Origin of the sequence: Geminicoccus sp., from assembly GCF_035556675.1 — a bacterium.
Lineage (GTDB): Bacteria > Pseudomonadota > Alphaproteobacteria > Geminicoccales > Geminicoccaceae > Geminicoccus.
Map to the genome: position 1 here is coordinate 1 of NZ_DATMFZ010000225.1, position 57671 is coordinate 57671.

The 57671-nt window shown below is 68.3% G+C and carries 49 protein-coding genes and 1 pseudogene (1 of these 50 running past the window's edge); 27 read left to right on the forward strand and 23 right to left on the reverse strand.

Annotated features, from left to right (window positions below; all coding sequences use genetic code 11):
• The 8 genes from VNS22_RS28370 to VNS22_RS15915 form a co-directional block, all read right to left on the reverse strand.
• A partial coding sequence (locus VNS22_RS28370; RefSeq protein ID WP_349261810.1) for a response regulator occupies positions 1-151 on the reverse strand: 151 nt, incomplete at its 3' end.
• On the reverse strand, positions 148-849 hold the full coding sequence (phoU, locus tag VNS22_RS15885) for a phosphate signaling complex protein PhoU (RefSeq protein ID WP_325734081.1): 702 nt from the start codon (positions 847-849) through the stop codon (positions 148-150). The genes phoU and VNS22_RS28370, both read right to left, overlap by 4 nt.
• 13 nt (positions 850-862) lie before the next feature.
• Positions 863-1609, reverse strand: coding sequence for a phosphate ABC transporter ATP-binding protein PstB (gene pstB / locus VNS22_RS15890; RefSeq protein ID WP_325734179.1), 747 nt, complete (start codon positions 1607-1609; stop codon positions 863-865).
• 77 nt (positions 1610-1686) lie between these two features.
• Entirely contained in the window at positions 1687-3015 is a 1329-nt protein-coding gene (gene pstA / locus VNS22_RS15895) for a phosphate ABC transporter permease PstA (protein WP_325734083.1), read from the reverse strand.
• A complete protein-coding gene (pstC, locus tag VNS22_RS15900) occupies positions 3008-4381 on the reverse strand; it encodes a phosphate ABC transporter permease subunit PstC (protein WP_325734085.1) in 1374 nt (457 codons plus the stop codon). The genes pstA and pstC overlap by 8 nt, the downstream gene beginning before the upstream one ends.
• Positions 4382-4477: 96 nt before the next feature.
• Positions 4478-5503 carry a substrate-binding domain-containing protein gene (locus tag VNS22_RS15905; RefSeq protein WP_325734087.1) on the reverse strand — a complete coding sequence of 342 codons (1026 nt, stop codon included), beginning with the start codon at positions 5501-5503 and terminating at the stop codon, positions 4478-4480.
• A gap of 133 nt (positions 5504-5636) precedes the next feature.
• Positions 5637-7028 carry a sensor histidine kinase gene (locus tag VNS22_RS15910; RefSeq protein WP_325734089.1) on the reverse strand — a complete coding sequence of 464 codons (1392 nt, stop codon included), beginning with the start codon at positions 7026-7028 and terminating at the stop codon, positions 5637-5639.
• A complete protein-coding gene (locus VNS22_RS15915; RefSeq protein ID WP_325734091.1) occupies positions 7025-8968 on the reverse strand; it encodes an acetoacetate--CoA ligase in 1944 nt (647 codons plus the stop codon). The genes VNS22_RS15910 and VNS22_RS15915 overlap by 4 nt, the downstream gene beginning before the upstream one ends.
• Positions 8969-9151: 183 nt before the next feature.
• Between VNS22_RS15915 and hutH the strand changes: the two genes are divergently transcribed.
• Both hutH and VNS22_RS15925 read left to right on the forward strand, forming a co-directional pair.
• Positions 9152-10654, forward strand: a complete 1503-nt coding sequence (gene hutH / locus VNS22_RS15920) for a histidine ammonia-lyase (protein WP_325734093.1) — start codon at positions 9152-9154, stop codon at positions 10652-10654.
• 22 nt (positions 10655-10676) lie between these two features.
• Positions 10677-11753, forward strand: a complete 1077-nt coding sequence (locus VNS22_RS15925) for an AI-2E family transporter (RefSeq protein WP_325734095.1) — start codon at positions 10677-10679, stop codon at positions 11751-11753.
• On the opposite strand, the gene VNS22_RS15930 is transcribed toward VNS22_RS15925, so the two are convergent.
• On the reverse strand, positions 11737-12534 hold the full coding sequence (locus tag VNS22_RS15930; RefSeq protein ID WP_325734097.1) for a crotonase/enoyl-CoA hydratase family protein: 798 nt from the start codon (positions 12532-12534) through the stop codon (positions 11737-11739). The genes VNS22_RS15925 and VNS22_RS15930 overlap by 17 nt on opposite strands.
• A gap of 97 nt (positions 12535-12631) precedes the next feature.
• Here VNS22_RS15930 and VNS22_RS15935 point away from each other — a divergent pair, with 97 nt between their 5' ends.
• Together VNS22_RS15935 and VNS22_RS15940 are read left to right on the forward strand one after the other, a co-directional pair.
• A complete protein-coding gene (locus VNS22_RS15935; protein WP_325734099.1) occupies positions 12632-13231 on the forward strand; it encodes a helix-turn-helix domain-containing protein in 600 nt (199 codons plus the stop codon).
• Positions 13232-13294: 63 nt separating this feature from the next.
• Positions 13295-13519, forward strand: coding sequence for a DUF3072 domain-containing protein (locus VNS22_RS15940; protein ID WP_325734101.1), 225 nt, complete (start codon positions 13295-13297; stop codon positions 13517-13519).
• Positions 13520-13538: 19 nt separating this feature from the next.
• Here VNS22_RS15940 and VNS22_RS15945 read toward each other — a convergent pair whose 3' ends face one another.
• Together VNS22_RS15945 and VNS22_RS15950 are read right to left on the reverse strand one after the other, a co-directional pair.
• Positions 13539-18320, reverse strand: a complete 4782-nt coding sequence (locus VNS22_RS15945) for an NAD-glutamate dehydrogenase (RefSeq protein WP_325734103.1) — start codon at positions 18318-18320, stop codon at positions 13539-13541.
• An 80-nt stretch (positions 18321-18400) separates the two neighbouring features.
• Positions 18401-19141, reverse strand: coding sequence for a sugar phosphate isomerase/epimerase (locus tag VNS22_RS15950; RefSeq protein ID WP_325734105.1), 741 nt, complete (start codon positions 19139-19141; stop codon positions 18401-18403).
• 310 nt (positions 19142-19451) lie between these two features.
• On the opposite strand from VNS22_RS15950, the gene VNS22_RS15955 reads away from it, so the two are divergent.
• The 7 genes from VNS22_RS15955 to VNS22_RS15985 all read left to right on the forward strand — a co-directional run bounded on the left by VNS22_RS15955 (position 19452) and on the right by VNS22_RS15985 (position 27735).
• Positions 19452-20042: a class I SAM-dependent methyltransferase gene (locus VNS22_RS15955; RefSeq protein WP_325734107.1), complete on the forward strand. Its 591-nt coding sequence runs from the start codon at positions 19452-19454 to the stop codon at positions 20040-20042.
• Between the two features lie 105 nt (positions 20043-20147).
• A complete protein-coding gene (locus VNS22_RS15960; protein WP_325734181.1) occupies positions 20148-21863 on the forward strand; it encodes an ABC transporter ATP-binding protein in 1716 nt (571 codons plus the stop codon).
• A gap of 23 nt (positions 21864-21886) precedes the next feature.
• Entirely contained in the window at positions 21887-22621 is a 735-nt protein-coding gene (locus VNS22_RS15965; RefSeq protein WP_325734109.1) for a lysophospholipid acyltransferase family protein, read from the forward strand.
• Positions 22621-23886 (forward strand): 3-deoxy-D-manno-octulosonic acid transferase, encoded by a 1266-nt coding sequence (locus VNS22_RS15970; RefSeq protein ID WP_325734111.1) that lies wholly within the window; start codon positions 22621-22623, stop codon positions 23884-23886. Before VNS22_RS15965 ends, VNS22_RS15970 begins: the two co-directional genes overlap by 1 nt.
• Positions 23883-24863: a tetraacyldisaccharide 4'-kinase gene (gene lpxK, locus VNS22_RS15975; protein WP_325734113.1), complete on the forward strand. Its 981-nt coding sequence runs from the start codon at positions 23883-23885 to the stop codon at positions 24861-24863. The genes VNS22_RS15970 and lpxK overlap by 4 nt, the downstream gene beginning before the upstream one ends.
• Before the next feature lie 64 nt (positions 24864-24927).
• A complete protein-coding gene (locus tag VNS22_RS15980; RefSeq protein ID WP_325734115.1) occupies positions 24928-25824 on the forward strand; it encodes an RNA polymerase factor sigma-32 in 897 nt (298 codons plus the stop codon).
• Positions 25825-26115: 291 nt separating this feature from the next.
• Positions 26116-27735, forward strand: a complete 1620-nt coding sequence (locus VNS22_RS15985) for a GMC family oxidoreductase (protein ID WP_325734117.1) — start codon at positions 26116-26118, stop codon at positions 27733-27735.
• Between the two features lie 53 nt (positions 27736-27788).
• Here VNS22_RS15985 and dmeF read toward each other — a convergent pair whose 3' ends face one another.
• The 4 genes from dmeF to VNS22_RS16005 form a co-directional block, all read right to left on the reverse strand.
• On the reverse strand, positions 27789-28724 hold the full coding sequence (gene dmeF, locus VNS22_RS15990; RefSeq protein WP_325734119.1) for a CDF family Co(II)/Ni(II) efflux transporter DmeF: 936 nt from the start codon (positions 28722-28724) through the stop codon (positions 27789-27791).
• A gap of 11 nt (positions 28725-28735) precedes the next feature.
• Entirely contained in the window at positions 28736-29002 is a 267-nt protein-coding gene (locus VNS22_RS15995) for a metal-sensing transcriptional repressor (protein WP_325734121.1), read from the reverse strand.
• A gap of 61 nt (positions 29003-29063) precedes the next feature.
• Positions 29064-30500, reverse strand: a complete 1437-nt coding sequence (locus tag VNS22_RS16000) for an NAD(P)/FAD-dependent oxidoreductase (protein ID WP_325734123.1) — start codon at positions 30498-30500, stop codon at positions 29064-29066.
• Complete coding sequence (locus VNS22_RS16005; protein ID WP_325734125.1) at positions 30497-31495, reverse strand: LysR family transcriptional regulator; 999 nt, start codon at positions 31493-31495, stop codon at positions 30497-30499. Before VNS22_RS16005 ends, VNS22_RS16000 begins: the two co-directional genes overlap by 4 nt.
• A gap of 178 nt (positions 31496-31673) precedes the next feature.
• Here VNS22_RS16005 and VNS22_RS16010 point away from each other — a divergent pair, with 178 nt between their 5' ends.
• The 8 genes from VNS22_RS16010 to VNS22_RS16045 all read left to right on the forward strand — a co-directional run bounded on the left by VNS22_RS16010 (position 31674) and on the right by VNS22_RS16045 (position 39317).
• Positions 31674-32783, forward strand: a complete 1110-nt coding sequence (locus VNS22_RS16010) for a PLP-dependent cysteine synthase family protein (protein ID WP_349261812.1) — start codon at positions 31674-31676, stop codon at positions 32781-32783.
• Complete coding sequence (locus VNS22_RS16015; protein WP_325734129.1) at positions 32780-33259, forward strand: hypothetical protein; 480 nt, start codon at positions 32780-32782, stop codon at positions 33257-33259. The genes VNS22_RS16010 and VNS22_RS16015 overlap by 4 nt, the downstream gene beginning before the upstream one ends.
• On the forward strand, positions 33256-33837 hold the full coding sequence (locus tag VNS22_RS16020) for a peroxidase-related enzyme (RefSeq protein WP_325734131.1): 582 nt from the start codon (positions 33256-33258) through the stop codon (positions 33835-33837). The genes VNS22_RS16015 and VNS22_RS16020 overlap by 4 nt, the downstream gene beginning before the upstream one ends.
• Positions 33838-34144: 307 nt before the next feature.
• Positions 34145-35218, forward strand: a complete 1074-nt coding sequence (locus VNS22_RS16025) for an NAD/NADP octopine/nopaline dehydrogenase family protein (protein WP_325734133.1) — start codon at positions 34145-34147, stop codon at positions 35216-35218.
• 47 nt (positions 35219-35265) lie between these two features.
• Entirely contained in the window at positions 35266-36372 is a 1107-nt protein-coding gene (locus VNS22_RS16030; RefSeq protein ID WP_325734135.1) for an ABC transporter substrate-binding protein, read from the forward strand.
• Between the two features lie 94 nt (positions 36373-36466).
• Positions 36467-37456 carry an ABC transporter permease gene (locus VNS22_RS16035; RefSeq protein ID WP_325734137.1) on the forward strand — a complete coding sequence of 330 codons (990 nt, stop codon included), beginning with the start codon at positions 36467-36469 and terminating at the stop codon, positions 37454-37456.
• Entirely contained in the window at positions 37453-38241 is a 789-nt protein-coding gene (locus VNS22_RS16040) for an ABC transporter permease (RefSeq protein WP_325734139.1), read from the forward strand. Before VNS22_RS16035 ends, VNS22_RS16040 begins: the two co-directional genes overlap by 4 nt.
• Positions 38241-39317 carry an ABC transporter ATP-binding protein gene (locus VNS22_RS16045; protein WP_325734140.1) on the forward strand — a complete coding sequence of 359 codons (1077 nt, stop codon included), beginning with the start codon at positions 38241-38243 and terminating at the stop codon, positions 39315-39317. The genes VNS22_RS16040 and VNS22_RS16045 overlap by 1 nt, the downstream gene beginning before the upstream one ends.
• A gap of 42 nt (positions 39318-39359) precedes the next feature.
• Here VNS22_RS16045 and VNS22_RS16050 read toward each other — a convergent pair whose 3' ends face one another.
• The 7 genes from VNS22_RS16050 to VNS22_RS16080 form a co-directional block, all read right to left on the reverse strand.
• Positions 39360-40145: an inositol monophosphatase gene (locus VNS22_RS16050; protein WP_325734141.1), complete on the reverse strand. Its 786-nt coding sequence runs from the start codon at positions 40143-40145 to the stop codon at positions 39360-39362.
• The gene (locus VNS22_RS16055; protein WP_325734143.1) at positions 40142-40972 is read right to left on the reverse strand and encodes a phosphodiesterase; all 831 of its coding nucleotides are present in this window, start codon (positions 40970-40972) and stop codon (positions 40142-40144) included. The genes VNS22_RS16050 and VNS22_RS16055 overlap by 4 nt, the downstream gene beginning before the upstream one ends.
• 53 nt (positions 40973-41025) lie before the next feature.
• On the reverse strand, positions 41026-42309 hold the full coding sequence (locus VNS22_RS16060) for an ABC transporter substrate-binding protein (RefSeq protein ID WP_325734145.1): 1284 nt from the start codon (positions 42307-42309) through the stop codon (positions 41026-41028).
• A gap of 64 nt (positions 42310-42373) precedes the next feature.
• Positions 42374-43210: a carbohydrate ABC transporter permease gene (locus VNS22_RS16065; RefSeq protein ID WP_325734147.1), complete on the reverse strand. Its 837-nt coding sequence runs from the start codon at positions 43208-43210 to the stop codon at positions 42374-42376.
• Positions 43211-43258: 48 nt separating this feature from the next.
• Complete coding sequence (locus tag VNS22_RS16070; protein WP_325734149.1) at positions 43259-44179, reverse strand: sugar ABC transporter permease; 921 nt, start codon at positions 44177-44179, stop codon at positions 43259-43261.
• Positions 44180-45379 (reverse strand): ABC transporter ATP-binding protein, encoded by a 1200-nt coding sequence (locus VNS22_RS16075; protein WP_325734151.1) that lies wholly within the window; start codon positions 45377-45379, stop codon positions 44180-44182.
• Positions 45380-45435: 56 nt separating this feature from the next.
• Positions 45436-46251 (reverse strand): metallophosphoesterase family protein, encoded by an 816-nt coding sequence (locus VNS22_RS16080; protein WP_325734153.1) that lies wholly within the window; start codon positions 46249-46251, stop codon positions 45436-45438.
• Between the two features lie 373 nt (positions 46252-46624).
• Between VNS22_RS16080 and VNS22_RS16085 the strand changes: the two are divergent.
• From VNS22_RS16085 to VNS22_RS16095, 3 genes and pseudogenes are all read left to right on the forward strand, one after another.
• A pseudogene (locus VNS22_RS16085) lies at positions 46625-46816 on the forward strand (helix-turn-helix domain-containing protein); the annotation flags it as partial.
• A gap of 88 nt (positions 46817-46904) precedes the next feature.
• On the forward strand, positions 46905-50243 hold the full coding sequence (locus VNS22_RS16090) for a beta-phosphoglucomutase family hydrolase (RefSeq protein WP_325734155.1): 3339 nt from the start codon (positions 46905-46907) through the stop codon (positions 50241-50243).
• Positions 50244-50532: 289 nt separating this feature from the next.
• Entirely contained in the window at positions 50533-50898 is a 366-nt protein-coding gene (locus VNS22_RS16095) for a hypothetical protein (RefSeq protein WP_325734157.1), read from the forward strand.
• 85 nt (positions 50899-50983) lie between these two features.
• Here VNS22_RS16095 and VNS22_RS16100 read toward each other — a convergent pair whose 3' ends face one another.
• Positions 50984-51505: a ferritin-like domain-containing protein gene (locus tag VNS22_RS16100; protein ID WP_325734159.1), complete on the reverse strand. Its 522-nt coding sequence runs from the start codon at positions 51503-51505 to the stop codon at positions 50984-50986.
• A gap of 286 nt (positions 51506-51791) precedes the next feature.
• On the opposite strand from VNS22_RS16100, the gene VNS22_RS16105 reads away from it, so the two are divergent.
• The 5 genes in view from VNS22_RS16105 to ctaD are tightly spaced (at most 8 nt apart) and all read left to right on the forward strand, a layout consistent with a single transcriptional unit that may run on beyond the window.
• Entirely contained in the window at positions 51792-53594 is a 1803-nt protein-coding gene (locus tag VNS22_RS16105) for a methanol/ethanol family PQQ-dependent dehydrogenase (RefSeq protein WP_414653370.1), read from the forward strand.
• Positions 53575-54396 (forward strand): substrate-binding domain-containing protein, encoded by an 822-nt coding sequence (locus tag VNS22_RS16110; RefSeq protein ID WP_325734163.1) that lies wholly within the window; start codon positions 53575-53577, stop codon positions 54394-54396. The genes VNS22_RS16105 and VNS22_RS16110 overlap by 20 nt, the downstream gene beginning before the upstream one ends.
• A gap of 5 nt (positions 54397-54401) precedes the next feature.
• On the forward strand, positions 54402-54971 hold the full coding sequence (locus VNS22_RS16115) for a c-type cytochrome (protein WP_325734165.1): 570 nt from the start codon (positions 54402-54404) through the stop codon (positions 54969-54971).
• Positions 54972-54979: 8 nt separating this feature from the next.
• Positions 54980-55999, forward strand: coding sequence for a cytochrome c oxidase subunit II (gene coxB, locus VNS22_RS16120; RefSeq protein ID WP_325734167.1), 1020 nt, complete (start codon positions 54980-54982; stop codon positions 55997-55999).
• Positions 55996-57671, forward strand: partial view of a cytochrome c oxidase subunit I gene (gene ctaD / locus VNS22_RS16125; RefSeq protein ID WP_325734169.1) — the 5' portion only. 241 nt of this gene lie beyond the right edge of the window; 1676 of the gene's 1917 nt are visible here — the first part of the coding sequence; the start codon lies at positions 55996-55998; its stop codon lies off the right edge, out of view. Before coxB ends, ctaD begins: the two co-directional genes overlap by 4 nt.

Here is a 57671-nt window from a genome sequence, read left to right on the forward strand (position 1 = left end):
GGACCAGGTCGGGGGCGCGCTCGTCGATCAGCTGCAGCGCCTCCTCGCCGTCGAAGGCCTGGGCGACGTCGAAGCCGGCCGACTTCAGGTTGTAGGCCAGGAGCTGCTGCAAGGGTGGCTCGTCCTCGACCACCAGGATCAGCGGCGTCACTGCTCGTCGTCCCGGCTGCGGTTGATCTCGTGGCCATGGATCATGTAGTGGATCTTTTCCGCGATGTTGGTGGCATGATCGCCGATCCGCTCCAGGTTCTTCGCGATGAAGATCAAGTCGATGCAGGGCGTGATCTTGCGGGGATCCTCCAGCATGTAGGTCAGGAGCTCGCGGAACACGCTGTTGTGCGCATTGTCCACTTCCTGATCGCGCTTCCAGACCGCCATCGCCTTGTCCGGATCACGGGCGATATAGGCGTCCAGGATGTCCTTGACCATCTCCTGGCACATCTCCGACATCATCACCATGGTCGGGATCGGGCGGATCCGGGTCTGGCTCTGCAGCCGGATCACCCGCTTGGCGATGTTGACCGCATAGTCGCCCATCCGCTCCAGGTCGTTGGAGATCTTGAGCGCCATGGCGATGATGCGCAGGTCGATCGCCATCGGCTGCCGGATCGCCAGCACCCGGATCGCGGTCTGGTCCAGCCGTTCCTCCAGCGCATCGACCTGGGGGTCACGATCGATCACCGTGCGCGCTGCGTGCTCGTCGCCTTCCGCCAGCGCCTGGGTGGCGAACGCCACCTGCTGCTCGACGATGGCGCCCATCTCGGTGATCAGGCGGGTGATCTGCTCGATGTCGTCGTCATAGGCGCGCACCAGATGCTTCTTGATTGGCCCGCTCTCGCTCATGCTCATGTCCGCCCCCTGCTCAGCCGAACCGGCCGGTGATGTAGTCCTGGGTCATCTGCTGCTTGGGGTTGGTGAAGATCTGGTCGGTGTCCCCGAACTCGATCAGCTTGCCCAGGTGGAAGAAGGCAGTCTTCTGCGAGACGCGCGCCGCCTGCTGCATGTTGTGGGTGACGATGCAGATGGTGAAGTGCTGGCGGAGCTCGTCGATCAGTTCCTCGATCTTGGCGGTCGCGATCGGGTCCAGCGCCGAGCAGGGCTCGTCCATCAGGATCACGTCGGGGGCCACCGCGATCGCGCGGGCGATGCACAGGCGCTGCTGCTGGCCGCCGGACAGGCTGTTGCCGGGCTGGGACAGGCGGTCGGCCACCTCGTTCCACAGGCCCGCACCCTTCAGGCTGGTCTCGACGATCTCGTCGAACTCGGCCTTGTTCGCGGCCAGGCCATGGATGCGCGGCCCATAGGCCACGTTCTCGTAGATCGACTTCGGGAACGGGTTGGGCTTCTGGAAGACCATACCCACCTGCCGGCGCAGCTGCACCACGTCCACGCTGCGGTCATAGATGTCCCGGCCATCCAGGCGGATGTCGCCCTCGACGCGGCAGCCGTCGATCGTGTCGTTCATCCGGTTCAGGCAGCGCAGGAAGGTCGACTTGCCGCAGCCCGACGGCCCGATCAGGGCCACGACCGAGTTCTTGGCCACGTCGAGGTCGACATCGAACAAGGCCTGCTTCTGGCCGTACCAGAGGTTGACCTTCCGGGCCGACATCTTGGGTGCCGGCCGCTGGGCGGCTTGCACCTCCGTCTTCGGGAGATCGTCGACCTTGATTGCCGTCGCCATGGTGCTCACCACGTCCGTTCGAATTTCTTGCGCAGCAGGACCGCGATCACGTTCATCGCGATGAGGAAGCCCAGCAGCACGATGATCGCTGCCGCCATGCGCTCGGTGAATGCCCGCTCCGGGCTGTCCGACCACAGGAAGACCTGCACCGGCAGGGCCGTCGCCGGATCCAGCGGACCGCTCGGCACGTTGGCGATGAACGCCACCATGCCGATCATCAGCAAGGGTGCGGTCTCGCCCAGTGCCCTCGCCATGCCGATGATCGTGCCGGTCAGAATGCCCGGCAGCGCCAGCGGCAGGACATGGTGGAACACGACCTGGAGCGGTGAGGCGCCGATGCCCAGCGCTGCCGCGCGGATCGAGGGCGGGATCGAGCGCAGGGCCGCCCGGGTTACCACGATGATCACCGGCAGGGTCATCAGCGCCAGGGTCAGGCCACCGGCCAGCGACGCCGAGCGCGGGACCCCGAACAGGTTCAGGAAGATCGCGAGGCCCAGGAGGCCGAACACGATCGAGGGCACGGCCGCCAGATTGTTGACGTTGACCTCGATCAGATCGATCCACCGGTTCTTGGGCGCGAACTCCTCCAGATAGACCGCGGCGGCCACGCCGACCGGCACCGACAGGAAGAAGCAGATCAGCATCATCCAGAAGGAGCCGACCAGGGCCGCACGCAGGCCGGCCTGCTCGGGCTCGCGGCTGTCGGCATTGGTGAACAATGTCCAGTTGAAGCCGGTCTCGATGCGCCCCTGCTCCGCCAGCCGGTCGATCAGGGCGATGTCGCGGTCCTTCAGGCGGCGATTGGCCTCGGGGATGCCCGGGTCGACCTCGCCCTTCAAATACTGGTCGCGCTCGTCGTCCAGCAGGAAGCGGACCGGGACGGTGCTGCCGATCAGCGCCGGATCGTCCAGCACCATCTGGCGCAACTGGATCGCGCTGCCGGCGCTCAGCATGGCGCGCAGCGCACGCCGGCCCTGCCGGTCGTCCATGTCGGGGAATGCCGAGACCAGGGCATCGTTCAGCACCGCCTGGTAATCGGCATCGGCCAGCACTTCGGGATCACGGTTCCCGGACGGGTCGATCTTCGCCGGGTCGAGCCGAACATCCAGCACCGCGTAGCTCTGCCGGAACGCTCCGGCCCCGCTGCTGAGCACGGTGGCCAGCAGGATCGCGAGCAGGCCGATCGCCAGGATCACGGCACCCATGCCGATCAGCTTGAAGCGGCGCTCGCGGGCATAGCGCCGCCGCGTGTGCGCGGCCACGACCGCTTCTGGGCGGGGCGGCCGCTGCGTGATCGCGGCGAACCGGCCTCCGTTGGACACCAGGTCAGTCATAGCGTTCCCGGAAGCGGTTGAGGATGTAGAGGGCGACGATGTTCAGGACCAGGGTGATGGCGAACAGGAACAGGCCGAGCGCGAAGGCCGCCAGGGTCTTGGCGCTGTCGAACTCCTGGTCGCCCACCAGCAGGGTCACGATCTGCACCGTGACGGTGGTGACTGCCGCGAACGGGTTGATGGTGAGGTTGGCCGCCAGCCCGGCTGCCATCACCACGATCATGGTCTCGCCGATCGCCCGGCTCACCGCGAGCAGGAAGCCGGCGATGATGCCCGGCAGCGCTGCCGGCAGGATCACCCGCTGGATGGTTTCCGCCTTGGTGGCACCCAGCCCGTACGACCCGTCCCGCAGGGCCGTGGGCACGGCCTTGATTGCGTCGTCCGACAGGGAGGACACGAAGGGGATGATCATGATGCCCATGACCAGGCCGGCGGCGAGCGCACTCTCGGAGGCCACGTTCAGGCCCAGCACCTCGCCGACGCGACGGATGAACGGTGCGACGGTGAGGGCGGCGAAGAAGCCGTAGACCACGGTCGGAATGCCGGCCAGGATCTCCATCAGCGGCTTGGCCACGTCCCGCACCCGTCTGGGCGCGTACTGGGAGAGCCAGATCGCCGACATGATCCCGATCGGGCCGGCCACGAAGATCGCGATGCAGGTGATCAGGAGGGTGCCGGTGATCAGCGGCACCGCGCCGAAGCTGCCGCTGGAGCCGACCTGGTCGGCGCGGATCGCGGTCTGTGGGCTCCAGTTCAGGCCGAAGAAGAACTCGAGCGGCGACACCATCGAGAAGAAGCGCAGGCTCTCGAACAGCACCGAGAACACGATGCCGGCGGTGATCAGCACCGAGACCGCCGCGGCCGAGAGCAGGAGATAGTCGGTCCAACGCTCGACCCGGTTGCGGGCGCGGAACTGCGGGTCAACCTTCCGGTAGGCGAGCCAGCCGAGCCAGCCGGCCAGCAGCACGCCGACGATGCCGAACACCCAGTTGCCGGCCAGCATCGCCCGGGCATAGGCAGCGGCCGCATCGAGCGCCTCCGGGCTCGCTTCCCGGCCGAGCGGCAGCCCGGTCGCGAGCCGCCGCACATCCTGCATGAAGAACTGCAGCGCGCCGGATGGCTCGCTGCGCACGGCCTCGGGCAGGCCGGCGCTCACGATGGCGCCGACGATCGAGTGAGCGAACAGGAACCACAGGATGACCAGCAGGATCGCCGGCCCGCCGGACAGGAGGGCGGCGTGCCAGCCATGGTAGGACGGGCGGCTGTGCAGGGCGCTGGAGCGCCCACCGGCCAGGGCCCAGGCCCGCTGGCGCGAGAACAGGTACGCGCCCGCCGCCATGACCAGAATGATCGCTAATGTGTACATGCCTACCGCCAGGCCGGGATCTCGCTCGACAGGGCCGCCGTGCTGCCGGCCCGAAGCAGCAGGGAGCGCCGCCTCCGCCCCCCTGCCCTCAGTTGCTCAGGAGCCCAGGTTGACCGGCGTGAGCGCCATCGCACTGTTGCGCACGGCCTCGCGGTCCGCCTCCGGCATCGGGATCAGCCCCTTGTCGGCCAGGTAGCCTTCCTCGCCGAACGCCGCCTCGCTGGTGAACTCCTCGATGAACTCCTTGATGCCAGGGACGACCCCGACATGGGCGTTCTTCACATAGAAGTAGATCGAGCGGGAAATCGGGTAGCTGCCTGCGGCGATGTTCTCGAAGGTCGGCTCGTTGCCGTCGATCGGGTGGCCGTTCAGGCTGTCCAGGTTCTGGTCGAGGAAGCTGTAGCCGAAGATGCCGACCGCATCCGGGTTGGCCTGCAGCTTCTGCACGATCAGGTTGTCGTTCTCGCCGGCCTCGACGTAGCCGCCATCCTCGCGGATCGTCTGGCAGGTGGCCGTCCTGGCATCCTTGTCCAGCGCCTCGATCTCGGGAAAGGTCGCGCAGCCGTGATCCATCACCAGCTCGACGAAGGCGTCGCGGGTGCCGGAGGTGGGCGGCGGGCCCAGGACCTCGATCTTCACGTCCGGCAGCGACGGGTCGATCTCGCTCCACTTGTGGTACGGGTTGGGTACCAGCTTGCCGTCCACCGGGACCTCCTTGGCGAGCGCCAGGAAGATCTGCGGGATGGTCAGGTTGACGTCCGGGGCCGACTTGTCGGAGGCCAGCACGATGCCGTCGAAGCCGATCTGGACCTCGGTCACCGCGTCGATGCCGGCCTTGGCGCAGGCCTCGAGCTCCGATTCCTTGATCCGCCGCGAGGCGTTGGTGATGTCGGGCGTATTCTCCCCGACCCCGCTGCAGAACAGCTTCATGCCACCACCCGTGCCGGTGCTCTCGACCACCGGGACCGGCATGCCGGACTTGCCGCCGAACGTCTCGGCGACCGCGGTGGAGAACGGAAACACGGTCGAGCTGCCGACGATGCGGATCTGATCGCGGGCGTGCGCGTCGGTCGCGAACGCGGCGAGGGCCAGACCGGCCGCGGCATAGGCCAGATGCTTCATCTGGTGGGCTCCAACAGGTAGCGTGCGATGGGCGTTCCAATGGCCCAGGGCGGTGCCGCTTTTATGATGGCTCCGTGACAGCGTCGTGACAGGGGGCCGTGACAGGGAGACCGTGACGGCCGGCGTCCGAGGGTCAGGGCAGCGGCAGGAACACGCTGAAGCGCGAGCCCTCGCCCAGCCGGCTCGCCACGCTGAGATGGCCGCCGTGCCGCCGGACGATGTGCTTGCAGATGGCTAGGCCCAGCCCGGTGCCGCCGGCCCGGCGCGAGCGGCCCTTGTCGGCCCGGTAGAAGCGCTCGGTGAGGCGGGGCAGGTGCTCGGGCGCGATCCCCTCGCCCTGATCGACCACGGCGAGCTGCACGGCAGGCCTGCCGGCGAGCGGCCCGGCCTCGGGCCCGGCCGGGTCCAGCCGCCTCAGCTCGACCCGCACCGGCGTGCCCGGCCGTCCGTACTTGCTGGCATTGTCGACGAGGTTCGTGACCAGTTGCTGGAGCTGGTCGTAGTCGCCGCACACCGGCGGAAGGCCGTCCTCGATCACGATTTCCACGGCCGTGCCGTTCTTCTGGAGCTGCGGCTCCAGCCCGTTCACTGCGGCCACGATCAGCTCGTTCAGCTCGACCTCGTCGGTGGGCGGCCGCGAGCTCTCTGCCTCCAGGCGCGACAGGGACAGGAGATCGTCGATCAGCCGGGTCATCCGCCCGGCCTCGGCCGCCATGATGTCCAGGAACATCGCCTGTGCCGCCGGATCGTCCTTGGCCGGTCCCTTCAGCGTCTCGACGAATCCCAGCAGGGCGGTGAGCGGCGTGCGCAGCTCGTGGCTGGCATTGGCGATGAAGTCCGAGCGCATCCGCTCGATCGCGAGCTGCTCCGACGTTTCGCGCAGGCACAGCACCGCGGCCGGCTCGCCCCCGGCGATCTTCACCGGCTGGACCCGGCAGGTATAGCGGCGCATCCGCTCCAGCAGCGGGCTGAAGGTAACCATCGAGGACACATCGCCCAGGATCGCCGAGTCGATCGCCGCCAGGATGCCGGGGTCGCGCAGGAACCGGCCGAGCGGCTGGCCCGGCAGCTTCTGCGCGAAATGCTGCTCGGCGGCAGGATTGGCGAGGCGCACATGGCCGCGCGCACTCACCACCAGCATCGGGTCGGGCACCGCGTCGACGATGGCACGCAGCAGTTCGTCCGAAGAAGCGATCTGCTGGCGCAGGGCCTGGGTTTCGCGCTCCACCGCGAGCAGCGCCGGGGGCAGCCGGCCATAGAGGAAGCTGTCCGGCACGGCACCGGGCGCGCTCTGGCCATCGCGCACCCGCTCGACCCAGGCGAGCAGCGGGCCCAACTCGCGGATCCGCCAGAGCGCCAGGAGGCCGCCAGCCAGGAAAGCCACCACCGCACCCAGCAGCAGGCCGGCCCAGTCCAGATGACCGGTGGCCCAGAGCAGGCAGAGCGGCAGCCAGCCGGCCAGGCTCCAGATCGGGGCCTCCCGCCCGATCGCGCGCAGCCCGGCGGCGGTGGTGGCCGTGCTCAACGGCGCAGGTCGTCCAGGTCCCGGTAGAGGTCGAGGGCCTGCGGGTTGGCCAGCGCCTCGGTGTTCTTGACCGGCCGGCCGTGGATGACGTCACGCACCGCGATCTCGGTGATCTTGCCGCTCATGGTGCGCGGAATGTCGGCGACCTGGACGATCCTGGCCGGTACGTGGCGGGGCGTGGTGTTGGCCCGCACCTGGCGCTTGATCCGCTCGCGCAGCCGGTCATCGAGCACCAGACCCGGGCGGAGCTTCACGAACAGCACGACCCGCACGTCGCCTTCCCAGTCCTGGCCGACGCAGATCGCCTCCAGCACCTCCTCGACCTGCTCGACCTGCCGGTAGATCTCGGCCGTGCCGATCCGCACGCCGCCGGGGTTGAGCACCGCATCGGAGCGGCCATGGATCACGATCCCGCCGCTCTCGGTGATCTCGGCATAGTCGCCATGGTGCCAGACGCCGGGGAAGCGCTCGAAATAGGCGGCGCGGTAGCGGCTGCCATCCGGGTCGTTCCAGAATGCGACCGGCATGCAAGGGAACGGCCGGGTGCAGACCAGCTCGCCCTTCTCTTCCCGCACCGGCTGCCCGTCATCGTTCCACACGTCGACCGCGAGGCCCAGGCCCGGTCCCTGGATCTCGCCCATGCGGACCGGCAGCGTCGGGTAGCCCAGCACGAAGCAGGACACGATGTCGGTGCCGCCCGAGATCGAGGCCACCTGCAGCTCCTGCTTCACCGCCTCGTAGATCCAGGCAAAGCTCTCCGGGACCAGCGGCGAGCCGGTCGAGAACAGCGTGCGCAGCTTCGCCAGCCCGAACTCGGCCGGCCGGACGCCGGCCTTCTTGCAGGCGTCGATATATTTCGCGGAGGTGCCGAACTGGGTGAACCCCTCGGCCTCGGCCAGCCGCCACAGCACGGCGGGATCGGGGTGGAAGGGCGAGCCCTCCCACAGGACCAGGGTCGCGTTGCAGGCAAGGCCGCTGACCAGCCAGTTCCACATCATCCAGGACGTGGTCGTGAAGTAGAACAGCCGGTCGCCGTCCTTCAGGTCGCCGTGCAGGCGATGCTCCTTGAGGTGCTGGAACAGCGTGCCGCCCTGGCCGTGGACGATGGCCTTGGGCGTGCCGGTGGTACCGGAGCTGTAGAGCACCAGGAGAGGGTGGTCGAACGGTAGGCGGACGAAGCTGGGCCTCGCCTCGCCGCCCTGGGTCGCCTCCTGCCAGCCGATCGCGTTCGGCACGGGTGACAGATCGGGCGAGGATTCGAGATAGGGCACCACCACCACGGCGCGCAGCGACGGGATGGCGGCGGCGATCTCGGCGACCTTGGCCCGGATGTCGAACGGCTTGCCGCCATAGCTGTAGCCGTCGACGGTCAGCAGCACGGTGGGCTCGATCTGGCCGAACCGGTCGAGCACGCCCTGCCGGCCGAAATCGGGGGAGCAGGACGACCACACCGCACCGATCGAATTGGCCGCGAGCAGGCCCACGATCGCCTCGGGGATGTTCGGCATGAGGCCGGCCACCCGGTCGCCCTCGCCGACACCCAGCCGGCGCAGGCAGGCCTGCAGACCGGCCACCATGCGGTTCAGCCCGGCGAAGCTGACCTCGCGCCGGCTGCCGCGCTCATCGCAGGCGATCAGCGCCACGCCGTCGTCGCTGCGGCGCAGGAGGTTCTCGGCAAAGGACAGGCGCAGGTTCGGGAACCACTTCGCACCCGGCATCGCATCGCCGACCAGCGCTGGCTCGGGCGAGCCCTCGTCGATCACGCCGGCATAGGAACGAAGCTCCTGCCAGAAGGCCGGCGCGTGGGTGACGCTGTGGCGCCACAAGGCCCGCGGCTCCTCCGGCACGCTTGGATCGCGCGACGCCCATGCATCGCGAAACGCCGTCCAGTTGCTCGCCGCGATCCGTTCGGGCGATGGCGCGAATAGGATCGGGTTCATTCTTCTGCTCTCCGGGGCCGCTTTCACCTGTCCGCGCCCTGATACGCGGCGGATCGGCCATCCGCTACCGCCTGCGACATCGTATGGGGCACGTGTTCGACGGCTTGGGCCGGCTGCCGTCTCGCCCATGGCGCCAAAGCCGCCACCGTCCTAAGAGCGGGAGGCGGACGCAGGAGAGCGAGCATGCCGGAGCTGGTTCCGGGCCGACTGGTGCTGAGCGAGCTGATGGCCTGGGCGGGCACGCCCGGCCTGGAGCTCGTCCTGGACGAATCGTTCCGGCCGAAGATCGCGGCGGCCGAACAGGTAGTGGCACGGGCAGCGGCTGCGGACACGCCGACCTATGGCGTCAACACCGGCTTCGGCCGGCTGGCCCATACCCGGATCTCGCCGGCCGAGGTCGAGGAGCTGCAAAAGCGCCTAGTGCTCAGCCACATGTGCGGCGTGGGCCAGCCGCTCGACGATGTCGTGGTCCGGCTGGTCCTGATCCTCAAGGCCGCCTCCCTGGCCCATGGCCATTCGGGCGTGCGGCCGGGCACGGTCCATGCCCTCCTGAACCTGTTGCGCCACGACGCCCTGCCGGTGGTGCCGGCCAAGGGCTCGGTCGGTGCGTCGGGCGACCTGGCGCCCCTGGCCCATCTGAGCGGAGCGCTGATCGGCGAGGGCGAGATCCGGCTGGCGGGGGAGCGGCTGCCGGCCCGCCTGGCGCTGGAGCGCATCGGCATGGCGCCGCTGGTGCTGGGGCCGAAGGAGGGCCTGGCGCTGCTGAACGGCACCCAGGTCTCGACCGCGCTGGCGATCCATGGCTGGTGGCAGGCCCAGCTGCTGCTGGACACGGCGCTGGTCGCCGGTGCGCTCACCGTGGACGCCGCCAAGGGCTCGGACACGCCGTTCGACCCGCGCATCCACCGGCTGCGCAACCAGACCGGCCAGGGGATCATGGCCGCGAAGCTGGCAAAGCTGCTCCAGGGCAGCGAGATCCGCGAAAGCCACCGGTTCGGCGACGACCGGGTGCAGGACCCCTACTGCCTGCGCTGCCAGCCGCAGGTGATGGGTGCGTGCTGGGACCTGCTCTCGGATGCGGCCGGGATCCTGGAGCGCGAGGCCAACGGGGTCTCGGACAATCCGCTGGTCTTCCCGGAGGACGGGGAGATCCTGTCCGGGGGCAACTTCCATGCCGAGCCGGTGGCACTGGCGGCCGACCGCATCGCCCTTGCTCTAGCCGAGATCGGGGCCATTGCCGAGCGGCGCATAGCACTCCTGATCGACCCGGGCTTTTCGCTCCTCCCGGCCTTCCTCACCCCAGCACCCGGGCTGAACTCCGGATTCATGATCGCCCAGGTGACGGCGGCCGCCCTGCAGATGGAGAACAAGCACCTGGCGAGCCCGGTCGGCGTGGAAAGCCTGCCGACCTCGGCGAACCAGGAGGACCATGTCAGCATGGCCACCTATGCCGCGCGCCGGCTGATGGAAATGAACGAGAATCTCGCCCATCTCCTGGCCGTGGAGCTGATGGCGGCCTGCCAGGGCATCGAGTTCCGCCGCCCGCTGCGCTCCTCGCCGCCCCTGGAGGCGGCGATGGGAATCGTGCGGGACATCAGCCCGAAGCTCGAGGACGACCGGATGCTCGGGCCCGAAATCGCGGCGCTGGCCGATGCCGTCCTGGCCGGCCGGCTGGCCGGCGCATGATCCTGCCTTCCAGGTGGCCCCGATGAACCAGCCCAGTCTCGAACAGGCGCTGGGCGTGGCCGCCCTGGCGATCCTCCTGGCCGCCTGTTACCTGGTGGTGGCCCCGTTCCTGTCCGCCACCGCCTGGGCGGTCATCCTGGTCTACACGACCTGGCCCGCCTATCGCTGGCTGCGCCAGCGCCATCTCTCCCCGAGCCTGGCATCGCTCGCCATGGTCACCGGCGCCCTGCTGATCCTGGTGGTGCCGCTCGCCGCGCTGGTGCCGTCGATGGGCAACCAGATGACGCTCGGCATCCGCTGGATGCGCGAGGTCTTCGCCGCCGGCCTGCCGCCCCCGCCTGGCTGGGTGGAAGCGGTGCCGCTGGTGGGCCCGCTGATCGCCGACGAGTGGCGCGACGCGGCACAGGGCGGCTTCGCCATCCTGCGCTACCTGACCCCCTACGCCGAGAACCTCGCGCAGCTCGCACTGACCGCGGGGCTCGGCATCGGCACCGGGCTTCTGGAGCTCGCCTTCAGCCTGGTGATCATGTTCTTTCTCTACCGCGACGGCGAGGCAGTGGCCGACCGGGTCCAGGGCGGACTGGAGCGGCTGACGGGGGCACGGGCGAAGCGCCTCCTGGATGTCGCCGGCAGCACGGTCAAGGGCGTGGTGTACGGCATGCTCGGCACCGCGGTGATCCAGGGCGTCGTCGCCGGCATCGGCTACTGGCTGGCGGGCCTCCCGGCGCCGGCCTTCCTGGGCATCCTGACCGCGGTGCTGTCGCTGACCCCGATCGGTCCGCCGCTGGTCTGGGTGCCGGCAGCCTTGTGGCTGTTCCAGCAGGACGAGACCTTCTGGGCGATCTTCATGATCATCTGGGGTGCGCTGCCGGTATCGAGCTCGGACAACGTCATCCGGCCCTGGCTCATCCACAAGGTCGGCGCCACCAAGACCCCCCTCCTCCTGGTCCTGATCGGAGTACTGGGCGGCGCGTTCGCCTTCGGCCTGCTCGGCGTGTTCCTGGGCCCGACGCTGCTGGCCGTGGCCTATGTGCTGGTCTTGGAATGGACCCAGCAGCGCCGGCAGGGCAGGCCGACGCAGATCATCCTGCCGGATTGAGCGCGCGCCCATCCCGGCCGCGCCGGGCCGCCCAGGCTTCCAGCCCCGGCAGGAGCCGGCCGCTGGCGGCGACCCGGCGGAACTGCTCGGCTTCGAGTGCCAGCCCGTCGCCGATGCTGAGATCGAGCCCGCCCGTGGCGGCCGCGAGCACCGCGGCGATCGCTTCCGGGGCGTGGCGCAGGATGCGCCCGGCCAGGTCGCGCGCCGCCGGCAGCAGTTGCTCATGCGGCACCACCTGGTTGACCAGCCCGATCTCCAGTGCGTGGGCTGCACTGAACGGCTCGCCGCTCAGCAGGAGGGCCAGCGCGCGCTTGCGGCCGGCAAGCCGCGGCAGCCGCTGGGTCCCGCCGAAGGTCGGCGGCATGCCCAGCCGGATCTCCGGCTTGGCGAAGCTCGCGCGCTCGCTGGCCAGCGCCAGCGGCGCCGCCTCGGTGATCTCGCACCCGCCCCCATAGGCCAGGCCGTTCACCGCCACGATCACCGGCTTGGGGAAGCGCTCGATCCGCGCCGTCAGCCGCTGGCCGCGCAGGACGAAGTCGCGCACGGCCGTGGCCACGCCGGCCCGGACGCTGCCGGTGAACTCGTGGATGTCGGCACCCGCCGAGAAGGCCCGCTCGCCCGCACCCGTCAGGATCACCGCCCCCACCTCGCCATCCGCCTCAAACCCGTCGAGCAGTGCCTGGAGGCGGTCGATCGTGGCGAAGTCCAGGGCGTTCAGCCGGTCCGGCCGGTTCAGGGTCACCAGGGCGATGCGCTCCGCCACTTCCACCAGCACATTCATGACGATCCCTCCTGCTGCTGCCGGATGTTCCGATTGCCTGCAGGCTAGCGCGTGCCAGCGGCTTGCTGATACTCACTGGTCAGTATACCTCGGCCCCATGGCCCCTGCCCCTCCCAGCACCAGGTCACGCATCATCGCGGCGGCGAGCCGGCTGTTCTATGCCCAGGGAATCCGGGCGGTGAGCGTCGACGCGGTGGCAGAGCAGGCCAAGTTGACCAAGCGGACGCTCTACTACCATTTCCGCAGCAAGGACGAATTGGTCGCCGCCTATCTGGAGGCGCGCGACCAGCCGAACCTGGCCCTGTTCCAGCGCTGGTTCGCCGAGGCCGAGGGCGGGCTGCCGATCAAGGTCCAGGCCATCTTCCGGCGGCTGGCGCACACGGTGGCGCAGAAGCACTGGAAGGGCTGCGGCTTCCTGCGGACGGCGGCGGAGCTCGCCAACCTGCCGGGCCACCCGGCGATGCGCATCGGAGCCGCCCACAAGAAGCGCTTCGAGGCCTGGCTGGCCGAGCAGCTCGCAGCGGGCGGGCTGCCGGACGCCGGGCTGCTCGCCCGGCAGGTCGTGCTCCTGCTGGATGGCGCCTTCGCCGTGATCCTGCTGCACCGCGACCCCTCCTACATGGAGGCGGCCGGCGAGGCGGCACGCGCCCTGCTCCATGCCGCGGCGGAGCGGGCCAGCCAGCCCGAACCCGCCTGACGAAGGGAACCGGAGCCGGCACTCCTGGTTGTTCTCGAACATAACGGGAACATCGAGGACCAGATGAGCAACGCCGCGGACAATCCCAAGCTGGATCCGCGTCCCGGCTCGAACACGGAGAAGGATCCGGACGACTGGGTGTCGGGTGACGAGCCGATGACCGGGGCCCAGGCCTCCTATCGCACCACGCTGTGCGAGGAGGCCAAGGTCGAGCCGCCCGGCAGCGAGCTCACCAAGGCCGAGGCGTCCCGGCTGATCGACGAGCTCAAGGGCAGGCTCGGCCGCTGAATCCGGCTCATTGCGGGCGTCAGCCCGCGGTGAGCCGCCCGAGCGAGCGCACCACCGCACCGACCACCGCCGGGTCCACCGTCGCCTCGTTCTCGGCCCGGGCCAGGACGCCGCGGTAGCGCTCGATCGCGGCCTTGCGCCGTTCCGGCCAGGATTCCAGCGTCTCGCCCTTGGTGAGCAGATCATGGGCCGCGCGGCGCAGCATCTCCGCCAGCTCGTCGCGCAGCGCTGCCTTGGCCTCGTGATCCCAGGCGCTGCGCACGGCGATCCGGTCGACCAGTTGCGCGATCCGCCCGGTATCCAGCGTCTCGTCCAGCGCGAGGCGCACGCGCGCCGCCTCCTCGACCGCGATGCCGGTGTCATGGGCGATGCGCAGCACGTCGAGCAGCACCGTAGCGAGCGGCAGCACCGCCAGATGGTCGATCGCCCCGGCCGGCAGGTCCAGCCCCTGCAGGTCCTGGCAGCGCCCGCTCAGCCACCGGGCAAAGCTCGGCGGTGCCAGCCGCTCGATCTGGGTCCGCAACGCATGAACGCCGCCGCGCAGCCGCTCGATCGTGTCGGCCAGCGGCAGGCTCGCCAGGTCGTGCACGATCGTCCAGCGCACCGCCAGCGCGGTGGTGCGGGTGAGCTCGGTCAGCAGGGCCAGCTGCGCCGGCCCGCTGGAGGCCGGGAGCTGCTCCACGGCGCCCCAGACCGGCAGCAGCTCGAAGACCTCGCGCACGATCAGGTAGCCGCGGGCGATCTCGTCGACGCTGGCACCCGTCTCGTCGGCCAAGTCGCGCACGAAGGAGATGCCGGCGCGGTTGACCATGCCGTTGGCCAGGCGGGTGGCGACGATCTCCCGCCCCAGGCGGTGCCGGGCAATCACGTCGGAGAAGCGCTTGCGCAGCGGCCGCGGGAAGTAATGCAGCCGCTCTTCGGCCAGATAGGGGTCGTCCACGGCGGTGCCGGCGCACAGCCCGTCGAACAGGTCCATCTTAGCATAGGCCATCAGCACGGCGAGTTCCGGCCGGGTCAGGCCATGGCCGTCACGCCGCCGCTCGGCCAGTTCCTCGTCGCCGGGCAGGAACTCCAGGCTGCGCACCAGCCGGCCGCTGCGCTCCAGCGAGCGGATCAGGCCGATCTGCGAATCCAGCAGCTCCAGGCCACGCTGCTCGGTGGTGGACAGAGCCAGGTTCTGCAGCGTGTTGTCGCGCAGGACCATGGCCGCGACCTCGTCGGTCATCTCGCGCAGCAACAGGTCGCGCTGCTTGCGGGTCAGGTCGCCGGCCTGCTCCACCGCCCCGGTCAGGATCTTGATGTTGACCTCGTGGTCCGAGCAGTCGACGCCCGCCGAGTTGTCGATGAAGTCGGTGCCGATCCGCCCGCCCTTGCGCGCGAACGCGATCCGCCCGCGCTGGGTGACGCCGAGATTGCCGCCCTCGGCGACCACCTTGCAGCGCAGGTCCTCGCCATCCACCCGGATCGGGTCGTTGGCCCGGTCCTGGGCCTCGCGGTGGGTCTCAGCCCGCGCCTTAACATAGGTGCCGATCCCACCGTTCCAGAACAAGTCGACCGGCGCCTTCAGGATGGCGCTCATCAGCTCGAACGGCGGGAGGCTCTCCGCCTCAATGCCCAGCACCGCACGGATCTGCGGCGAGAGCGGGATCGACTTGAGCTGGCGGGAGAACACGCCCCCGCCCTGGCTGATCACGCTGCGGTCGAAGTCGTCCCAGGACGAGCGCGGCAGGGCGAACAGCCGCTCGCGCTCGGTGAAGCTGCGCTCCGGATCCGGGTCGGGGTCCAGGAAGATATGGCGGTGGTCGAAGGCCGCCACCAGGCGGATCGAGCGGCTGAGCAGCATGCCGTTGCCGAACACGTCGCCGGACATGTCGCCGATGCCGATCACGCTGATCGGGTCCTGCTCCGGATCGACGCCCATCTCGCGGAAATGGCGGCGCACCGATTCCCAGGCACCCCTGGCGGTGATGCCCATCTTCTTGTGGTCGTAGCCGGCCGAGCCGCCCGAGGCGAACGCATCGCCCAGCCAGAAGCCACGCTCGGTGGCGAGCGCGTTGGCGATGTCGGAGAAGCTGGCCGTGCCCTTGTCGGCCGCGACCACGAGATAGGGGTCGTCGCCGTCGTGGCGGACCACGTCGGCCGGCGGGATGGTGGCCTCGTCCCGGATGTCGTCGGTGATGTCGAGCAGGCCGTCCAGGAAGGTCCGGTAGCAGCGGATCGCCTCGTCCTGCTGTGCCTGCCGGTCGCCGGACCTGGGCGGCCGCTTGACCACGAACCCGCCCTTGGCGCCGACCGGCACGATCACCGCGTTCTTGACCATCTGCGCCTTGACCAGGCCCAGGATCTCGGTGCGGAAGTCCTCGCGCCGGTCCGACCAGCGGATCCCGCCGCGCGAGACCGGTCCGCCGCGCAGATGCACCGCCTCGACCTCGGGCGCGTAGACGAAGATCTCCCGCCAGGGCGCCGGCTGCGGCATGCCCGGCACGGCCTTGCTGTCGAGCTTGAAGGAGAGCGAGCGCCGGGATGGCCGGAACGCGTTGGTGCGCAGCATCGCCTGGATCGTGCCCAGATAGCGACGCAGGATCCGGTCCTCGTCCAGCACGGCCACCTTGGTGAGTGCCGTGTCGATCCGGGCGACCGCGGCCGCTTCGGCGGCGGCCCGGTCGCCCGCGGCCTGTGGATCGAACCTGGCCTGGAACAGCGCTACCAGCTCGCGGGCGAGTTCCGGGTTGGCCGCCAGCGTCTGCTCGACATAGGGCTGGCTAAAGGTCAGGCCCACCTGGAGCTGGTACTTGCAGATCGCCCGCAGGGTCACGATCTGGTCGGCGTCCAGGCCGGCGGCCAGGACCAGCCGGTTGAACCCGTCATTCTCGATCTCGCCCAGGAAGATCCGGCGGAACGCAGCCTCGAACCGGCTGCCAATCCGGTCGAGGTCGAAGCTGCCCGGTACCACCGGCTCCACCTCGAAGTCGTGCAGCCAGAAGGCGCGTCCCTCGCGGTCGGCGACCAGATGGGCATCCTCGGCCAGAGTGCGCAGGCCGAGATTTTCCAGGACTGGCAGGACGTCCGCCAGGGCCGCTCGCTGGTCGGCCTGGATCAGCTTGAGGCGCAGCCGCTCGGCGCGGATGCCCAGCGGCCGGTACAGCGTCACCGACAGCGTCACCCCATCCCTCTCGAGTGCCGCCATCCGGGCGATGTCGGCGACCGCCGCCCTGGGTGCTGTCTGCTCCTGGTAGGAGATCGGGAACGCCGTGCCGAACCGGGCCAGCAGGCGCACCCCCGCTTCCTCGCCCTGCGCCTCAAGCAGGGCGGCGCGCAGTCCCTCGCTCCAAGGCCGGGTCGCCTCGGCGATCTCGGCCTCCAGCTCCTCGGCGGTGACCTCGACCGGCGCCCTGGGGTCCTGGACGCGGACGATGAACAGGACCTGGGCCAGCGGGCTCTCGCCGAGCTGCGTCTGGAATTCGCAGTCCACCCCATGCAGGCGGGCCAGCAGGATCCGCTCGATCTGCGCGCGCACGCTCGTGGTCCAGCGCTCGCGCGGGACATAGAGCAGCACCGAGAAGAAGCGCGAGAACCGGTCCTGGCGCAGGAACAGCTTGAGGCGCGAGCGGTCCTGGAGCTGCAGCGTGGCGCGCGCGGTCGCCAGCAGCTGCGCCCGGTCCATCTGGAACAGCTCGTCGCGCGGCAGGTTGTTGAGGATGTGGGCGAGCGCCTTGGCGGCATGCCCGTGCGCGGGCAGCTGCATGGCATCGAGCACGCCCTGCACCTTGCCGCGCAGCAGCGGGATGTCGTGGGGCGGCAGGCTGTAGGCGACCGAGGTGAACAGGCCGAGGAAGCGGTGCTCGCCGACCACCTGGCCGTCCGGCCCGTAGCGCTTGACCCCGACATAATCCAGGTAGGAGGGCCGGTGCACCGTGGCCCGGGTGCTGGCCTTGCTCACCACCACCGGCGGGTCCGGCTGGATCGCGTGCTCCCGCATCTCGGGCGGCAATGCCGCCAGCCCGCCGGAGCGGGGCTGCCCGCCCGCCTCCCCTTCCGGGATCGCCAGGATGCCCAGCGCGGAGCCCGGTACCTGCACCAGGTCCAGCCCGTCCCCGGTATCCACGAGGTCGTAGGTGGCATAGCCCAGGAAGGTGAAGTGGTCGTCGGCGAGCCAGCGCAGGAAGGCCACGGGCTCGGCCACGTCGCCCGGCAGTGTCGAGATGCCGTCGGCAGCCTCGCCGACCTTGGCGCGCATCGGCTGCCAGTCGCGCACCGCCTTGCGCACGTCCTCGATGCCCCGCTGGAGCTCGGCCTCCAGCCGTGCCAGGGCCGGCTGGTCCGAGCGGCGGTCGACCTCCACCAGGATGAAGCTCTCCGGCCGGGCATCCGGCCCGCCCAGGCCGATCAGCCGCCCGTCGCCATCGCGCCGCACCGGCATGACCGGGTGGATGGTGAGATGAATGGCCAGGTCCGCGCGGGCCACCGCCAGATGAACGCTGTCGACCAGGAAGGGCATGTCGTCGTTGACGATCTGCACCAGCGTATGGGTCGAGACGAAGCCGTGCCGCTCGATGTCCGGATTGAGCACCCGGATCCGGCAGGTGCCGGGCAGGCGCCGGTGGGCGAGTTCCAGGTGGCTGAGCGCCAGCCCGTAGAGGTCGGCCGGGTCGTGCGCCGCCAGGTCGGCCTCGGCCACGCCGGCGAAGAAGCGCTCGACGAAGTCCTGGGCCAGGTCGCGGTCGGCGGCCTGCACCCGGCTCTGCACCAGTTCGCTCACGCCCGCGAGCGCGTCCGATCCAGAGCCTTCGGAGAATTCCACTTTCAGACCTCCTGGAGCCGCCAGTTCTGCCAGGATGATGAGCGCCGGCCGTGGCCGTGGCAAGGCGGCGGCCCAGCGGGTCAGCCCGGCCGGGACCAGTCGCGCATCGTCTGGATGGCACGCCGGGCGAAGCGCTCGAAGTCCAGGCAGGCGCCGTGTCCGGCATACCAATGCTGGCAGGCCGACCGGCGCAGTGCCGGGACGATCAGCCCCCAGTCGAGCATGCCCTGACCGAGGTCGGTCCAGACGAGCTCACCGCTGGCGGGGCTTTCGCCGATGTCCTTCAGATGTGCGGCCACGATCCGGCGGGGGTAGCGGTCGATCCACTCGACCGGGTCCTCGCCGGCGCGCACTGCCCAGGCCACGTCGATCTCCCAGAAAATGTCGGGCGAGGCCTCGAACAGGTGCTCGATCGGCCGGCTGCCATCCGGCAGCCGCATGAATTCTTGTTCACGATTATGCCACGCCAGGCGTTTGCCGGCGGTCTTCAGCTTGATCGCATGACCGGCCAGCTCCGCCCCGAGCCGCATCCAGCCCGGCGTGTCGGCCGGATAGTCACCCTGGCCGAGATCGGGGATTATCACCAGCCCGGCATGGAGGGTATCGGCCATGCCGATGACCCGCTGCAGGTCGGACCGCAGTCTGGGCAGCCCCGCTTGGATACTGGGCATGATCAGGTTCGCAGCACGGACCAGGGCCATTAGTCCGGCCGGATCCCGCAGCAGGGCATCGTATGGCTCCACCTTGGCATAGCCCAGCTCGGCGAGGTCCTGCAGGCGCACTGCCAGCGGCGGAAACGAGCGGGCGGCAGCGAGCTGCATGCCTGGAGCAATTTCCATGTGCGACGTCCTGTCATGAACGGCCCATGATCCTCCTAGCAACGTCCGACATGGCCGTAAGGTGCCGCCCATTCCGAGGCCTGCACGAAAATTGTGCATTAGCCACATTTCATGGAAGTTTGTGCGACAGGCACTTTGCAGCCCGAGGCAGCGTGCCTATTTTCCGCACGCCGCGACCCCACCCTCGACCTGAAGGTGGGTCGTTTCTATTTTTCTGCCGAACCACACCCGAAACTGGCGTGGTGTCGCCTGGTGAGGGCGGCCGGCATTGTGGCCGGTCCGAGGAGACGTGATGCAACGGATCGAGCTGTTCAAAGAGAGCGAGCTCTTCTTCAAGACCTGGCTCAGATCGCCGAAGTCGATGGGGTCGATCATCCCCTCGTCCCAGTCGCTGGCCAAGAAGATCGCCGAGCAGGTGATCTGGCAGCCGGGAGAGAAGGTGGTCGAGCTGGGCGGCGGCACCGGGGCGATCACCCAGGGTCTGGTCGATTCCGGCATTCCGCGCGAGGCGCTGATCGTCGTCGAGCTGGACGAGAAGCTGCACAAGTATCTAAGCACCCGCTTCATGGGCGCTACGGTCGTGCGCGGTGACGCCACCAAGCTCGATCAGATCCTGAGCAAGCACGGTGTGCGCAAGGTGTCGACGATCATTTCCGGCCTGCCGATGGTGGGGATGCCCGACGGCTTCCGCGAGGCCGTGTACAAGGGCGGCATGAAGATCGTCGGGCCGAAGGGCGTGATGCTGCAGTACAGCTACTCGCCGATCTCGCCGATCCCGCACCGGCGCTACGGCCTGAACGCCAAGCTGGCCGGCTTCGTGCTCAACAACATGCCGCCGGCCTATGTCTGGAAGTACACCAGCGCGGCCGACCGGAGCGCTTGAACCATCAAGAAGGCGACGACACCGCTGCAGGCGGACGGCCACTGGCGCGCACTGCTCCGTCGCCTCCTGCATGATCACGTCAAGGGCCTGACCGGCAAGCTCGCCATCGCCACGATCGCGATGGTGCTGGTTGCGGCCACCACGGCCGGCAATGCCTGGCTGATCGAGCCGGTCCTGGACAAGGTCTTTCTGGAACGCGACGCCACCATGCTGGCGCTGGTGCCGCTGGCCGTGCTGGCGCTGGCGCTCGTCAAGGGCGTGGCCTCGTTCGTCCAGGACCGCATGATGGCGGATGCCGGCAACCGCGTGGTCGCCGACATCCAGGCCCGGCTGTTCCGCCATACGATCCGCGCCGATCTCGGCTTCTTCGTGACCGAGGGCACCGGCGGGCTGATCTCGCGGATCACCTACGACGTCGCCGCCCTGCGCGTGGCGCTCACCTCGGTGCTCACCGGCATGGCCCGGGACGGCCTGTCGGTGATCTTCCTGGTGGCGCTGATGTTCTACCAGGACTGGAAGCTCGCCACGATCGCCTTTCTGGGCTTCCCGCTCGCCTACTGGCCGATCACCCGGCTGGGCAAGCGGGTGCGCAAGGTGGTGGGCCAGGCCCAGGCGCAGATGGGGCGGATCACCGGCCGGCTGGAGCAGACCTTCCAGGGGGTGCGCCAGGTCAAGGCCTATGACCGCGAGAACTTCGAGATCGAGCGGATCGACGGGCTGATCGAGGGTCAGTACCAGTTCCAGCTCAAGGCCGCCCGGATCCGTGCCGCCACCGCACCGGTCATGGAAACGCTGGGCGGCGTCGCGATCGCCGCGGTGATCGGCTATGGCGGCAGCCAGGTGCTGGCCGGCAACACCACGCCCGGCACGTTCTTCAGCTTCATCACGGCCCTGCTCATGGCCTACCAGCCGCTCAAGAGCATCGCCAAGCTGAACAATGCCCTGCAGGAGGGGCTGGCTGCGGCGGACCGGGTCTATGCCGTGATCGACCGCCCGGCCGAGATCGAGGACCAGCCGGATGCCGGCGCCCTCGCGAACGTGAAGGGCCATGTCCGCTTCGAGGACGTGCATTTCGCCTATCATGCCCGCGTGCCGGCCATCCAGGGACTGAGCCTGGACATCCCGCCCGGCAGCACCGTGGCGCTGGTCGGGCCGTCAGGCTCGGGAAAGTCGACCCTGATCAACCTGCTGCTGCGCTTCTGGGAGCCGCAGCAGGGCCGGATCACCATCGACGGCCAGGACATCCGCACGGTCACCCAGGCGTCCCTGCGGGCGCAGATGGCGCTGGTCAGCCAGGAAGTGAGCCTGTTCGACGACACGGTCAGGGCCAACATCGCCTATGGCCGGCTGGAGGCCACCGACGACGAGATCACGGCCGCCGCCATGGCTGCAGCCGCGCACGACTTCATCATGGCGCTGCCGGAGGGCTACGATACCCGGATCGGCGGCTCGGGGATCCGGCTTTCGGGCGGGCAGCGGCAGCGCCTCTCCATCGCCCGGGCCATGCTGAAGAAGGCGCCGATCCTCCTGCTGGACGAGGCGACCTCCGCGCTCGACACGGAGAGCGAGCGGCAGATCCAGGACGCGCTGGAGCGGCTGATGGTGAACCGCACCACCCTGGTGATCGCCCACCGCCTGTCCACGATCGTGCATGCCGACAGGATCGCAGTCCTGGACCGCGGCCAGATCGTGGAACTGGGCGACCATGCCTCCCTGGTCCAGGCCGGCGGGATCTATGCCCGGCTCTACCGCCTGCAATTCGAGGAAGGCGGCGGCGCCGACCTGCCGGGGCCGGACGTGCCCGCCCTGCTCAAGGCCTGACCGGCATGGGCATGCTCAAGCGGATGAGCCGCGATCCGGTCTGGCAGCAGCGCACGGCCCGGGCGATCGCCGGGACCATCGAGTTCCTGGACAAGACCGCGCGGATGGAGTTCGAGGCCCATCCTGAGACGCAGCGGATCATGGCGAGCGACGAAGGCGTGCTCGCCGGCTACTGGCACGGCCGCCTCATGTTCATGCCGCTGCTCTGGCGGGGCGTCCTGCGGTCGGTGGGCAAGGACCCGCGCACGCCCGCCTACTCGCTGAGCAGCCCGCACCGTGATGGTGCCATGATGGCCTCAGCACTCGACCTGATCGGGGTGAAGGCGATCATGGGTTCCAGCCGCAGCGGCGGCGCCGATGCGTTCCGGGAGATCCGCCGGCGCCTGAAGGACGGTGACCGCATCTCGATCGCCGTGGACGGCGGCAAGGGCCCACGTCAGCGGGTCCAGGGCGGCATCATGCTGCTGGCCAAGCACAGCGGCTGCCCGGTAATACCCACGACCGGGTCGTGTCGCTGGGGAAAGCAGTTGAATACCTGGGACCGGATGCTGATCCCGACCCCGTGGACCAGGGGCGTGCTGCTCCTGGGCGAACCTATCCGCGTGCCGAAGGATGCGGACCGAGACGAACTCCTCCGCCTGGAACGGCAGTTCGAGGACGCGCTGAACACGCTCATGGACGAGGCCGACCGGCGTTGTGGACGTGCGCCCACCCCGCCGGCCGCCAGGCCTGCCACGGGCGATCCCGCGCCCGCCTGATGCTGCTGGACGTCTGGCGCCTCGCCACCCGGATCGCGGCCCCATTGGTCCGCGTCCATCTGCAGCGGCGGCGACGGCGCGGCAAGGAGCACCCGGAACGCTGGCCCGAGCGGCTGGCGGTCGACGCCACGCGGCGTCCACCCGGCCGGCTGGTCTGGCTGCACGCCGCGAGCGTGGGTGAATCGCTCTCGATCCTGCCGCTGCTGGACGGGCTGATCCAGCAGCGCCCGGACCTGCGCTTTCTCGTCACCACCGGCACGGTGACCTCGGCTGCCCTGATGGCGAAAAGGCTGCCGGACGGCGTGCTCCACCGCTTCGCCCCGGTCGACCTGCCCGACGTGGTCGAGCGGTTCCTGGACCGCTGGCGCCCGGACCTGGCGATGATGGTCGAAAGCGAGCTCTGGCCGAACATCCTGGCCACGCTCGCCCGCCGCGCCGTGCCGACCGTGCTGGTGAACGCCCGGATGTCCGAGCGCTCGTTCCGGCGCTGGCGGCTGGCCGGCAGCTCGATTGCGGCACTTCTGGGCTCCTTCCGGCTGGTGCTGGCGCAGAGCCAGGCCGATGCCGGTCGCCTGACCGCGCTGGGCGCCGGCCGGGTGGTGACGCCCGGCAACCTGAAATACGCGGCACCGCCCCTGCCCGCGGACGAGGACGAGCTGGCGGCCCTGCGCACGGCCTTGGACGGGCGGCCGGCCTGGCTTGCCGCCAGCACCCATGACGGCGAGGAACTGGCGGCCGGGCAGGTGCATCGGGCACTGAAAAGCAGCTTTCCCGACTTGGTCACGGTCGTGGTGCCCCGTCATCCCGACCGGGGGCAGGCGATCGCCCAGAGCCTCGTCAGCGCCGGGCTGCCGGTGGCGCAGCGTTCGGCAGGCCAGCCGCCACGGGCCGGCGCCGTCTATGTCGCCGATACGCTGGGCGAGCTCGGCCTGTTCTATCGCGCCTGCCCGCTCGTGTTCGTCGGCGGCTCGCTGGTGCGTCATGGCGGGCAGAACCCGCTGGAGCCGGCGAGGCTCGGCTGTGCCGTGCTGCTGGGCCCGCATGTCTGGAACTTCGACGAGATCGCCCGGGGCATGATCGCGGGGGGTGCGGCGGTCCAGGTTGAGAACGAGGCGGCGCTGGCCGAGCAGGTCGGCCGGCTCCTGGCCAACCCTGACAGGGTGGAGGCGGTCGGCCAGACCGCCTGCCGGTTCGCTGAGGAGCGTGCCGGGGTGCTGGAACGCATGCTCGCCGCCCTGGCCCCGGTGCTGCCGGGCCCGCTATGAAGCCGCCGGCGTTCTGGACCGACGGCGGTCCGCTCGTCTCATTGCTGGCCCCGCTCGGCAGCCTGTATGGCCGGATCGTCACCCACCGCGCCCGCCGGCCGGGCACGCGGCTGGACGTGCCGGTCCTGTGCATCGGCAACGCCACGCTGGGCGGCAGCGGCAAGACCCCGGTGGTGCGCTCGCTGGCCCGCATCCTGGCCGAAGAGTTCGACCTCACGCCCCATGTCGTGACCCGCGGCTATGGAGGCCGGGTCCGGAGCACCACCCGGGTCGACCCAGCCAGCCACGATGCCGCCGCCGTAGGCGACGAGCCGCTGCTGCTCGCGCGGGACGCCGTGGTCTGGGTGGGACGGGATCGTCTCGCCAGTGCCCGGACCGCGGTCGCGGCTGGTGCCCGGTTCATCCTGATGGATGACGGGTTCCAGAACGCCGGCCTCGCCAAGTCCGCCTCCTGGCTGGTGGTGGACGGGCCGGCCGGGATCGGCAACGGCCGGGTCTTTCCGGCCGGCCCCCTGCGCGAGCGTTTCGCCGATGCCGTCCTGCGGGCGGAGGCGCTGGTAATGATCGGCCCCGACCGCCAGCTTCTAGGCGCACAGGCCGGGCTGCCGGTGCTGGCGGCCGAGCTGCGCCATCCGCCCGGAGCACTGGCGGAGCTGGCGGGGCGGCCGCTCCTGCCGTTTGCCGGGATCGGCCGGCCGGCCAAGTTCTTCGAGAGCCTGACCGCCGCAGGACTTCATCTCGTCGGCACCCGGGCCTTCCCCGACCACCACCCGTTCACCGAAGCGGAGCTTGCCGGGCTGCATGATGCGGCCAAGCGATCGGGCGCCACGCTGGTCACCACCGAGAAGGATCTGGTCCGCCTGCCGCCCGGGCAGCGACGGGGCATCGTTACGATTCCCGTTACAATTTGTTGGCGGAACCGGGAGATGGTTCGCGGCTTGTTGAGAGGATTGATCGCACCTGTGTCGACGCGCTGAGGCGCCGCCCGGGTCCGGGTGCGGCAGTCGCCTTCAGGACCCGAGCTCTCGCGGAGGCATCAGGATGAGTATGATTGACACCATGTCGGCGCAGCGCGCAGACCGCCGCTTCGTACAGGGTGCCATGGCCGCCCCGATGCTCGCTCGCGAACACGAGCTGGAACTGGCGCGGCGCTGGCGTGAAAACAATGACCAGGCTGCACTTCACGAACTCGTGACCTCGTATCTGCGGCTCGTCGTCGCGACCGCCGGCCGCTACCGCAATTACGGCCTGCCCATGCCCGATCTGGTGCAGGAAGGCATGGTCGGGCTGATGCAGGCCGCGGCCCGGTTCGAGCCGGAACGGGACGTCCGCTTCTCGACCTATGCAGCCTGGTGGATCCGTTCGGCCATGCAGGACTTCGTGCTGCGCAACTGGTCGATCGTGCGCACCGGCACCACGGCCGCGCAGAAGTCGCTGTTCTTCAACCTGCGCCGCCTGCGCGCCCGCATCGATGGCGGGCGCAAGCAGCAGATGGACGACGACGACCGGGCGGCGATCGCCCAGGAGCTGGATGTCGGCATCGCCGACGTGATCGCCATGGAGCACCGGCTCTCGGCCTCGGACCAGTCGCTGAACGCGCCGGTCGGCCTGGAAGGCGAGAGCGTCGGCCAGGACTTCATCGCCGACGAGCGGCCCAACCCGGAGGAGGCGCTGGCCGACGGCCATGACAGCCGCACCCGGACACGCTGGATCGCCAGCTCGCTGGCGACCCTGTCGGAGCGCGAGCAGATCATCATCCGCGAGCGGCGCCTGCGCGAGGAAGGCTCCACCCTGGAGGAGCTCGGCCGCAAGCTCGGCATCAGCAAGGAGCGGGTCCGGCAGATCGAGCACCGCGCGCTGCAGAAGCTGAAGAACGCGCTGCTCCAGCGGGTCAAGGATCCGGCCGACGAGGCGATCCTGGTAGGTGCGTTCGCCTGATCTGTTCCGCAGCGAGTTTCCAGCGAGCGGCGCCTGCCGATGGTGCCGCTCGATGTGTTTCTGACGGTCAGGCCCATCTGGTCGCAGCCTGCGGCACCAGTCGGCCGCCGCCACGGTCACTGCCGTCATGCCAAAGTGTCTGGCTGCCCCGGCCTCCTGCCGTCGTTTCGGCAGTTGGCGGCCAGACCGGTCAGCCGCTATCTGGCGGCCCAGGGCGCGACCGGCACCGACGATCCACCAAATCCTCGCTGATTCCACCAAGCCGCCGCGTCCTTTCTGCTGGGGAGTGCAATGGCGCGCGAAGAGTTCGACTTCATCGTGGCAGGCGGCGGATCGTCCGGCTGCGTGGCGGCGGCCAAGCTGGCGGCGGTCGGCAATCACCGGGTGCTCCTGCTGGAGGCCGGCCATTCCCATCGCCACCCGCTGCTCGACATGCCGCCCGGCATCTTCAAGCTGATCAACGGCAGCAAGTACATGCGCTACCACACCACGGTGCCGCAGGAGCATCTGGAAGGCCGGGCGCACGACATTCCACAGGCCAACGTGCTGGGCGGCGGCTCCTCGGTGAACGCGCAGGTCTATATCCGCGGCCGGCCCTCCGACTATGACGAGTGGCACGACCTCCTGCGCGGCAACAACGATGGCGCGGACTGGAGCTGGCAGGCAGTATTGCGCCACTTTCGCGGCATGGAGGGCAACAACCGCCTCCATGACGCGCGTCACGGCGCGGACGGGCCGCTGCTGGTCTCCGACCCCGGCCACGTCAACGAGTTCTCGCGCTGGTTCCTCCAGTCGGTCCAGGCGCTGGGCGTGCCCTACAACCACGACTTCAACGGCGAGAGCCAGTACGGGGTCGGCCTCTACCAGTTCATGAACCGCAGCGGCCGGCGCAGCAGCGCCGCCTATGCCTTCCTGGCACCCCTCGAGGGCGATCCCCGCCTGACGGTCCGGCTGAACGCCGAGGTGACGCGGATCATCGTGGAGAACGGCCGCGCGGTCGGCGTGGCCTACCGGCACAAGGGCGAGGAGCGGGTCGCCCATGCCAGGGGCGAGGTGGTGCTGTCCGCCGGGTCGCTGGTGAGCCCGAAGCTCTTGATGCTCTCGGGCATCGGGCAGGCCGACCAGCTGCGCGAGCACGGCATCGCCTGCCAGGTCGACCTGCCGGGCGTGGGCGAGAACCTGATCGATCATCCGGAAGTGCCGATGACCGCGGTCGCGAACGGCCGCTACGGCTACTTCAAGGAAGGGGTCGGCTGGCGGATGCTGCGCAACGGCCTGCAGTTCAAGCTGTTCGGCACCGGGCCCGTCACCTCGGCCGGCGTGGAGGCCGGCGCCTTCGTCAATCCGGCCGACCCGGACGCACCGCCGACCATCCAGGCCTTCTGCGTGCCGATCGTGTACCTGGACCGCGACACCCGCAACACCATGCAGGACACCTATGGCCTGACCATCACCACGGTGGTGGTGAAGCCCCGCTCACGCGGCACGGTCCGCCTGCGCTCCGCCGATCCTGCGGACATGCCGCTGGTGTCGCCGAACCTGCTGAAGGACGAGCAGGACATGGCGGAGATGATGGCGGGCCAGCGCTTCTTCCTGCGGGTGTTCCGCACCAGTCCCGTCGCCGAGCGGATCGAGCGCATCGCCCTGCCCGATAGCGCCGAACCGGACGACGAGGCCCTGCGCCGCCATTGCCGGCGCTTCGTGAAGACCAACTATCATCCGGCCGGCACCTGCAGGATGGGTGCCGACGGCGACCCGATGGCGGTGCTGGATGCGAAGATGCGGGTGCGGGGCGTAGATGGCCTGCGGGTATGCGACCTGTCCGCCGTGCCGAACATCAATGCCGGCAACACCAACGCCCCGGCGATGATGCTGGGCGACCGCTGCTCGGACTTCATCATGGGCCGCTGATCAGGCGGGATGGACTGGCTGTCCCGGAGGTGCCGGCCATCCGGGACAGCCGTTCAGCGATGAGCGCAGGGCTGCACCTCGACCGTGACGTGCGAGAGCTGGCGGAGATGCGCGACCTTCGCCTTGTAGTGGGCAGGTGCGCGCGGCTGGTCGGAGACCAGCGCCACGATCGCGGCCATGTGCCCGGGCCCCACCCGCCACAGATGCAGGTCCGTCACGCGATCGTCACCCTGCTCCAGGGCCAAACTGATCCGATGGGCCAACGCCTCGTCCGGCACCATGTCGAGCAGGACCGCGCCGGCACCGCGCAGCAGGCCCCATGACCAGTGGGCGATCACGACGCTGCCGACGATGCCCATGAGCGGGTCCATCCAGAGCCAGCCGTAGAACCGCCCGGCGAGCAGCCCCGCGATCGCCAGCACCGAGGTGAGTGCATCGGTCAGCACATGGAGATAGGCGGAGCGCAGGTTGTGGTCGGCATGATGGTCGTGACCGTGGTCATGGTGATGGTGGTGACCGTGGTCGTGATGCTCGCCCTGGTGGAGCATCCAGGCGCTGACGAGGTTCACGACCAGGCCCAGCACGGCGACGGCGATGGCTTCCTCGAACCGGATCGGGACGGGTGCCGTCAGGCGGACCAGAGATTCGACCCCGATCAGCAGCGCGATGACCGCCAGTATCATCGCGCTGGAATAGCCGGCCAGTTCGCCCAGCTTGCCCGTGCCGAAGGTGAAGCGCCGGTCGCGGGCATGGCGGCGGGCATAAAGATAGGCCAGCGCCGCGATCGTGAGCGCCGCGGCATGGGTCGCCATGTGGAAGCCGTCGGCCAGGAGCGCCATGGAGCCGAACGCCAGGCCAGCCGCGATCTCGGCGACCATCATGGCTGCCGTCAATGCTACCACGAACCAGGTGCGCCGCTCGTTGCGGGCATGGTCGGCGCCGAGGAAGACATGGTCGTGCCGCCAGTCCTCGATGGAGCGGGTATGCATGAAGCGGCTCCCTAGAGATATTTGGTGATTTCGCGGAACTCCGCGATTTTCCGCTGGACCTCCGGCGGTAGGGCGTCGGCAGCGGCACCCAGATGATGATCGATATGGTCCAGGATCAGCATCTGCTTGGCCTTCTCCAGCGCCTTGATCACCGCCTGCATCTGCTGGGCGATCACCAGACCATCCCGCCCCTCCTCGACCATGCGGACCACGGTCGCGAGATGGCCGTCGGCCCGCCGCAGGCGCCTGAGGAGGTCGGGGTCGTTCGCATGGCTCATGGATACAACCTATCCCCCCGGAGGGGATAGTTCAACCCGCCGGTTGCCGGGCCTTCGTCCGTCAGCCGGCATCCACCCACTCGTCGCCCAAGAGCTCCGGCGTGTCGAACGCCATCAGGCTTTCGAAGTGCCGCTCCCGGTCAGCCACGAACAGGGCGCGGGCGATGCCCCTGGCCAGCCGGTCCGCCCCTTCGCTGACCGCCGGGATGTCGCCGCTCAATTTGCCGTGGCTCATCGTGGCCGGATAGTTGAAGCAGTGCAGGCGTGCCAGGGCAGGCGCACTGCCCGGAACCTTCTCCTGGAACTCGAAGGCAGGGCCCAAGTCCGGTGAATAGGCCAGTTCGGCATGGTGCATGCCCGGGCCGTCGAACCGGTCGCGCCACAGCCGGATATGCGGTGCGAACTCCGCCAGTTCCGGCCGCCGCTCCAGATCGACTGAGAACCCGGTGCCGGCGATCAGGAAGTCCAGCTCGTAGCTGGCCCTGGGTGTCCGAACCCGAAGGCGGCCATCCTCGACCGTCACTTCCTCCAGCGGGCTCGCCAGGTGGAAGAACGCGTTCGGGTGGCGGGAAACCCGCAGCACGCTGTCGCGCGGTGGCGGGGTCTGGGTAGTCAGCACGTGATCCAGGAACTTCGCCTTCCACGCGTCCGGCAGGCCGGCGAAGCCGTGCACTACGCCGGGACTGCCGATGCCGGTGAACTTGTTGATCCGCGGCAGGTCGGCACGGCGGACGAAGACATCGACCCGCGCCGCCCCCGCCTCCAGCGCGGCCGCGGCATTGTCGACCGCCGAGGCGCCGGCACCCACCACGCCCACTGCCTTGTCGGCCAGCGCGGCAAAGTCGATTGCTTCGGCGGAATGGGCCCAGAAGCGCCGGTCCAATCGTGCGATCGTCTCCGGGACATAAGGCCCGCCCAGCCCGTCGCGGCCGGTTGCCAGCACGACATGGCGCGCATAAGCGGTCCGGCTGTGCCCGTCCCGCTCCAGGGTCAGCGCGAAGAGCTCGTCCCCTTCACTGCGGATCGAGCGCACCTCGACGCCGTTCTCGACCGGCAGTTCCAGCACCCGGCGGTACCAGACCAGATATTCCATCCATTGAGTGCGCGGGATCTTGCCGAGAGCATCCCAGGCAGCCCGCCCGAACTGGCTCTCGTACCAGGCACGGAAGGTGAGTGCCGGCAGGCCCAGCGCCGGGCCGGTCAGTTGCTTGGGCGAGCGCAGCGTCTCCATCCGGGCGAAGGTGATCCAGGGGCCCTCCCCCCCGGCCGGGGCGCGATCGAGGATGGTGACGTTGGCGATGCCCAGGCGCTTGAGCATGGCGGTGGCGGCAAGTCCGCACATGCCGCCGCCGATGACCACTACGTCGAGCACGGGATGGCCATGGTGGGTCTTGGGCGGCACCCAGGACTTGGCCGGCAGCTCCAGCCAGGCCAGGTCCTGGCGCAGCCTCGCCTCCAGCGTCGCCAGGCCAGAGGGAGGTGCCGCTTCAATAGTCATTGCCCGTCATCCTCGTCGCCGGCTGGCGGCCGGTCCAATGCCAGCCGGCTGGGCTCGCCGGCGATTTCGTCCCAACTGCCCTGGCGAAAGCCCGGTAGCAGTGTGATGGCCGCCGTAGCCAGTGCTGCCACCAGATGTTCGACCGCCGGCGCCACCGGCCGGCCGAGCGGCAGCACCACGCCCCATAGGAACGGGATCTCGACGTCCAGCGGGCGGATCACCACGCCGTCCAGGGGTGCGCCCAGTGCAGTCACCGGCTCGACGATCCCGATCCCGCCGCCTGCCCGGATCAGCGCCAATGCCGTGGAACTCGCATTGGTGGCGGTAACGGCGGCAGGCACGGTGCCAGATGCGGCGAGCGCCTGATCGATCCGGCGGCGCAGCCGATAGGGATTGGCCATCGAGACCAGCCGACGCCCGGCAAAGTCCCGGATCGCGACCCGGGGCCTGGCCGCGAGCGGATCGTCCGCGGCGAGTGCCGCCACGCAGGGCACCCGCCCGCACCAGCGCACCTCCACGCCCGGATGGTCGACCGGCAGGCTCGCCAGCCCCAGATCGGCGCTGCGCGACAGGATGGCGCGGACCACCTGTTCGGCGGACGCCGCCTGAAGATGGACCTGCGCGGGCAGCAGGGTCGGATCCAGACGCGCCAGCGCCAGGGGCACCAGACCGGAGGCTAGGGCCGGGATCGCCGCGATCTCGATCGCCCGGGGCATGCCTGCGGCGATCGCTTGTGCCCGCTCGTGTAGATGGCGCAGGCCGAACAGCATCCGCTCGGCCTCCTCGTGGAACCGGACGCCGAACTCGGTCGGTGCGATCCGCGGGCCGTTGCGGCTGAACAGAGCGAGTCCCAGCGAGGCCTCGAGCTCTTGGATCGCCCGGGTCACGGCTGGTTGGGAACGCTGCAGCAGTCGTGCGGCAGCGGTGATGCTGCCTGCCGACATCACCGCGACGAACGCTTCGAGCTGCCCTGGATCGACCGCTGGAGAATGCATGTTTTGAATTAATGCTGTTGCATTATGCTGATCAAGCATGAAGATGGCAGGACCGGGTGTGAGGAGATCCGCGATGACGGCGGGTGTCGCCGCGATTGCGGCGGACGATGTGGCGTTGGCCGGACATGAGTGGTGTCAGGCGGGCGCCGCCGAAGACGACCGGGACGAGCGCGCCTGGATGGACCGGGCGGTGGCGCTGATCGACGCTGACCAGCGGCGCTCGGCCGATACCCACCTGCTCAGGCTCGATACCGGGCTGGCCGGCATCGATCTCTACCTGAAGGACGAATCGACCCACCCGACCGGCAGCCTCAAGCACCGGCTCGCCCGCTCGCTGTTCCTCTACGGCCTGTGCAACCGCAAGATCCGGCCCGGCCGCCCGGTGGTTGAGGCTTCCTCCGGCTCGACCGCGGTGTCCGAAGCCTATTTCGCCCGCATGATCGGCGTGCCGTTCTATGCGGTCGTCCCGCAGACGACCTCCTGCGACAAGATCGCGGCGATCGAGCATCACGGCGGCATCTGCCACTTCGTGGGCGGCTCGGCGTCCATCTATGACGAGGCCGCGGCGCTGGCCCGGCGCCTGGGCGGCCACTATCTCGACCAGTTCACGTTCGCGGAGCGCGCTACCGACTGGCGCGGCAACAACAACATCGCCGAATCGATCTTCGGGCAGATGCGGCTGGAGCCCCACCCGGTCCCGGCCTGGATCGTGACCAGTGCCGGCACCGGCGGCACCACTGCCACCATCGGCCGCTATATCGGCCTGAAGCGCCACCCCACCCGCCTGCTCTGCGCCGATCCCGAATTCTCCGCCTTCTTCGACGGCTATCGCTCGGGCGATGCCGGTGCCACCTGCGCGCGTCCCTCCACCATCGAGGGCATCGGCCGGCCGCGGGTCGAGCCGTCCTTCATCCCCGAGGTGGTGGACGAAATGGTCAAGGTGCCGGATGCCGCGTCCCTGGGTGCGATGCGGGTGCTCTCGCGCCGGCTCGGCCGCAGGGTCGGCGGCTCCACCGGCACCAACTTCTTCGCCCTGTGCTGGAAAGCAGCCCGGATGCGGCAGCAGGGCCGGACCGGCTCGCTCGTCTCGCTGATCTGCGATGCGGGCGAGCGCTACAGCAAGACCTACTACTGCCAGGATTGGCTGGCGGAACGCTGCCTCGACACCTCCGGCTTCGAGGCCATCATCGAGCGTTTCCTGGACGGCGGTGCTTTCGCGTATGAACCGGTCGCCGCCCGGCACGCCACGGGCGGCTTCAGCCGACAGACTCCGGATCCGATCGCATGACCACCATCGAGAACCTGCTCGGTGCCGATGCCACCCTGGGCACGCTGCTCGACCAGCGCCGCACCATCATGGAACTGACCGAAGCCAGCGGCACCGCCGTCCTGACGCCGCGCGAGCCGGGCGGCCTGCCCCATGGCCTGCGCGCCGCGATCGCGCTGCGCGTCGCCGCTGCCGTCCAGGACGAGGAGCTGATGGCGCACTACCGGGAGAGGCTCGAAGCCTGCCCGGGCGGCGTGGGCTTCGCCGCGTTCGCCCTGCCCGGGACCATGCCCGAGGATGCCCGGCTGGCCGCGATCCTGCGCCACGCCGACCTGCTGACCGCCGAGCCCCGGCAGGCCACCCGGGGCGATATCGAGGCGCTCCAGGCCGCCGGAGTCACCGAGCCCGACATCGTGCGCCTGGCTGAGCTCTGTGCCTTCCTCGCCTACCAGGCGCGGCTGCTGACGGGCCTCCGACTGCTGAGGAATGCACGATGAGCGAGGTCGTCCACACGTTCACCGCCGAGATCCCGGTCTGGCGCCCCTATGTCACCCCGGTCGACCTGGCCCAGGCAACCGAGGAGCAGCGGGACGCGCTGAAGGTCACGCCATCCAACACCAAGGTGTCGGACTATGTGCTGGTGCTGGCGCACGATCCCGAATCGCTGAGCCACCGCACGCCTCTGTTCAATGCCATCATGTATGGCACCGGCGGCCTGTCCCGGGCGGAGCGCGAGCTGGGCGCCATCGGTGCCTCGGTGGTCAACCGCTGCATCTACTGTGCGGCTGTCCATGCCAGCCGCTACAACCAGTTGACCAAGTCCACCGCACTGGTGGAGGAGGTGTTCCGCGCCGAGGCGGACGCCCGCCTGCCGGCCCGCGAGCAGGCCATCTACGACTTCGCCGTGAAGCTCTCGCGCTGCCCGCCCGAGGCGGGTGCCACCGACATCGAGCGGCTGCGCGCCGCGGGTCTGAGCGAGCTGGAAATCCTCGACCTGGTACTGGCCATCGCGATCTTCAGCTGGGCCAACCGGCTGATGCACACGCTTGGCGAGCCCGTTACCGGGTCAGACTGAGAGGTGAGGACGCCATGTGGCAACATGGCAGAGCAAATGCTTGTGGAGATGCGATGCAGTAGGCGGCAGCGATAGTTTATCTGACCCATATCTTGAGAAATATTGAATCACATGGCTTTCCGATGCTGTCGGAAAGAAACTGTTTCTACACGTCGATTCAAGTCGATCCTTTCGAGCGGCCAACGGATGCCAGCCGTCCTTTTGTTGACGACTTGTCGCACCGGCGTTACGATTTTTCGTCAGGCCGGTCCGGCAGGAAGCCGGCCGCCACGAGTTCCGGCACCCAACAGACATCGAGGTTCGTTTCATGCAGGTGGCTATTCTCGGCGCAGGAGCGATCGCCTATGGGACCGCTGCCCTGCTCCGCAGCCATGGCCACAGCGTGCGCCTCTGGTCGCCGTCGGGGCAGCGCGGCCGGGCGCTGGAGACCGGTCCGCTGCTCGCCAAGGGTGCCCTGGAAGGCCGGTTCGAGGTCGGGGTCGCCAAGAGCTGCGCGGACGTCCTGGACGGCGCCGAGGTGGCGATCGTGGCCCTGCCCGCCAATGGCCATCGCGCCGTGATCGAGGCGGCCGCACCGCATCTGCGGGCCGGCCAGACGGTGATCTTCTCCTCGCACGCCTCGTTCGGCGCACTCTATCTGGACCGGCTGCTGACCGATCGCGGCGTCCGCCTGCCGATCGTCGTCTGGGGCACCACGGTCGTCACCGGTCGCCAGCCGCAGGACGACACGGTGACGGTCAACACGGTCCGTTCCAAGGTCGACATCGCCACCCTGCCGGCAACGCATGGCGAACAGGGCCTGGCCCTGTGCCAGGCCCTGTTCGGCGACCGCTTCGTCCTGCGCGACGGGCTGCTGGCGATAGCACTGAGCAACCTCAATCCCCAGAACCATCTGGGGATCGCGATGTTCAACCTGACCCGGATGGAGCGCGGCGAGACCTGGGGCCAGGGCGAGAACGTCACCCCGCTGGTGGGCCGCCTCCTGGAGCAGCTCGACCTGGAGCGCCTGGCGATCGCCGAGGCGCTGGGCCTGTCGGTGCGCACGATCTTCGAGCATTTCCACCTTTCCTTCCACGTGCCGGTCGCCAGCATCTCGGAGATGAACCAGCAGATGCATGCCGAAGGGCGCGGGGGCTTCGGCCCCACCACGGCGCAGAGCCGCTACGTGCTGGAGGACGTCCCGTTCGGCCTGGTGCCGACCGCTCTGCTCGGCCGGCTGGTCGGCAGGCCGGCGAAGCTGCACGAGGCCGGCATCACTCTCCTGTCCGCCGCCTATGGCCGCGACTTCAAGGAAGACAACGACCTCCTGCCGGTCAGCGGCATCGAAGGCCGCGGGATCGACGAACTGGTGCGTCTGTGCCGGGAAGGATCGGCCGCCTGATTCTCGCCGTCAGTCTCTGAGCGTCATTTTCTGGAAGGAAACGCGGTATGCAGAAGCTTCTGACCCCTCGCCGGACGATCCTGAAGGGCGCTGGCCTCGCGGCTGGCGCGCTCGCGATGCCCAACATCATCCGCAGCGCCCGCGCTCAGGAGAAGGTGGTCAACGTCTGGACCTATGCGAACTTCATCCCGGACGACTTCAAGGCGAAGTTCGAGAACGACACCGGCATCCGGATCCAGATCCGCCTGGTCGACGACCAGGGCAAGGCGTTCAACCTGCTCACCGCCGAGCAGCCCAACCCCAGCGTCGACATCCTGACCATCGCCGGGCACCGCTTCAGCCAGTTCATCACCTCGGGCCTCCTGGAGGCGATCGACACCGACCGGCTGAGCAACTGGAACATCGTCAACCCGGTCTATCGCGACAGCGACTGGATCGTGATCGACGGCAAGAAGTGGGGCGTGCCGATCCTGGCCGGTGCGGAGGGCTTGGCCTACAACACCGAGGTGGTGACGCCCGAGGAAGCCGAGAGTTGGGACGTGATGTTCGATCCCAAGTACGAAGGCCAGACCGCCTACATCATCCAGGACTTCATGTCCGTGACCATGCTCTATCTCGGCTACGACGGGAACATGGTCGAGTACAAGGACGACCCGGAGAAGGCCAAGGCGGTGGTCGCCGAGGCGCGCGACTTCCTGATCAAGCACAAGGGCCAGGTCCGCAAGTTCTACGATGCGGGCGCCGAGGTGCAGCAGATGTTCATCAACCAGGACATCGTGCTGGCCCAGGCCTGGTCCGGCCCGATCTCCAAGCTGATCATGGACGGCTTCCCGGTGGCGCTGACCATCCCGAAGCCCGGCAGCTACGGCTTCGTCTACAATTTCAACATCGCCAAGAACGCGCCCAACGCCGACAACGCCTACCAGCTCCTGAACGCAATCCTGGGCTCCCCCGAGGTCGGCACGGCGATGACCCGCTCGTCCGGCTATCTCTCGACCATCGACGGTGCCGCCGACGGCCTGAACGACCTCGAGCGCCGCGCCTCCTCGCTGAGCCAGGAGGAACTGTCGCGCCTGACCTTCTTCAACACCGAGGCGGACCAGCTGAAATACAGCCTGGTCGATCCCGCGGTCGAAGAAATCAAGGCCGCCTGACGTTCACTCGATAGCGGGCCGGCGCTAAAGGATCGGCCGCACCGGCCTGCCCGTCCCCGCGACGGGCGGGCCTTTTCCCCAGCAAGGACGGCCCATGGCCACGACCAGCGAGCGTACCGGGAACGACGCTGCCCTCATCCGGCCCCAGGACGGCACCCGCGGCTTCTGGACGCGCCTGACCGCCAACCCGGCCTACCGCCAAGCCAGCGACCTGCTGCTGTCCTCGGACCGCCGTCGGTTCTGGCTCCTGGCCGTGCCGGCCCTGATCTGGATGTTCGGGACCCATCTCGGGCCGATCCTGACCATGATCCGGATCAGCTTCATGGACTCCTACCCGCCCACCGCGGGTCGCATCCCGGAGATGACGCTGGAGAACTACCTGCTGTTCTTCCAGGCGCCGAACTACATCACCCCGTTCGTGCGGACCTTCGTCTACTCGACCTGCTACACGCTGCTAACGCTCCTGCTGATGTACCCGATCGCCTATTTCCTGGCGAAGAAGCTCCGCCCCGGCCGGCAGATGCTGTTCCTCCTGCTGCTGCTGGTCCCCTTCTGGGTCGGCGAGATCGTGCGCACCTATGCGATCATGATCCTCCTGGGCAATCGGGGCTTCCTCAACATCGTGCTGATGGGGCTGGGCCTGACCAGCCGGCCGATCCCGTTCATGTATACCGGCTTCTCGCTCGGCATGGGCCTGGTCTACCTGACCTCGCTCTACATGCTGCTGCCGCTCTACGCGTCCCTAGAGAAGATCCCGCGCAACTATCTGGAAGCCGCCGCCGACCTCGGCGCCGGATCCTGGACGCGTTTTCGCCGGGTCACCCTGCCCCTGTCCAAGGACGGGATCGCGTCGGGCTGCGTGCTCGTCTTCCTGATCTCGACCGGCTACTACGCCACCCCGGTCCTGCTGGGCGGGCCCAGTACCACCGTGTTCGCCGAGACGATCGCCGGGTTCTTCCACGTCGCCGGCGATAAATGGCCGGAAGGTGCCGCCTTCTCGACCATCATGCTGCTGGCCTCGCTGGTCACGGTCGGCCTGTTCCTCCGGCTGCTCGGCCGGCGCCGCGGGAACCTGCTCGGATGATGCGCCCCAGCCAGATCGCACTCACCACCTTCTACTGGGCGTTCATCGTCTACCTGTTCCTGCCCCTGGCTCTGATGGTGGTCATGGGCTTCAAGGACAGCAACTTCATCGGCTTCCCGATCAATGCCTGGACCACGCGCTGGTACGTCCAGGTCTTCCAGGATACCGCGGTCCTCCATGCCTTCGGCTACACCCTGCTGATCGCGATCGCATCCACCCTGCTCTCGCTGGTCATCGGCATCTGGTGCGCGGTGTTCCTGGGACCGGCCAGGTTCTGGGGGCGGGCCCTGGTGTTCGCCGTCATGTGCCTGCCCGCGGTCATCCCGGGCGTGATCTCGGCCATCTCGATGCGGATCTTCATCCGCGCGATCGGCATGGAGCCCGGCACCGGTGCCATCATCCTGGGCCTCACCATCCACAACGTGCCGTTCGTGGCGCTGATGGTGCTCTCGCGCCTGGGCGCCATGCCGCGCAGCCAGGTCGAGGCCGCGCGTGACCTGGGTGCCGACAGCCTGGTCGCATTTCTGCGGGTCACCCTGCCCTTCCTGTTTCCTTCCCTCCTGGGAGCCTCGATCTTCTGCATGCTGCTCAGCTTCGACGACTTCGTGCGCGCCTTCTTCCTGGGCGGCTACCAGCCGACCCTGCCGGTGCTGATCTTCGCCGAGCTGCGCTCGGGCATGTCGCCCGCCATCAACGCAATCTCCACCGTGGTCCTGGTCGTGACCGCAGCACTCGGTCTGTGGGCGGAACGCGGCACCCGCCGGCTCAAGGGAACCAGACGCTGATGCACCGCCAGAGCACAATCGCGCGCTTCACCGACGTCACCAAGCGCTTCGGCAAGAACGTGGCGGTCGACCGCCTCGACCTGGACATCACCCAGGGCGAGTTCGTCACCCTGCTGGGGCCGTCGGGCTGCGGCAAGTCCACCACGCTGCGCATGCTGGGCGGCTTCGAGATGCCCGATGAGGGCCGCATCCTGCTGGCCGGCGAGGACGTCACCCGCCTGCCGCCCAACCGGCGCGACGTGAACATGGTCTTCCAGGACTATGCCCTGTTCCCGCACATGACCGTGGCGGGCAACGTCGCCTTCGGCCTGGAGCTGCAGGGCCATGGCCGTACTGCGATCGACGCGCGCGTCAGCGAGCTTCTGGAGCTGGTCCAGCTCGGCAGCTTCCGCGACCGGATGCCGGACCAGCTCTCCGGCGGCCAGCGGCAGCGCGTGGCGCTGGCCAGGGCCCTTGCCCGCGAGCCCAAGCTGCTCCTGCTCGACGAGCCTCTCGGTGCTCTCGACGCCAAGCTGCGTGGCCAGGTCCAGATCGAGCTGAAGGCCCTGCAGCAGCGCACCGGCAAGACCTTCCTGTTCGTCACCCACGACCAGGAAGAGGCGCTGACCATGTCCGACCGGATCATCGTGATGAATGCCGGGCGGATCGAGCAGGACGGCACACCGGAGGAACTCTACCACCGGCCGCGCAGCCGGTTCGTCGCCGACTTCATCGGCGAGACCAATTTGTTCGCCTGCCAGGTCCGGGGCAGCGAGAACGGGCAGATCGTGCTGGACTGGAACGGCATCCTCCTGCACGCCGCCGCCGGGTCGCCGGATGGCCGCACCGCCGTCGAGGCGGCGCTCCGACCGGAAAGCATCCGGCTCACCACCGGCCGGCCCGATCAGGCGAACGCGCTGCAGATGCGGATCGTGCGCCGCGTCTTCAAAGGCAGCCGGATCGACCTCGACCTGGAGGCCCAGGACGGCGATGCCCGGCTGAAGGCATCCGCCGATCCCGCCGCCATCGAGGATCTTGCCGGCGACAAGGTCTGGGCATCGTGGGATCCCGGCCGCCTGGCGATCCTGCAGGGCTGAACCGGCGACTCCGCGGAGGATGGTTCGATGGAGCCGCCGGCCTCAGCAGCCGCGCAGGCAGTCCAGCAGTTCGTCGTGGATCAGGCCGTTGGTCGCGACCTTCTCGAGGTCGGCATCCAGCACGTCGCGATCGCCGAGCGTCGTCACCCGGCCGCCGGCGGCGCGCACGAGGGGGATGGCGGCGGCATAGGAGACGATGTCGGACTTGATCGACACGACGCCGTCCAGCTGGCCGGCCGCGACCAGCGTCAGCTCCAAGCCGGCCGAGCAGATGACGCGGACGCCGCGCGCGGTGTCGCCGAGCCGCCGGACGATCTCGACCGACCGCGCCACCTCCTCCGGGCTGAAGCTCGACGTCAGGACGACCGAGATCACCGCATCGGAGAGCTGGCGCACCGGGGAGACCTGCGCCGGTGCGTCATTGACGGTGGCGATGCCGCCTTCGGCGTAGCGGGCGATGATGCCGGCCGTCGGCGCATGCAGCAGCCCGACCCGGGTCCGCTCGTCCGCCTGATACGCCATGGTCACCGAGAACCAGGGCAGGCCTGCGGCGTAGTTGATCGTGCCGTCCAGGGGATCGATGATCCAGGTGCCGCCCTGTCCATCGATGGTCCCCATCTCCTCCGACATGATCGTCGCGTCCGGGGAGATCTCGCGCAGCCCGTCCACGACGATGCGCTCCGCGGCCAGGTCGGCTGCGGTGACGACGTCGCGCCGCTCCTTGCGGGTGACGTCCAGGCTCGAGCCCTGCATGGCGACAAGGGTTTCGGCCGCGTGCCGGGCGACCGGCTCCGCCCGCTGCAGGAGCTCGGTGGCGGACGGGCTCATGGGCGTGCTCCGGACGACTCGGCGGATGGAGGATACTCGCGGGCAGTGCCGAACGCGCCGACCGGGACGAGATGGCTGACCATCCCCGTCTCCGGCTGCCAGGCGTGGATCGCGTAGGCCGGCGGCTCCTCATTGAAGCGGGTAGGCGCGCCAGGCTGCAGGTTGAGCGCCACCGGGAGTCCCAGGCCCGGCGTCACGAACCCGACCGTGCCCGCCCAGCGGACCGTGATCGGGCGATGATAATGCCCGGACACCACCCGCTCGACTTCCGGATGGCACCGGATCAGCTCCGCCAGGCCCGGGCTCGTCCGGCACATGATCGAATCCATGCCGGTGATACCGGTCAGGAATGGCGGATGATGCATGAAGATCAGCGTGGGTCGGCCGGCACCTTCACGCAGGCGCTCCGCCAGCCAAGCTTCGCGCGCATGGCAGAGCTCGCCCCCGTCCTCGCCATCGGCCACGGTGTCCAGCCCGATGAGCCGGACCGGGAACTCCTCCACCACGTAGTGCAGGAAGTCCCCGCAGTCCCGGAGATAGCCGTACCGGCCGGCCAGGCATTCGCGCAGCATCTCGCGGCGGTCGTGGTTGCCGGGCAGGACGAAGACCGGCATGGGCAGGCGGCCGAGATTCTCGGCCACCTGCTCGTACTCCTCCGGCAGGCCGCGATCGGTGAGGTCGCCGGTGACCAGCACGCAGTCCGGCGCCGGATCGGATGCCAGGAGCATGTCGACCGCGCGGCGTAGCCTCGCCGCGGTGTCGAGGCCGCCATAGGACAGCTCGCCTCTCGGCCGGGCATGGAGGTCGGTCAGCTGGGCGATGATCATGCGAAAGGCATCCGTCCGGTCGATACGGTCATGCGTGGCTGGTCTGGCGGCGCTCAGTCGATGAGCGCCTGGGTCTCGGTGACGAGCTGCTGGAGCGCATCCTCCGGGGTCAGGTTGCCGCGCATGTAGTTGTTGATGATGTCGCGCTGGGCGCGCCACAGCCGCACCGCGTTGCCGCGATGGCCGCCGAACCGCCGGGAGCGGTCCATCTGCTCCGAGATCGTCTTGAAGTTCGGGTTGGCCTCGTAGAACGGGCCCAGATAGTCCGGGCCGAGGGCGCGCCTGTTGGTCGGCATGTAGCCGCTCAGCTCGACCACCAGGGTCTGCGCCTCCGGGCCGGTCGCGAACTTGATGAACTCCCAGGCCGCCTTCTGCTCGGCCTCGTCCTGGCTCAGGATGACGGCGAGGTTGCCGCCGGTGGGCACGCCGCCGGTTTCCTTGTTGTCCACAGGGAAGGTCGCCGAGCCCAGCTCGAACTTGCCCTGGCTCATGTCGGTCATCTGGCGCATCAGGGCAGGCGATTCGAAGTAGATGCCGATCTTGCCGGCCTGGAAGAGCTGGCGGGACTGCTCCCGCTCGATGAGCATCATGCCCCCGTCGTCCACCAGCCGCCGGAAGACCTCCAACGCGCGGCGACCTTCCTCACCGCCAAAGGCGACCTTGTTGTTCTCGTCGACCATGCGGCCGCCCTGCTGCAGGATCATCGCTTCCCACAGCCACGGATCCGGCCAGCCCTGGACATCGTAGGAGATGCCGGTGGCATCGCCTTCCAGGTCGTTGATGCGCTTGGCCAGATCCAGCAGCTCGTTCCAGGTGGACGGCATGTTGTCGGGGTCGCCGCCAGCCGCCTTCACCAAGTCCCGGTTGTAATACATGATCGGCGAGGAGGCGTTGAATGGCACGCCATACTGCTTGCCGTTGACCTTGCCGAGCGCCAGCAGCGTCTCCGAATAGTTCTCGGCTCGCCACTCCGCCGGCTCGGCATCGAAGAGGGGTCCAAGATCAATGATCTGGCCGCGCTTTTCCAGCGTGTCGGCGAGTTCGCGCATCAGATGGAAGCCGGAATAATAGATGTCCGGCAGCTGGTTGGTGATCGCCTGCCGCAGCATCAGCTGGTGGCCCTCGTCATAGTCGGGCACCGGGGCGCGGAACTCGATCTTGATGTCGGGGTGCTGCTCCTGGAACTTCTGGGCGATCGGCTCGTGGAAGCGGGCGAACGACGGGAAGGCATAGAGCACTTCCAGCGTGACCTCCGCGCGGGCGGCACCACCCGAGAAGCCCAGAACCCCGGCAATGACAGCCACCGAGGCCAACGACGCCCAAGATCTCATCGACATGAGGACTCCTCCCTTTGCGTGCACCGCTCATGCGGTGTCTTTGTTACAACTTGTCGATATCCGCTCACTTCACGCCGGTCATGGTGATGCCCTGGATGAACCGACGGCGAGCGAACAGGAAGGCAATCACCAAAGGCGCGGTCAGGATCGTGGCCGCGGCCATCAGCGCGCCGTAATTGGTCCCACTCTCGGCATTGGCGAAGAACAGCATCCCGAGCGGCGGGGTCGCAAGCTTGCTGTCGCTGATCACGATCAGCGGCCAGTACAAGTCGTTCCAGTGGGCCACGATCGAGAACACCGAGAAGGCGGCGATCGCCGGCCAGGCGCTGGGTGTCACGATCCGCCAGACGATCTCGAATTCGCTCATCCCGTCCAGCCGCGCGGCATGGATGATGTCATCCGGGAAGCTGCGGAAGAACTGGCGGAACAGAAAGATGGCAAACACCGACAGGAAGAACGGGACCATCATCGAGAAATAGGTGTTGAGCAGGCCCAGATAGGCCAAGCCGATATAGATCGGCAGGGCCGGTACCTGGACGGGGATGCACAGGCCGAGCAGGACCAGGGTCATGAGGAGGTTGCGACCTGGAAAGCGCAGTTTGGCCAGAGCATAGGCACACGGGATCGAGGTCAGGAGCTGGACCACCAGGATCCCGGCGCAGACGATCACGCCGTTCAGCGCGAAGCGCAGCAGCGGCGCGTTCTCCAGCGCGAAGCGGTAATTCTCCACACCATAGAAGCGGTCCGGCAGGATCTGCAGCTGTGTGGTGAACAGTTCCTCCGGCGGCTTGATCGAGGTGGCCAGCATCCAGACGAATGGCAGGAGGATGAAGGCGGCACCGATCAGCAGGGCACCGTGGACCAGGAACAGGGTGACGAAGCGGCGTATTGGAGCGCTCATGGCTGGCCTATCCCGGCTCCCTGAAGTTGCGATGTCGGGCACGGCACGTCAGTAATGTACCCGCTTGTCGAGGACGAAGGTCTGGATGACTGCGAAGATCAGGATGAACACCAGGAAGATCAGCGTCAGGACCGACGCATAAGACGAATTGAAATACTGGAAGCCTTCCAGGTAGATCGCGTAGAGCAGCACCTCGGTCGAGCCCATGGGCCCGCCCTTGGTCATGGCGACGACCGTGTCGAACACCTTGAAGGAGGTGATCGAGCTGGTGACGATCACGAACATGGTCGTAGGGCCGAGCAGCGGCCAGGTGACGGTCAGGAACCGATCGATGGGACTGCCGCAGCCGTCGATGTCGGCCGCCTCGTACAGATCCCTCGGGATCGCCGAGAGCCCGGCCAGGAACAGGATCATGTTGAAGCCGACCAGCTGCCAGATGCCGATCACCGCCAGCGTCGGCAGGGCAAAGGCCGGGTCGCTCAGGAACATCACCGGCTGGAAGCCCATACGCTGGAGCAGGGCGTTGACCGGCCCCAGCCCCGGATGCAGCACGATCTGCCAGACCGCTGCCATTGCCACGATGGTCGTGGTGATCGGCAGGAAATAGACGATCTCGTAGAACGGGCGCGAGCCCAGCCGCCCGTGGATCAGGACGGCCGCGAACAGGCCCAGCACCACCGACCCGGGCAGCACGATCGCCACATAGATCAGGGTGTTGGTGACGGCGCGGCGGAACACCGGATCGCCCAGCGCCTTGGCGAAATTGTCGAGCCCGACAAAGCTCAGGTCGACCGCACCCATCTGGTAGTCGGTGAAGCTGAGCAGGGCCAGCACGCCCAATGGCACGATGTTGAGCAGCAGCAGCAGAACGCAGACCGGGAAGACGAAGCCGCAGCCGATCAGCTTCTCGATGAGCACCTGCCGGCGAGGCATCGGGCGCGATGCGGAGGTGGCGACAGTGCTGGCCATCTATCCTGCCCTTCCCGCCTGGACGAGCGCCACTTCTGGCGGCACGGCGCGGCTTTCCGATCGGGAGACCTCGACGCGGTTGCCGTCGGCATCGAACACATGGCAGGCCTGCGGATCGAAGCTTAGCTCGGCCGCACCGTCCACGGCCACCGGAGCCTGTGCTCCGGCGAGGCGCACGATCACCGTGGCCGTTGGGAGGCGGTCCAGGTGGAAGTGCAGGATCTGCTCCGGCCCGAGCAGCTCCCGGCGGCGCAGATGGGCCTGCAGGGACACCCGGGCGGCGGGATCGCCCCCGCCGGTTACCCGGATCGCCTCGGGCCGGATACCGACGGCAACCGCCGAGCCCGCCGGCAGCCGCGTCGAGACCGGCAGCTTCTGGCCCAGCAGCTCGACCGTCCCGTCCGACTCGACCAGGCCCGGCAGGATGTTGATCGCCGGGCTGCCGATGAACTGGGCGACGCGGATGCTGGCCGGCCGCTCATAGAGCTCCGAGGGCGTGCCGAGCTGTGCTACTTGGCCGCCATCCATCATGGCGATGCGGTCGGACATCGACATCGCCTCGACCTGGTCGTGGGTCACGTAGATGAAGGTGGCGCCGATCCGCTGGTGCAGTTCGGCGAGTTCCGTACGCATATGGACGCGGAGCTCCGCGTCGAGGTTGGAGAGCGGCTCGTCCATCAGGAAGGCCGCCGGGTCGCGGACCATGGCACGGCCCAGTGCCACGCGCTGGCGCTGACCGCCCGAGAGCTGGGCCGGACGGCGCTGCAGGAGCGGCCCGATCTTCAGCTGGCTGGCAACCGCCTGAACCTCGGCGTCGATCTGCTGCATGACCGTCCGGCGCCGCGGCGACAGCAGGCGAAGGAGCGGAATGCGCTCGTACAGGTGCAGCCGCGCCATGGTCAGCGGCAGCGCCATGTTCCCGTAGGCGGTCATGTGCGGGTAGAGCGCATAGGACTGGAAGACCATGGCGATCCGCCGCTCATGCGGGCGCAGATGGTCGATGGGGGCGCCATCGATGCGGATGCTGCCGCTGGTCTGCTGCTCCAGGCCCGCGATGATGCGGATCAGCGTGGTCTTGCCGCAGCCGGATGGCCCGACGAGGGTCAGGAACTCCCCGTCCTTGATCGACAGGTTCACGTCCGTCAGGACACGCGTGGCGCCAAACGACTTGGTGATACCCTGTAATTCGACCTGCGCCATGCAGATGAGGCCCTCGCTGATTGTGGTTCTTGTTGGATCCTGGCGGATCAGGCTGTCTACCGGGGTGGATAGACCTCGTGCTTCACGTCGTCGATCCAGAAATCCCGCAGTCCTTCGACCTCGCTCACCGTGATGGTGACCTCCGGCCCCTCGAAATCGAGGATCACCGCACCCAACTTCGCCTCACCGGAAAGTTCCGGCTGCAGTGCAGGCCCCACCAGGAAGCCGGATGACGGGCACCAGACATAGTGCAGGCCATCGATCTCCTCATGATGCGCCTTGTGCAGATGACCGCTGGAGATCAGCCGGACGTTCGAGCGCCGCGCCAGGGCGAGCAGATCCCGGCGCGGTTCCGGCTTGACCGACCAGTAGCCTGTGTCCGGTTCGTCCGGATGGGCGATGAACAAGGGCTGATGCATGAACCAGGCGACCGGACGGTCGCCCGCCCCCTCCATCGCCTGGTCTAGCCAGGCGCGCTGTGCGGCCTCGTCCGGCCCGTCCTGACCGAACACCATGCTGTTCAGGCCGATCAGCCGCCACTCCCCGACATCACGCAGCCAGTAGTCCTGGCCGAAATGCCGGCGCCACCGGTCCAGGCGCTCGCCATTGACCGGCTGATATGGATTGCCGACCTCGCCGACATCATGGTTGCCGGGCACGGCCAGTGCCGGCTTGCCCAGCCCATGGAGCATGTCCGCGCCGTGACGCATGTCCTGCTCCTGGTCGGCACCATCGACCGTGACATCGCCGGTATGGACGACCAGGGCGGCATCCTGCGCCTCGATCCAGCGGTGCAGTGGCGGCCAATTCGGAGCGAAGTGCGGCTTGGCGCTGCTCAGATGGCTGTCGGAGATCTGCAGCACCCGGGGCATGGCGCGATGTTCCAAGATTCTGGTGGATGATCGTAGGTGGCAGGCGGAGGCAGCTGCGAGGCACGCCTACGGGTGACGACACGCTGTTTGGCACCGCGCAACGGAGCGCCGTGGCTTCTGGCTCATTAGTGGCTTCTGGCTCATTATATGTCGCAGTCTGAGGCCTCCCGTTGCCGCCAACCTAGGAGAGGCCCGAAGGTTCTGACAACCTCGCTGGTGCGCCGGACGAGATGAAACTGGGAACTCCTATGAGAAGGGCATGTCTGTGGCCGTTCGGTTGTCAGACAAAGGCACTCGGCATGCGGCGTAGAACTACTTGTGGGGTTTGTAGCCCTCGTTGCACCTCGTCGGGCCCATCCGCCTCCGCTAGCGCCTGATCCTATCGCGTCACGGTGGAAGCCGCTCCTGGCAGCGAGGAGGCGGGACAGACGCCGGCATCGTGTGCCGCCACTGCGGCATCTCCCGTTCCACCCTCCGCAAGTGGTGGCAGCGCTACCAAGCCACAGGCATGACTGGCCTTGAGGCACGTAGCTCCCAGCCGCATCGCTCGCCAAGCCGCAAGGTGTAGACCAGGTGCAGGCGGTTTTCGGAGTGCCGCGTCCAGGGGAACCCGCAGATTGCCTTTCCCGCTTCCACGCCATCGGAGGTAGCCAATGTCCAGCAGCCCGGCTGGTCTCGCAGAGATAGAGGTCACACCTGAACGCTTCGATGGCGTGGCGTTCGATCTCGACGGTGTGCTCACCAAGACGGCACTGGTGCACGAGGCTGCCTGGAAGCAGGTGTTCGATACCTATCTCAAGCATCAGGCAGCCCTGGACGGGCAGGCTTTCGTCCCCTTCGGCACGGACGACTATCGCCGTTATGTCGACGGCCGGCCGCGCGACGACGGGATCAGGATCTTTCTGGAGTCCAGGGGCCATACTCTCCCCGAGGGCGGTGCGGACGACGGGCCAGAGCAGGACACGGTCCAGGGGCTGGGCCGGCGGAAGAACAGGCTGTTCGCCGAACTCCTGAAGCGGGATGGCGTCGAGACCTATCCACACGCGGCCCGACTCCTCCGTCAGTTGCACACGGCCGGCATCCGCACCGCCGTCGTCTCTGCCAGCAAGAATTGTGCGGCGGTCCTGCAGGCCGCCGGGATCGCCGAACTGTTCGATGTCCGGGTCGACGGGCTCACCCGTGACGCGCTGCACTTGCGTGGCAAGCCGGCACCGGACACGTTCCTCGAAGCCGCCCGGCAGCTCGACTGCGATCCTGTTCGGGTCATGGTCGTCGAGGACGCGCTCGCCGGCGTGGAAGCCGGGCGGGCCGGCGGGTTCGGCCTGGTCGTCGGCGTGGACCGGAACGAGGATCCGCAAGCATTGAAGGCGCACGGGGCCGATATCGTCATCAGGGACCTGGCACAGATCCGGGTGCCGCGAGCGAACCACACGCATGGACCGTCGACGCCGAATCCGCCGCAAGGCCCGGCCATCCCGTCGGAAACAGCAGCGCCCTGCGACGGCCTGCTCGACGAGATCGAGGCCGGCCCCTGGGTGCTTTCCTACGAAAGCTTCGATCCGGTCGTCGAGGGGCAGCGCGAGGCGCTTTTCGCCCTGGGCAATGGCTATGTCGGAACCCGGGGAGCCGCCGCGGAATCGGTCGCCGACGGCGTGCATTATCCCGGCACCTATCTGGCCGGCGGCTACAACCGGCAGGTCTCCCGGATCTCCGGCCGTCCCATCGAGCACGAGGATCTGGTCAACTGGCCGAACTGGCTGCCGATCGCGGTCCGCCTGGCCAACGGGGCGTCCGGCTGGCTCGACACCAAGGGCGGCACCGAGATCGTCCAGTACCGCCAGGACCTGGACCTTCGGCGTGGCCTCTACCGCCGGATCGTGCGTTTCCGCGACCGCCACGGCCGGGTGACGCGCCTGGAGGAGCGCCGCTTCGTCCATATGCGCGAGAAGCACCTGGCAGGGATCCACCTGCGTGTCGTCGCCGAGAACTGGTCGGGGCTGGTGACCGTATGTTCCGCGCTGGATGGCCGCGTCACCAATGCGGGCGTGCTGCGCTACCGGACCTATGACGGCCGCCATGTCGGAGTCCTGGACACGGCCGCCCCCGCCGCGGACGTGATCCTTCTCGAAGCCGAGACCAGGCAGTCGCGCATCCGCCTGGTCGAGGCCGCTCGCACCCGGCTCTACCGGGACGGCCAAGCCTTCGAGCCCGAGCGACGGGTGATCCGGGAGCCCGGCTGGATCGGCCAGGAGATGACCTTCCATCTCGGCCAGGCCGAGAGCGTGGACGTGGAGAAGATCGTCGCGATCTATACCTCGCGTGACCGCGCCATCACCGAGCCCCGGACGGACGCGGTGACCACCGTCACGCGCGCCGACCGCTTCGCCGTCCTCTACCGCCAGCACGCGCTGGCCTGGGTGCAGATCTGGCGGTTCTGCGACCTGGAATTCCTGCAGGTGGAGGGCGAAGCGGACGACAGCACGCACCGGATCGTCCGGCTGCATCTCTTCCATATCCTGCAGACCGCCTCGCTGCATGCCTTCGAGCTCGACGTGGGCGTTCCGGCGCGCGGCTGGACCGGTGAGGGCTATCGCGGCCACATCTTCTGGGACGAACTCTTCATCTTCCCCTACCTGATCCTCCGCCTGCCGAAGCTGACCCGCTCACTCCTGATGTATCGCTGGCGACGCCTGCCGGAAGCGCGCTGGGCAGCGCGGGAGGCCGGCTATCGCGGCGCCATGTTCCCCTGGCAGAGCGGCAGCAACGGCCGGGAAGAGACCGACACGATGTACTTCAACCCGCGCTCCGGGAGCTGGATCCGCGACAACTCTCATCTGCAGCGGCACGTCAATGCGGCCATCGTCTACAATATCTGGCACTATCATCAGGCGACCGCCGACCTCGAGTTCCTCTACATCTGCGGCGCCGAGCTGATGCTCGAGATCGCGCGGTTCTGGAGCAGCATCGCGAAGTGGAACCCCGAACGCGGCCGCTACGAGATCCGCGGCGTGGTGGGCCCGGACGAGTTCCATGACGGCTATCCCGGCAGTGCCGCGCCCGGCGTGGACAATAACGCCTACACCAATGTCATGGCTGCCTGGTGCCTCGAGCGCGCCCTGCGCCTGTTCGACATCCTCCCCAACGAGCGCTGCCGCGTGCTCTGCGACACGCTGCGGCTGGACCAGGCGGAGCTGACCCGGTGGGACGAGATCAGCCGGAAGATGTTCGTACCCTTCCACGATGACGGCATCATCAGCCAGTTCGAGGGATACGAGACGCTCCAGGAACTCGACTGGGACGGCTACCGCCAGCGCTACGGCAACATCATGCGCCTCGACCTCGTCCTGGAGGCCGAGAACGACACGCCGAACCGGTACAAGCTGTCGAAGCAGGCGGACGTGCTGATGCTGTTCTACCTGTTTTCCTGCGACTCGCTGATCGCGACCTTCGCCAGGCTCGGCTACGCGTTCGACGGCTCGATGATCCGGAGAAACATCGACTACTACCTCGAACGGACCTCGCACGGATCGACGCTCAGCAGCGTCGTCCATGCCTGGGTGCTGGCCCGCTCTTCCCGGCGCGACTCCTTGGCGCTGTTCCGCCAGGCGCTGCGCAGCGACATCGAGGACATCCAGGGCGGCACCACGGCCGAGGGAATCCATCTCGGCGCCATGGCCGGCACCATCGACCTGCTGCAACGCTGCTACTCGGGCCTGGACCTGCGCGGCGACGAACTTTGGTTCGAGCCCAGACTTCCCGACGAACTGGACCGGCTCAGGTTCCAGCTCCGCTATCGCGGCCACTCGCTTCGGGTCGACATCACGGACAGCAGCCTGGAGGTCATGAGCGACCTGGCGGCGGGCCCGCCGATCACGATCGGCATGGGCAGCGAGACCCGGTCACTGGCGCCGGGAGGCACCGTGCGATTCGGCACGGTGGCAGATGCCGAAAAGCCAGCTGCGCAGATGGCCGCGGCAACGGCTTTGCGCTAGAGGCTGCGGATATCCTCGCGGCTGACATGATCGACCACCAGCAGATGCCGGTGTGCCGGTGCCAAGTGGACCTGCCCCTGCTCGAGCCGCTGGCCGTCCCTTGCCGACGGGACCGTTGGACTGGAGCTGATCCGGCTCAAGATTCGTGCAACGGCTGGAAAGACGGCGTTTTCCTCAGGCGCTTGCCGGGAGCGACGATGTCGAAGGAACCTCTGCAACTCAGGGGCGTTGCATGGTCGCCTAGCAGGACTCCGGGTGAATCATGGGTATCGAACGACGAACTGCTCCCTTGCGGGGCTGGCGCATCCTGGTTGCGGAAGACGATTATTTCGCGGCAGACGAACTCGTTCAGGCACTGGAACGCGCGGGCGCCGAGATCATCGGTCCGGCCGCGGATCTGCGCCAGGCGAACCAGCTCGCCCGCTCCGGAGCAATCGACGCCGCGATCCTGGACGTGAATCTGATGGGGCAGCTCAGCTTCCCCGTGGCGGACACGCTGGCCGAACATGGCGTGCCCTTCCTGTTCGCGACCGGCTATGATCCAGCCATCGTCCCCTATGCCTACCGGGACGTGCCCTGCTTCACCAAGCCAGTGGCAACCCACGCCATCGTCGCAGCGATGGCGGCAACCCGCTCGCTTCAGGCAGCGCACTGAGCGGCCGGGTTACTGCCTGTCGGCGGGTGCGGGGATGGCAGACCGCTAGCGATGGATCGCCAGCGGCCTTCACTCTTAGCAACGGTCAGTGGCTGGCATCCGCGCCGGCGATGCTGAGCTGCAGGTATCGGTCGGTGACGGCGGACAGGTTCTGGTCCATCCAGGCCGCCATGGCCTGCTCCTCCTTCAGGGACGCCTCCAGCAGCGGAATGGCGTTCTGGAAGCCGCCGCGCTGGGCGATCTCGATCAGCGACTTGTAGGCGGCGATCTCGTAGTTCTCGAAAGCGAAGTTCGCGAACGAGTTCTTCAGGATCTCGTCGCCGGCCACCGTGTGGCCCAGCGCCGCCATGTTGCCCATGAACGAGGCACCCAGGTCCTTCATGGCGGAATGGGACTCGTTCAGGGATTCCAGGATCTGCTCTAGCCGGCCGATCTGACCGTTGGTCTCATCGACATGGCTGCGCAGCCGCTGCGCCACCTCCGGGTATTTCTCCAGCCGGTCCAGCTGCCGGTTCATGATCGACAGGGCCTGGTTCTCCAGCGCGTGGGCATTACGCAGGCCGTCGACGAAGATCGAGCGGACGGCTTCCGGGCTCAGAACCACCATGATTGTCTCCTTCATGCTCGCAGAGCTTCGACTGCCCGAGAAATAGGCCGGCACCCGCGAGGTTCCTGAGACAACACCATTCATAATTTCAGGCCGACTGATGTAGATCACCCCGCATCAACTGCAGCCTGACGAATTTCTATGGCTCGACCGTCATGTACGTGGACGTTCGCCGGGCAATTGAGGGCGCTCTCGCGGTCGTGACGGGGAGGATAACGGGTTCCAGGAACACTCGGCCGGGATGGATGTTGAGGTGGAAGATCCTCCGATCGGATGGCGCCTGCCCATGCCGTTCCGACTCGAGCTATTGGCAGTGGCCATCGTGTTGGGAACGGCGTCGCCTGCTGCCGCACAGGGCGGCCCCACCATGCCCGTACCGCCGGCCTCGGCAGCGCCGCCGGACGATGGCCAGTGGACGGCACCCGCCAAGAACCACGCCAACACGCGCTACAGTGAACTCGACGAGATCGACACGGGGAATGTCGCCCGGCTGACCGTGGCGTTCACCTTTTCCACGGGCGTCAACCGGGGGCAGGAATCGGCGCCGCTGGTGGTGGGCGGCACCTTGTACCTCGTCACGCCCTACCCGAACATTCTCTACGCGCTCGACCTGACCAAGCCTGGCGCGCCGATGAAGTGGCGCTACGAGCCCAAGCCCGCCGCCGCGGCTCAAGGTGTCGCCTGCTGCGACGTGGTCAACCGCGGACCGGCCTATGCCGGCGGCAGGATCTTCTACACCACCCTGGACGGTCATGTGGTCGCGGTCGATGCCACGACGGGCGGCGAGGTCTGGAAGGTCCGGGTCGGCGACATCAACACCGGCGAAACCCTCACCATGGCGCCGCTGGTCGCCAGGGATAAGGTCTATGTCGGCAATTCCGGTGGCGAGTATGGCGTGCGCGGCTGGATCCAGGCGCTGAGTGCCGAGGACGGCAGTACGGTCTGGAAGGCCTACAATACCGGCCCGGACAAGGACGTCCTGATCGGTCCTGAATTCAAGCCGTTCTACGCGATGGACCAGGGGGTCGACCTGGGTGTCACCACCTGGCCGCCCGATGCCTGGCAGCAGGGTGGCGGCAATGTCTGGGGCTGGCTGGCCTTCGACCCAGACCTGAACCTGCTCTACCACGGCACCGGCAATCCTGGCCCATGGAACGCGGAGCTGCGACCGGGCGACAACAAGTGGACTGCGGGCATCTTCGCCCGAGATGCCGACAGCGGGGCCGCGCGCTGGTTCTACCAGTTCAGCCCGCACGACCTGTACGACTGGGACGGGATCAACGAGAACATCCTGCTGGACCTGACCTGGCAGGGGCAGCCGCGCAAGGTGCTGATCCGGCCCGACCGCAACGGCCATGTCTACGTGCTCGACCGCACCACCGGCGAGGTCCTGTCCGCCGAGCCGTTCCACCACCTGACCGCGACCAGCGGCGTCGACCTGAAGTCCGGCCGGCTGAACTACGTGCCGGAGAAGGCGCCGCAGATGAACCGGGTGGTCCGCGACATCTGCCCGACCGCACCCGGTGCCAAGGACTGGAACCCGTCCTCCTTCTCGCACCAGACCGGGCTGCTCTACATCCCGCACAACAACCTGTGCATGGACTGGCAGGTCGAGAGCGTCAGCTACATCGCCGGCACCCCCTATGTCGGCGCCGAGGTGCGGATGTATCCGGGACCGGGCGGCCATCGCGGCGCGCTGACCGCCTGGGACATCGTCGCGGCAAAGAAGGTCTGGGAGATCCCGGAGAAGTTCCCGGTCTGGAGCGGGGCGATCACCACCGCGGGCGGGCTGGTCTTCTACGGGACCATGGACGGCTGGTTCAAGGCGGTGGACGCCAGGGCCGGCAAGGTGCTGTGGCAGTTCAAGACCGATTCCGGGATCATCGGCCAGCCCACCACCTATCGCGGCCCGGACGGCCACCAGTACGTGGCGATCCTGTCCGGAGTCGGCGGCTGGGCCGGCGCGGTGGTCGCGGGTGACCTGGACGTGCGCGACGGCACGGCCGCGAAGGGTTTCGTCAACGCGATGCGCGACCTCCCGGACGCCACCACCAAGGGAGGGACGCTCTATGTGTTCAAGCTCCCTTAGACTGGTGCTGGCCGGCCTGCTGGTGCTGCTGACCACGGCCAGCGCACCGGCGCGCGAACTCAGGGTGTGCAGCGACCCGAACAATCTGCCCTTTTCCAACGAGCGGGAAGAAGGGTTCGAGAACCGGATCGTCGCGCTGCTGGCGAAGGATCTGGGCGCCACCGTATCCTACACCTGGTGGGCACAGCGGCGCGGCTTCCTGCGCAACACCCTGCTGGCGGACCAATGCGACCTGGTGGCGGGCCTGCCCAGTGCTGCCGAGATGGTGAAGGTCACCCCGCCCTACTACCGCTCCTCCTATGTCTTCGTGACCCGCCCGGATGGGCCGCAGATCGCCTCGCTGGACGACCCGGCGCTGCGCGAGCTGAAGATCGGGGTGCAGCTGGTCGGTGACGATGGTGCCAACACCCCACCGGCCCATGCGCTGGCCAAGCGCGGCATCGTCGGCAATGTGCGCGGCTACACGCTTTATGGCGACTATCGCCAGCCCAACCCGCCGGCCCGGATCGTCGAGGCGGTAAGCCAGGGCGAGATCGATGTCGCGATCGTCTGGGGCCCCACCGCCGGTTATTTCGCCGCCCGCCAGACCCCGCCCTTGCGGGTGACGCCGGTGGAGCCCGAGGTCGACGGCCCGATCCTACCCATGCGGTTCGACATCTCGATGGGCGTGCGCAGGGACGACCTGGAGCTCTGGCACGAGATCGCCGGCGCGCTGCACCGCCACCGGGTCGAGATCGGCGCCATCCTCACCGCCTATGGCGTGCCCGGAGCTCCACCGGCGCCGGAAGCGGCGGAGCCCTGAACGCCATGCGCGCCCCCTATCTGGCCCCCCTCCTGATCGTCCTGTGCGGTGCCGGCCCCTGCCAGCGGGAGGAGCGCGAGGTCCGGCCGGACCCGGCCGCGGTCGTCGAGACCGACGAGAAGGTGGCGCTCACCACCATCACCGCGGGGCCGGCCACGCCCGTCGTCGAGACCAGCGGCCAGGGCCGGGAATACGAGACCAATGCCTACCATTTGAGCCAGGGCAAGACCCTGTACAAATGGTTCAACTGCAACGGCTGCCATGCCAATGGCGGTGGCGATTCCGGGCCGCCGCTGATGGACGACAGTTGGATCTATGGCGGCTCGATCGAGAACATCGTCGCCACCATCCGGGAAGGCCGGCCGAACGGCATGCCCTCCTTCCGCGAGCGGATACCCGACCCGCAGATCTGGGAGATCGCCGCCTATGTCCGCTCGATGAGCGGCAATGTTCCCGCCGCGGCCGCACCCAGCCGCAGCGATTCGCTCCATGCGCACCCGGCAGAGAACCGGCAGACGCCGCGCCCGCCGGTGGCAGGCGGCAGCACGCCGCCCAGCGGGCTGATGCCGGAGTGAGGTGCTGCATGCAGCACCCGACCTGGACCCGTCCGCTCCTGGCGCTGCCGTTCCTCCTGGCCGGCTGTGCCGGCTGGCCCTCCGCCCTCGACCCGAAAGGCCCCACCGCCGCCGATCTGGCCTGGCTGATCCAGCTCTTCACCGTCCTGCTGGGCGTCATCTGGCTGCTGGTGGTGCTGGCGGTCGGGCTGGTGGTGTTCCGGCGGCGCTGGACGGCGGCGGCCATGCCGATGCCCAAAGCCGTCCACCCGTCGGAGGAGCGGCGCCCGACCGTCATCGTCATGGCCCTGGTGGTCGCCACCTGCATCACCGTGCTGGTGCTGACGGGCCTCAGCTTTGCCGGCCAGCAGCGGCTGTTCGGCGTGGACGAGCCGGCGGTGACCATCCAGGTCACCGGGCATCAATGGTGGTGGGAGGTACGCTACCAGGACGGCGACCCCAGCCGGGTCTTCACCACCGCCAACGAGATCCATGTCCCGGTCGGCCTGTCGATCCGGCTCGTGCTGGAAAGCGACGACGTCATCCACAGCTTCTGGGTGCCGAACCTGGCCGGCAAGCAGGACCTTGTCCCGGGCCAGCAGAACCAGCTCGGCTTTACGGTCACCGAGCCCGGCATCTATCGCGGCCAGTGTGCCGAATTCTGCGGCCTGCAGCACGCCCATATGGGGATCATCGTGGTGGCCGAGAGCGAGCCGGCGTTCCGCGCCTGGCAGGAAGCGCAGATCCGCCCCGGCAAGCTGCCGGAGACGGCGGAGCAGCGCCAGGGGATGCAGGTCTTCCTGAGCCATGCCTGCGTGATGTGCCACGCGGTCCGCGGCACGCCGGCCGGCGGGCGCACCGGCCCCGACCTCACCCATGTCGGCAGCCGGCGCCATCTGGCGGCCGCCACCTTGCCGCTGACCCGCGGCAGCCTCGCCGCCTGGATCGCCGACCCGCACGGGATCAAGCCAGGGGTGAACATGCCGATCGTGCCGCTGGCCTCCGACGAGCTGAACTCGCTCGCAGCCTATCTGGAGGGGCTGAAGTGAGCGAGGGCACGGCGTCGGCGGCGGAGCTGCGCGACACCGACCTGGACGGCCCGGAACTCCGGGCCCGGCTCGCCCGCACCTGGGGAACCGGGCAGGGCCTGATCGCGCGCCTGTCCACGGTCGACCACAAGGTGATCGGCAAGCGCTACATCGTCACCACCTTCGTCTTCCTGTTCCTGGGCGGGCTTCTGGCCGTCGCCATGCGCCTGCAGCTCGCGCGGCCGGAAAGCGACCTGATCGGGCCGGATCTGTACAACCAGATCTTCACGATGCACGGCTCGACCATGATGTTCCTGTTCGCCGTGCCGGTGATGGAGGCGATGGCGATCTACCTGGTGCCGCTCATGGTCGGCACGCGCAACATCGCCTTTCCGCGCCTGAACGCGTTCAGCTACTGGATCTTCCTGTTCGGCGGCTCGTTCCTCTGGATCGCCTTCGTCCTGAACACCGGCCCGGATGTCGGCTGGTTCGCCTATGTGCCGCTCTCCGGCCCTGAGTTCGGGCCCGGCAAGCGCGCCGACGTCTGGGCGCAGATGATCACCTTCACCGAAGTGTCGGCCATCCTGGTGGCGATCGAGATCATCACCACCGTCTTCAAGCAGCGCGCCCCCGGCATGTCGCTCGACCGTATCCCGATCTTCGTCTGGGCGATGCTGGTCGTGTCCTTCGTCGTGCTGTTCAGCATGCCCGCGGTCATGGTGGCCTCGACCTCGCTGATCCTGGACCGGCTGGTCGGCACCCATTTCTTCAACCCGGCCGAGGGCGGCGACGCACTGCTCTGGCAGCACCTGTTCTGGTTCTTCGGCCATCCCGAGGTCTACATCATCTTCCTGCCCGGCACCGGCATGGTCGCCGAGATCGTCACCACCTTCTCGCGCCGGCCGGTGTTCGGCTACCTGGCCCTGGTCCTCTCCCTGATCGCGGTCGGCTTCCTCTCCTTCGGCCTCTGGGTGCACCACATGTTCGTGGCGGGCGTGCCGCAGCTGGGGGCCAGCTTCTTCACCGCGTCGAGCATGCTGATCGCGATCCCCAACGGCGTGCAGATCTTCTGCTGGATCACCACGCTCGCCACCGGCAGGGTGGTGGTCCGCACGCCGCTTTTGTTCGTGCTGGGCTTCTTCGTGATCTTCGTGCTGGGCGGGATGACCGGGGTGATGGTGGCCTCGGTGCCGATCGACACCCAGGTGCACGACACCTATTTCGTGGTGGCGCATTTCCACTACGTGCTGATCGGCGGCGCCGTCTTCCCGCTGCTGGGTGCCGTCTATTACTGGTTTCCCAAGATCACCGGCCGGATGATGAGCGAGCGCCTGGGCCGGTGGCATTTCTGGCTGGCCTTCATCGGCTTCAACCTCGCCTTCTTCCCGATGCACGTCCTGGGCCTGCGCGGCATGCCCAGGCGGGTCTATACCTATGGGCCGGAGCTCGGCTGGACCGACCTGAACCTCCTGGTCAGCGCCGGCAGCCTCGTCCTGGCGACCAGCTTCGGCCTGTTCGCCTGGAACGTGGTCCGCAGTTCGCGCAGCGGCGATCCGGCCGGCCCGAACCCCTGGGGGGCGGGCACGCTGGAATGGGCCACCACCTCGCCGCCCCAGCCGCATAATTTCGACCGGATCCCGGCGGTAATCAGCCGCGAGCCGCTCTGGACGCCGCGCGACAGCCTGCCGGTGGT

Excerpts from the sequence above, each read along its gene's own strand:
- VNS22_RS16030 (WP_325734135.1), top strand. The coding sequence starts at position 35,266 with ATGCAGAAGCTTCTGACCCCTCGCCGGACGATCCTGAAGGGCGCTGGC.
- VNS22_RS16060 (WP_325734145.1), bottom strand. The coding sequence starts at position 42,309 with ATGTCGATGAGATCTTGGGCGTCGTTGGCCTCGGTGGCTGTCATTGCC.
- VNS22_RS15940 (WP_325734101.1), top strand. The coding sequence starts at position 13,295 with ATGAGCAACGCCGCGGACAATCCCAAGCTGGATCCGCGTCCCGGCTCG.
- VNS22_RS15950 (WP_325734105.1), bottom strand. The coding sequence starts at position 19,141 with ATGCAGCTCGCTGCCGCCCGCTCGTTTCCGCCGCTGGCAGTGCGCCTG.
- pstA (WP_325734083.1), bottom strand. The coding sequence starts at position 3,015 with ATGACTGACCTGGTGTCCAACGGAGGCCGGTTCGCCGCGATCACGCAG.
- VNS22_RS15955 (WP_325734107.1), top strand. The coding sequence starts at position 19,452 with ATGCAACGGATCGAGCTGTTCAAAGAGAGCGAGCTCTTCTTCAAGACC.
- VNS22_RS16025 (WP_325734133.1), top strand. The coding sequence starts at position 34,145 with ATGCAGGTGGCTATTCTCGGCGCAGGAGCGATCGCCTATGGGACCGCT.
- VNS22_RS16005 (WP_325734125.1), bottom strand. The coding sequence starts at position 31,495 with ATGCATTCTCCAGCGGTCGATCCAGGGCAGCTCGAAGCGTTCGTCGCG.
- VNS22_RS16075 (WP_325734151.1), bottom strand. The coding sequence starts at position 45,379 with ATGGCGCAGGTCGAATTACAGGGTATCACCAAGTCGTTTGGCGCCACG.
- pstB (WP_325734179.1), bottom strand. The coding sequence starts at position 1,609 with ATGTCGGCCCGGAAGGTCAACCTCTGGTACGGCCAGAAGCAGGCCTTG.
- VNS22_RS16055 (WP_325734143.1), bottom strand. The coding sequence starts at position 40,972 with ATGATCATCGCCCAGCTGACCGACCTCCATGCCCGGCCGAGAGGCGAG.
- VNS22_RS16015 (WP_325734129.1), top strand. The coding sequence starts at position 32,780 with ATGACCACCATCGAGAACCTGCTCGGTGCCGATGCCACCCTGGGCACG.
- VNS22_RS16040 (WP_325734139.1), top strand. The coding sequence starts at position 37,453 with ATGATGCGCCCCAGCCAGATCGCACTCACCACCTTCTACTGGGCGTTC.
- VNS22_RS16050 (WP_325734141.1), bottom strand. The coding sequence starts at position 40,145 with ATGAGCCCGTCCGCCACCGAGCTCCTGCAGCGGGCGGAGCCGGTCGCC.
- hutH (WP_325734093.1), top strand. The coding sequence starts at position 9,152 with ATGCCGGAGCTGGTTCCGGGCCGACTGGTGCTGAGCGAGCTGATGGCC.
- VNS22_RS15995 (WP_325734121.1), bottom strand. The coding sequence starts at position 29,002 with ATGAGCCATGCGAACGACCCCGACCTCCTCAGGCGCCTGCGGCGGGCC.
- dmeF (WP_325734119.1), bottom strand. The coding sequence starts at position 28,724 with ATGCATACCCGCTCCATCGAGGACTGGCGGCACGACCATGTCTTCCTC.
- VNS22_RS15935 (WP_325734099.1), top strand. The coding sequence starts at position 12,632 with ATGGCCCCTGCCCCTCCCAGCACCAGGTCACGCATCATCGCGGCGGCG.
- VNS22_RS15905 (WP_325734087.1), bottom strand. The coding sequence starts at position 5,503 with ATGAAGCATCTGGCCTATGCCGCGGCCGGTCTGGCCCTCGCCGCGTTC.
- VNS22_RS16090 (WP_325734155.1), top strand. The coding sequence starts at position 46,905 with ATGTCCAGCAGCCCGGCTGGTCTCGCAGAGATAGAGGTCACACCTGAA.
- VNS22_RS15925 (WP_325734095.1), top strand. The coding sequence starts at position 10,677 with ATGAACCAGCCCAGTCTCGAACAGGCGCTGGGCGTGGCCGCCCTGGCG.
- VNS22_RS16065 (WP_325734147.1), bottom strand. The coding sequence starts at position 43,210 with ATGAGCGCTCCAATACGCCGCTTCGTCACCCTGTTCCTGGTCCACGGT.
- VNS22_RS16110 (WP_325734163.1), top strand. The coding sequence starts at position 53,575 with ATGTGTTCAAGCTCCCTTAGACTGGTGCTGGCCGGCCTGCTGGTGCTG.
- VNS22_RS16105 (WP_414653370.1), top strand. The coding sequence starts at position 51,792 with ATGCCGTTCCGACTCGAGCTATTGGCAGTGGCCATCGTGTTGGGAACG.
- VNS22_RS16020 (WP_325734131.1), top strand. The coding sequence starts at position 33,256 with ATGAGCGAGGTCGTCCACACGTTCACCGCCGAGATCCCGGTCTGGCGC.
- pstC (WP_325734085.1), bottom strand. The coding sequence starts at position 4,381 with ATGTACACATTAGCGATCATTCTGGTCATGGCGGCGGGCGCGTACCTG.
- VNS22_RS15915 (WP_325734091.1), bottom strand. The coding sequence starts at position 8,968 with ATGAACCCGATCCTATTCGCGCCATCGCCCGAACGGATCGCGGCGAGC.
- VNS22_RS16080 (WP_325734153.1), bottom strand. The coding sequence starts at position 46,251 with ATGCCCCGGGTGCTGCAGATCTCCGACAGCCATCTGAGCAGCGCCAAG.
- VNS22_RS15980 (WP_325734115.1), top strand. The coding sequence starts at position 24,928 with ATGAGTATGATTGACACCATGTCGGCGCAGCGCGCAGACCGCCGCTTC.
- VNS22_RS15985 (WP_325734117.1), top strand. The coding sequence starts at position 26,116 with ATGGCGCGCGAAGAGTTCGACTTCATCGTGGCAGGCGGCGGATCGTCC.
- VNS22_RS15930 (WP_325734097.1), bottom strand. The coding sequence starts at position 12,534 with ATGAATGTGCTGGTGGAAGTGGCGGAGCGCATCGCCCTGGTGACCCTG.
- phoU (WP_325734081.1), bottom strand. The coding sequence starts at position 849 with ATGAGCATGAGCGAGAGCGGGCCAATCAAGAAGCATCTGGTGCGCGCC.
- VNS22_RS16000 (WP_325734123.1), bottom strand. The coding sequence starts at position 30,500 with ATGACTATTGAAGCGGCACCTCCCTCTGGCCTGGCGACGCTGGAGGCG.
- VNS22_RS16070 (WP_325734149.1), bottom strand. The coding sequence starts at position 44,179 with ATGGCCAGCACTGTCGCCACCTCCGCATCGCGCCCGATGCCTCGCCGG.
- VNS22_RS16100 (WP_325734159.1), bottom strand. The coding sequence starts at position 51,505 with ATGGTGGTTCTGAGCCCGGAAGCCGTCCGCTCGATCTTCGTCGACGGC.
- VNS22_RS16045 (WP_325734140.1), top strand. The coding sequence starts at position 38,241 with ATGCACCGCCAGAGCACAATCGCGCGCTTCACCGACGTCACCAAGCGC.
- VNS22_RS16035 (WP_325734137.1), top strand. The coding sequence starts at position 36,467 with ATGGCCACGACCAGCGAGCGTACCGGGAACGACGCTGCCCTCATCCGG.
- VNS22_RS15970 (WP_325734111.1), top strand. The coding sequence starts at position 22,621 with ATGCTGCTGGACGTCTGGCGCCTCGCCACCCGGATCGCGGCCCCATTG.
- coxB (WP_325734167.1), top strand. The coding sequence starts at position 54,980 with ATGCAGCACCCGACCTGGACCCGTCCGCTCCTGGCGCTGCCGTTCCTC.
- VNS22_RS16115 (WP_325734165.1), top strand. The coding sequence starts at position 54,402 with ATGCGCGCCCCCTATCTGGCCCCCCTCCTGATCGTCCTGTGCGGTGCC.
- VNS22_RS15965 (WP_325734109.1), top strand. The coding sequence starts at position 21,887 with ATGAGCCGCGATCCGGTCTGGCAGCAGCGCACGGCCCGGGCGATCGCC.
- VNS22_RS16010 (WP_349261812.1), top strand. The coding sequence starts at position 31,674 with ATGGACCGGGCGGTGGCGCTGATCGACGCTGACCAGCGGCGCTCGGCC.
- lpxK (WP_325734113.1), top strand. The coding sequence starts at position 23,883 with ATGAAGCCGCCGGCGTTCTGGACCGACGGCGGTCCGCTCGTCTCATTG.